This is a genomic window from Bradyrhizobium sp. USDA 4452 (assembly GCF_054063575.1).
This window is the reverse complement of record NZ_JBSSGK010000001.1, coordinates 3,671,217-3,728,887: the sequence shown is the minus strand read 5'-3', so window position 1 is coordinate 3,728,887 and position 57,671 is coordinate 3,671,217. Positions and strand designations below refer to the sequence as shown.

At 57.8% G+C, this 57,671-nt stretch carries 44 protein-coding genes, 4 pseudogenes and 1 other annotated feature (1 of these 49 only partly in view); of the genes and pseudogenes, 33 read left to right on the top strand and 15 right to left on the bottom strand.

The window, feature by feature from the left end; genetic code table 11:
- Positions 1 to 1,006: 1,006 nt before the first annotated feature.
- The 4 genes from ACVISU_RS17920 (at position 1,007) to ACVISU_RS17905 (ending at position 5,577) form a co-directional block, all read left to right on the top strand.
- On the top strand, positions 1,007 to 1,852 hold the full coding sequence (locus tag ACVISU_RS17920; protein WP_456707804.1) for a hypothetical protein: 846 nt from the start codon (positions 1,007 to 1,009) through the stop codon (positions 1,850 to 1,852).
- A 4-nt stretch (positions 1,853 to 1,856) separates the two neighbouring features.
- Complete coding sequence (locus ACVISU_RS17915) at positions 1,857 to 3,410, top strand: hypothetical protein (RefSeq protein WP_456707803.1); 1,554 nt, start codon at positions 1,857 to 1,859, stop codon at positions 3,408 to 3,410.
- Between the two features lie 967 nt (positions 3,411 to 4,377).
- Positions 4,378 to 4,905 (top strand): RidA family protein, encoded by a 528-nt coding sequence (locus tag ACVISU_RS17910; RefSeq protein WP_456707802.1) that lies wholly within the window; start codon positions 4,378 to 4,380, stop codon positions 4,903 to 4,905.
- A gap of 141 nt (positions 4,906 to 5,046) precedes the next feature.
- Complete coding sequence (locus ACVISU_RS17905; RefSeq protein WP_456707801.1) at positions 5,047 to 5,577, top strand: hypothetical protein; 531 nt, start codon at positions 5,047 to 5,049, stop codon at positions 5,575 to 5,577.
- A gap of 420 nt (positions 5,578 to 5,997) precedes the next feature.
- Here ACVISU_RS17905 and ACVISU_RS17900 read toward each other — a convergent pair whose 3' ends face one another.
- The 7 genes from ACVISU_RS17900 to ACVISU_RS17870 form a co-directional block, all read right to left on the bottom strand.
- Entirely contained in the window at positions 5,998 to 6,417 is a 420-nt protein-coding gene (locus ACVISU_RS17900) for a globin domain-containing protein (RefSeq protein ID WP_456707800.1), read from the bottom strand.
- Between the two features lie 391 nt (positions 6,418 to 6,808).
- On the bottom strand, positions 6,809 to 7,522 hold the full coding sequence (locus ACVISU_RS17895; protein ID WP_456707799.1) for a hypothetical protein: 714 nt from the start codon (positions 7,520 to 7,522) through the stop codon (positions 6,809 to 6,811).
- A gap of 1,629 nt (positions 7,523 to 9,151) precedes the next feature.
- On the bottom strand, positions 9,152 to 9,361 hold the full coding sequence (locus ACVISU_RS17890; protein WP_456707798.1) for a hypothetical protein: 210 nt from the start codon (positions 9,359 to 9,361) through the stop codon (positions 9,152 to 9,154).
- 717 nt (positions 9,362 to 10,078) lie between these two features.
- Entirely contained in the window at positions 10,079 to 10,858 is a 780-nt protein-coding gene (locus tag ACVISU_RS17885; RefSeq protein ID WP_456707797.1) for a DUF4097 family beta strand repeat-containing protein, read from the bottom strand.
- 136 nt (positions 10,859 to 10,994) lie between these two features.
- Positions 10,995 to 11,918 carry a radical SAM protein gene (locus ACVISU_RS17880; protein ID WP_456707796.1) on the bottom strand — a complete coding sequence of 308 codons (924 nt, stop codon included), beginning with the start codon at positions 11,916 to 11,918 and terminating at the stop codon, positions 10,995 to 10,997.
- Between the two features lie 113 nt (positions 11,919 to 12,031).
- Positions 12,032 to 12,214 (bottom strand): hypothetical protein, encoded by a 183-nt coding sequence (locus ACVISU_RS17875; RefSeq protein WP_456707795.1) that lies wholly within the window; start codon positions 12,212 to 12,214, stop codon positions 12,032 to 12,034.
- Between the two features lie 928 nt (positions 12,215 to 13,142).
- The gene (locus tag ACVISU_RS17870; protein WP_456707794.1) at positions 13,143 to 13,394 is read right to left on the bottom strand and encodes a hypothetical protein; all 252 of its coding nucleotides are present in this window, start codon (positions 13,392 to 13,394) and stop codon (positions 13,143 to 13,145) included.
- A 253-nt stretch (positions 13,395 to 13,647) separates the two neighbouring features.
- Here ACVISU_RS17870 and ACVISU_RS17865 point away from each other — a divergent pair, with 253 nt between their 5' ends.
- From ACVISU_RS17865 to ACVISU_RS17850, 4 genes are all read left to right on the top strand, one after another.
- Entirely contained in the window at positions 13,648 to 14,682 is a 1,035-nt protein-coding gene (locus ACVISU_RS17865) for an SAM-dependent methyltransferase (RefSeq protein WP_456707793.1), read from the top strand.
- Positions 14,683 to 14,840: 158 nt separating this feature from the next.
- Positions 14,841 to 15,641, top strand: a complete 801-nt coding sequence (locus ACVISU_RS17860) for a TauD/TfdA family dioxygenase (protein ID WP_456707792.1) — start codon at positions 14,841 to 14,843, stop codon at positions 15,639 to 15,641.
- Positions 15,642 to 15,747: 106 nt separating this feature from the next.
- Positions 15,748 to 15,990: a hypothetical protein gene (locus ACVISU_RS17855; protein WP_225649414.1), complete on the top strand. Its 243-nt coding sequence runs from the start codon at positions 15,748 to 15,750 to the stop codon at positions 15,988 to 15,990.
- A gap of 54 nt (positions 15,991 to 16,044) precedes the next feature.
- On the top strand, positions 16,045 to 16,809 hold the full coding sequence (locus tag ACVISU_RS17850) for an SAM-dependent methyltransferase (RefSeq protein ID WP_456707791.1): 765 nt from the start codon (positions 16,045 to 16,047) through the stop codon (positions 16,807 to 16,809).
- A gap of 12 nt (positions 16,810 to 16,821) precedes the next feature.
- On the opposite strand, the gene ACVISU_RS17845 is transcribed toward ACVISU_RS17850, so the two are convergent.
- Together ACVISU_RS17845 and ACVISU_RS17840 are read right to left on the bottom strand one after the other, a co-directional pair.
- Positions 16,822 to 18,822 (bottom strand): prolyl oligopeptidase family serine peptidase, encoded by a 2,001-nt coding sequence (locus ACVISU_RS17845; protein ID WP_456707790.1) that lies wholly within the window; start codon positions 18,820 to 18,822, stop codon positions 16,822 to 16,824.
- A gap of 570 nt (positions 18,823 to 19,392) precedes the next feature.
- Positions 19,393 to 19,944 carry a GIY-YIG nuclease family protein gene (locus ACVISU_RS17840; protein ID WP_456710848.1) on the bottom strand — a complete coding sequence of 184 codons (552 nt, stop codon included), beginning with the start codon at positions 19,942 to 19,944 and terminating at the stop codon, positions 19,393 to 19,395.
- Positions 19,945 to 20,238: 294 nt separating this feature from the next.
- Here ACVISU_RS17840 and ACVISU_RS17835 point away from each other — a divergent pair, with 294 nt between their 5' ends.
- The 10 genes from ACVISU_RS17835 to ACVISU_RS17790 all read left to right on the top strand — a co-directional run bounded on the left by ACVISU_RS17835 (position 20,239) and on the right by ACVISU_RS17790 (position 30,996).
- Positions 20,239 to 20,496, top strand: coding sequence for a hypothetical protein (locus ACVISU_RS17835; protein WP_456707789.1), 258 nt, complete (start codon positions 20,239 to 20,241; stop codon positions 20,494 to 20,496).
- Between the two features lie 633 nt (positions 20,497 to 21,129).
- A complete protein-coding gene (locus ACVISU_RS17830) occupies positions 21,130 to 21,342 on the top strand; it encodes a hypothetical protein (protein ID WP_456707788.1) in 213 nt (70 codons plus the stop codon).
- Positions 21,339 to 21,542, top strand: a complete 204-nt coding sequence (locus ACVISU_RS17825) for a hypothetical protein (protein ID WP_456707787.1) — start codon at positions 21,339 to 21,341, stop codon at positions 21,540 to 21,542. The genes ACVISU_RS17830 and ACVISU_RS17825 overlap by 4 nt, the downstream gene beginning before the upstream one ends.
- Before the next feature lie 14 nt (positions 21,543 to 21,556).
- Entirely contained in the window at positions 21,557 to 21,931 is a 375-nt protein-coding gene (locus ACVISU_RS17820; RefSeq protein ID WP_456707786.1) for a hypothetical protein, read from the top strand.
- A gap of 1,152 nt (positions 21,932 to 23,083) precedes the next feature.
- The gene (locus ACVISU_RS17815) at positions 23,084 to 23,359 is read left to right on the top strand and encodes a hypothetical protein (protein ID WP_456707785.1); all 276 of its coding nucleotides are present in this window, start codon (positions 23,084 to 23,086) and stop codon (positions 23,357 to 23,359) included.
- A 1,242-nt stretch (positions 23,360 to 24,601) separates the two neighbouring features.
- Positions 24,602 to 24,808: a hypothetical protein gene (locus ACVISU_RS17810; protein ID WP_456707784.1), complete on the top strand. Its 207-nt coding sequence runs from the start codon at positions 24,602 to 24,604 to the stop codon at positions 24,806 to 24,808.
- A 1,570-nt stretch (positions 24,809 to 26,378) separates the two neighbouring features.
- Positions 26,379 to 28,181 carry a hypothetical protein gene (locus tag ACVISU_RS17805; RefSeq protein WP_456707783.1) on the top strand — a complete coding sequence of 601 codons (1,803 nt, stop codon included), beginning with the start codon at positions 26,379 to 26,381 and terminating at the stop codon, positions 28,179 to 28,181.
- A 4-nt stretch (positions 28,182 to 28,185) separates the two neighbouring features.
- Positions 28,186 to 29,739, top strand: coding sequence for a hypothetical protein (locus ACVISU_RS17800; protein ID WP_456707782.1), 1,554 nt, complete (start codon positions 28,186 to 28,188; stop codon positions 29,737 to 29,739).
- 759 nt (positions 29,740 to 30,498) lie between these two features.
- Entirely contained in the window at positions 30,499 to 30,648 is a 150-nt protein-coding gene (locus ACVISU_RS17795) for a hypothetical protein (RefSeq protein WP_456707781.1), read from the top strand.
- Positions 30,649 to 30,996, top strand: coding sequence for a Mom family adenine methylcarbamoylation protein (locus tag ACVISU_RS17790; protein ID WP_456707780.1), 348 nt, complete (start codon positions 30,649 to 30,651; stop codon positions 30,994 to 30,996). It abuts the gene before it with no gap.
- Between the two features lie 559 nt (positions 30,997 to 31,555).
- Here the strand turns inward: ACVISU_RS17790 and ACVISU_RS17785 are convergent.
- Positions 31,556 to 31,816, bottom strand: coding sequence for a hypothetical protein (locus tag ACVISU_RS17785; RefSeq protein ID WP_456707779.1), 261 nt, complete (start codon positions 31,814 to 31,816; stop codon positions 31,556 to 31,558).
- Positions 31,817 to 33,901: 2,085 nt separating this feature from the next.
- Between ACVISU_RS17785 and ACVISU_RS17780 the strand changes: the two genes are divergently transcribed.
- From ACVISU_RS17780 to ACVISU_RS17760, 5 genes are all read left to right on the top strand, one after another.
- Positions 33,902 to 34,636, top strand: a complete 735-nt coding sequence (locus ACVISU_RS17780) for a nodulate formation efficiency C protein (protein WP_456707778.1) — start codon at positions 33,902 to 33,904, stop codon at positions 34,634 to 34,636.
- Entirely contained in the window at positions 34,599 to 35,369 is a 771-nt protein-coding gene (locus ACVISU_RS17775; RefSeq protein ID WP_456707777.1) for a hypothetical protein, read from the top strand. Before ACVISU_RS17780 ends, ACVISU_RS17775 begins: the two co-directional genes overlap by 38 nt.
- Before the next feature lie 985 nt (positions 35,370 to 36,354).
- Positions 36,355 to 37,974 (top strand): oleate hydratase, encoded by a 1,620-nt coding sequence (locus ACVISU_RS17770; RefSeq protein ID WP_456707776.1) that lies wholly within the window; start codon positions 36,355 to 36,357, stop codon positions 37,972 to 37,974.
- Positions 37,975 to 38,000: 26 nt separating this feature from the next.
- Positions 38,001 to 38,762 carry a glucose 1-dehydrogenase gene (locus ACVISU_RS17765; RefSeq protein ID WP_456707775.1) on the top strand — a complete coding sequence of 254 codons (762 nt, stop codon included), beginning with the start codon at positions 38,001 to 38,003 and terminating at the stop codon, positions 38,760 to 38,762.
- 43 nt (positions 38,763 to 38,805) lie between these two features.
- On the top strand, positions 38,806 to 40,551 hold the full coding sequence (locus ACVISU_RS17760) for an oleate hydratase (protein ID WP_456707774.1): 1,746 nt from the start codon (positions 38,806 to 38,808) through the stop codon (positions 40,549 to 40,551).
- Between the two features lie 219 nt (positions 40,552 to 40,770).
- Here ACVISU_RS17760 and ACVISU_RS17755 read toward each other — a convergent pair whose 3' ends face one another.
- Both ACVISU_RS17755 and ACVISU_RS17750 read right to left on the bottom strand, forming a co-directional pair.
- The gene (locus ACVISU_RS17755) at positions 40,771 to 41,334 is read right to left on the bottom strand and encodes a DUF2326 domain-containing protein (protein ID WP_456707773.1); all 564 of its coding nucleotides are present in this window, start codon (positions 41,332 to 41,334) and stop codon (positions 40,771 to 40,773) included.
- A 286-nt stretch (positions 41,335 to 41,620) separates the two neighbouring features.
- Positions 41,621 to 42,510: pseudogene (locus ACVISU_RS17750) on the bottom strand (IS5 family transposase); the annotation flags it as partial.
- Positions 42,511 to 43,069: 559 nt separating this feature from the next.
- Here ACVISU_RS17750 and ACVISU_RS17745 point away from each other — a divergent pair.
- From ACVISU_RS17745 to ltrA, 4 genes and pseudogenes are all read left to right on the top strand, one after another.
- On the top strand, positions 43,070 to 43,789 hold the full coding sequence (locus ACVISU_RS17745; protein WP_456707772.1) for a reverse transcriptase domain-containing protein: 720 nt from the start codon (positions 43,070 to 43,072) through the stop codon (positions 43,787 to 43,789).
- A gap of 669 nt (positions 43,790 to 44,458) precedes the next feature.
- Complete coding sequence (locus ACVISU_RS17740) at positions 44,459 to 44,677, top strand: transposase DNA-binding-containing protein (RefSeq protein WP_456707771.1); 219 nt, start codon at positions 44,459 to 44,461, stop codon at positions 44,675 to 44,677.
- Positions 44,604 to 45,509, top strand: a pseudogene (locus ACVISU_RS17735) (IS4 family transposase); the annotation flags it as partial. The gene ACVISU_RS17740 and the pseudogene ACVISU_RS17735, both read left to right, overlap by 74 nt.
- Positions 45,510 to 45,592: 83 nt before the next feature.
- Entirely contained in the window at positions 45,593 to 46,756 is a 1,164-nt protein-coding gene (ltrA, locus tag ACVISU_RS17730) for a group II intron reverse transcriptase/maturase (RefSeq protein ID WP_456707770.1), read from the top strand.
- A gap of 194 nt (positions 46,757 to 46,950) precedes the next feature.
- Here the strand turns inward: ltrA and tnpA are convergent.
- Positions 46,951 to 47,328, bottom strand: a pseudogene (tnpA, locus tag ACVISU_RS17725) (IS66-like element accessory protein TnpA); the annotation flags it as partial.
- A gap of 85 nt (positions 47,329 to 47,413) precedes the next feature.
- Here tnpA and ACVISU_RS17720 point away from each other — a divergent pair.
- Both ACVISU_RS17720 and ACVISU_RS17715 read left to right on the top strand, forming a co-directional pair.
- Entirely contained in the window at positions 47,414 to 48,841 is a 1,428-nt protein-coding gene (locus ACVISU_RS17720) for an IS1182 family transposase (protein WP_456707769.1), read from the top strand.
- Between the two features lie 765 nt (positions 48,842 to 49,606).
- Positions 49,607 to 49,933 (top strand): DUF2169 domain-containing protein, encoded by a 327-nt coding sequence (locus tag ACVISU_RS17715; protein ID WP_456707768.1) that lies wholly within the window; start codon positions 49,607 to 49,609, stop codon positions 49,931 to 49,933.
- A 29-nt stretch (positions 49,934 to 49,962) separates the two neighbouring features.
- Here ACVISU_RS17715 and ACVISU_RS17710 read toward each other — a convergent pair.
- Positions 49,963 to 50,828 (bottom strand): annotated as a pseudogene (locus ACVISU_RS17710) (DDE-type integrase/transposase/recombinase); the annotation flags it as partial.
- Positions 50,429 to 50,545 (bottom strand) — a sequence feature (AL1L pseudoknot). Its footprint overlaps the pseudogene before it by 117 nt.
- 1,268 nt (positions 50,829 to 52,096) lie before the next feature.
- On the opposite strand from ACVISU_RS17710, the gene ACVISU_RS17705 reads away from it, so the two are divergent.
- The 4 genes from ACVISU_RS17705 to ACVISU_RS17690 are packed head-to-tail and all read left to right on the top strand — an operon-like array spanning position 52,097 to position 56,705.
- Complete coding sequence (locus ACVISU_RS17705; RefSeq protein ID WP_456710847.1) at positions 52,097 to 53,149, top strand: KamA family radical SAM protein; 1,053 nt, start codon at positions 52,097 to 52,099, stop codon at positions 53,147 to 53,149.
- A gap of 15 nt (positions 53,150 to 53,164) precedes the next feature.
- Positions 53,165 to 54,772 carry a gamma-glutamyltransferase family protein gene (locus ACVISU_RS17700; protein ID WP_456707767.1) on the top strand — a complete coding sequence of 536 codons (1,608 nt, stop codon included), beginning with the start codon at positions 53,165 to 53,167 and terminating at the stop codon, positions 54,770 to 54,772.
- Positions 54,769 to 55,644 (top strand): 7TM domain-containing protein, encoded by an 876-nt coding sequence (locus ACVISU_RS17695; RefSeq protein WP_253639196.1) that lies wholly within the window; start codon positions 54,769 to 54,771, stop codon positions 55,642 to 55,644. Before ACVISU_RS17700 ends, ACVISU_RS17695 begins: the two co-directional genes overlap by 4 nt.
- The gene (locus ACVISU_RS17690; RefSeq protein WP_456707766.1) at positions 55,635 to 56,705 is read left to right on the top strand and encodes a D-alanine--D-alanine ligase family protein; all 1,071 of its coding nucleotides are present in this window, start codon (positions 55,635 to 55,637) and stop codon (positions 56,703 to 56,705) included. Before ACVISU_RS17695 ends, ACVISU_RS17690 begins: the two co-directional genes overlap by 10 nt.
- A gap of 703 nt (positions 56,706 to 57,408) precedes the next feature.
- Here ACVISU_RS17690 and ACVISU_RS17685 read toward each other — a convergent pair.
- A protein-coding gene (locus ACVISU_RS17685; RefSeq protein ID WP_456707765.1) for a pyridoxamine 5'-phosphate oxidase family protein crosses the window boundary here: on the bottom strand, positions 57,409 to 57,671 show its 3' portion. The gene runs 172 nt beyond the window's last position; 263 of the gene's 435 nt are visible here — the last part of the coding sequence; its start codon lies off the right edge, out of view; the stop codon is at positions 57,409 to 57,411.

Genomic DNA, 57,671 nt, shown 5'->3' with positions numbered 1-57,671 from the left:
GTTGATACCCCTTGGTTTGCTGAGCCGGGTGATTTCTACGGCGGAGCTAGGCTAGAACGACGTCGAACTGGAGAGCTGCGAGGCGGCCGGCGACGCTGAAGCTGGCGTCCGCGTCTCTCGTTTCCGGCACTCAATAGCTTTGACGGCAGAAGCGCTTCTGGCCCAGATCACCGTCGCCAAATATACACAATGGCGAGCCGCCGTACCGCCAGAAGTCGGCGAACCACATTCACGCTGTGCCTCCTACAGAAGCGAGTTCACTTCCGTTCCGGCTCAATGCGCCGAACCGCACCAAGTTGCTGATCAACTGTTGTGAACTCTTGGCATTCGCGGCGGAGGCGAATGAACGCCTTCCGGTTTTGGTAGTGGTCCAAATGAGTGCCAGCAGCTAGCGTCTCAACGATCCGTAGAACACTACGGACCCCGGAGTTGCCGCGATACGCCAAAACGTATTTTCGACTCAAAGGACCCTAGAGTCCAGTGCTGCCGGAGCCCGTCTAAGTCAGGCCCGCGAACGACAGAAAGCAGAGAGGTTCGTCATCGACACCCGGTTTAGAAAGCTGGGGCATATTCAGTGTCCGGAGCCACGATACAAAACACCTGCGGACGAGCGACGCAAAACGCGACAAGCACAATCACCTGCGAATTGCGATACAAACCGCGGCGAACCGCGGAGGAGATTAGGTTATGGAGATCACCAACTTCGGACTCCCTGCCTTCATCGAGGACTTTCCGCCGAATAGTCCCGAATATGCCGACCTGAGCCATCGTTGGACCATCAACGTCAACGGCTGGATCCAGCAGGCGACTCCTGACCCGGCCTACTACTTCTACAATCCACTCTGCACTGATATCCCTTTGGGCACGGAAGCAGTGTTGGTCGAATGGGTGGCGTTTCCGGGTCGACTCGACCAGTACTATTCCAAGACGCCGCCAGTCAGTCCACCGAACCCATACAATCTCCTCCAGACCCAGGTTTATGAACTGGCCGACACCGGCTATTACGATGCCGGTTGCTGGCGTGCCACTGCGCGCCTGCCTCGCCAATCCGGTCGGGCTCTATATCCAGGTGCCGGATTCGTCGAGATTCGCCTTTGGGCCCAACATCGAGGTCGGCGTCGACGTGCCCGGCGACGCCAAACCGATCGACATCTACCAGATTCTGTGTGGCTCGGCCGAGGTCGTCGATCCGGTCAGTCGGGCACCGTTCCGAGGCAACATGGTGCTACATGCGGCCGTGCAGATTCCAGGGAATTGGCTCGCCATGAATCCGAATCTCACGCTGGCCGACATGCTGATTAACGGTCAGCCAATTCAATGGGCCGGTCAAATTGCGAACCAATTTAAGATCGGCTTGTTCGCGCGGCCGCTGGAGGCGGACCGGGCTGCGCCGCTCGCCGATTGCTCCAGCTCGACACCGACGCCCGGCGCGCCACTGCAATGCGTGTGGGCGATCTTGTGGGACGCCATGAGCGAGGTCAATGAACCATGTCCGACCGGCGCCAAGATGCCGCTCTCCAGCAACAGCACCTTCATCGCGCCCTGGCTGCCGGCTGACGGTTCGGCACAGGACCTCGTGCTGACCTGCAATCCAACCAGTGAGCCGGTCTCGGTACAGGTCCAGCTCGCCGACGGCTCGGGGCCGGATCCGAGCATTGCAGTTACCCTTCACAGCGCGACGCCAACCTTCTACGCGGTGCCTGGCAATTCCTATCCAGGCAACTACACGGCACTTGCTGTCACCGTAACGGTGCCGAGCGGCGCCAACCCCGGCCTGCGCGGCATCCAGATCACCCAGATCACCAGCAAAACCGTACTGGCTCTTCCTGCCGCGGTCTACATCACGGGTTAGAGCCATGGGTTACTGCTCGCGGACACTCGTCCTCGCCGCCGCTCTGTTCGCATTCGCGCGCGGCGGTCCGGCGCTGGCCCAGCCGACTGACACCAATCCCTGCGGTGCCATCGGCGTGACCCAGGTGCAGCCGAAGCCGATACTGCCAACTTATTTCAGCGCCGCCTCGAAGAATCAGATCGCAGCAGACTGCTTCGCCTGGCAGGAGTTCATTTACCTCAACTGGAAGGCCGACCCGAAGGTTTCGGGGACGCCGGATGCGAATACCCCGTGGGCGAGTTTCGGCATGCCGGGCGATACCTCGGCGACGGTCTGGGAAAGCTTCCTCTCGGCGAGCCAGGCGTTCACGCAATCGGACGCGCGCGCCAAATCGGATTGGCATGACAAGCGTCCGTCAACGAAAATGCTGTTCAATGTGTCGAAGCTCGGAGACGCTGTGCTCGAAAACATCGGCCAGGCTGGCAATGGCAAATGGATCACCGACCAGCGCGGCGTTCCGGCGTTCTATGAGATCCTGTTGAACGAGGACGAGTACGCCTACATCACCACCAATGTGTTCGACGATTCGGATCTCACCACATTCGCCGGCCAGCGCGCCTGCGCCTCGCAGCAGGGCCAGGGCGGACGCGGAGGCTTCAATCTGCCAGCCGGAAATGCGCAAGGCAACACAGACGTCGATTGCAAGGGCAAGGTCGCTACCTATGGCCAAGGAGTCGGCGCCATCGAGATCAAGGCCGCCTGGGTCGCGCTGCCCTCGGACGGTTCGCTCAACTACCGTTACAAGACGACGTTGGCTGAATACACCCTGCCTGGCGGAAAGCCTGTTCAGGCGACCATGGGCCTCGTCGGCCTGCACATCATTCACAAGGTGCCTGGGGCCAACCAGTTCGTCTGGGCAACCTTCGAGCAGATTGACAATGATCCCGATGACAACAACGGCAATCCGGTCGCGCCAACCTTGCCGCGCAATCCCAACCAGAAACCACCTCCAGGCTATACTTTTTTCAATGCGAACTGCAATCCGCAGACCGACATCTATTATCGCTGCAAGCCCAACACTCCTCCGGGCGACGCGTGTCCGATTGGCAAGCCGCCGACGCTAGACTGCTTTCCCTATTCGGCGCCGATGCAGATCACCCGTATCACGCCAGTGGACTCGCAGGCGAATTCCGTCACTGATTATGCTTGGAAAATCCTGCCGGCGGATTCGGTGTTCAACTATTACCGCCTGATCGACGTGCAATGGCCAAACAGCCCGCAGCCAGTACCGCCGCAGAGCAGTGTACCGCTCTCGACCGGCGACATCACGCCGTCGAGCGGCAGTCACATCGTCGCCAACACCACACTTGAGACCTACTTACAGACCCAGAAGTCATGCATGGATTGCCATCAATCCGCCAGGATAGGCAACCCATCGCAGCAAATAATCGCTAAAGTTGCCGGCCGCCGGCTGCGCCGCGTGCTGGTCGCGCCGCCCAAAGTGCGAATGGGTGCAACTGATAATCCGGACTACGCGTCCGATTATTCCTTCGTATTTACTGTGGAAACGAACCGATGAGCTGAGAGCAGTCCAAGCCCACACAGCGCCACGTCCAGGCAGGCCAGAGCAGCTCTGATGAAATCACCGAAGGCAGGCATGGGGCCGCCGGCACGACGATACAAGGCTTCGACAACTTCGGCCCGCCGGTTTATCGATGTGTCACCCGACGCGCGGGACTCGCGCGTGTCGCCATAGCTAGGAAGGCTCGTTGTACACGGTTCGAAAGCGACCGCCCCACGGCACTTAGACACGGCGTCAAGCCCTGAGTTCGGATCGTGCGCCAACCTTCCAGTCTTCCGCTTTGGCGCGAAGACGCCGCTCCGGGATGTGCTCTTCCGGCAAAACTGGCGCAGCCGTACAGTTCGACTCCGTCAGCCTTCGTTACCTAAAAATATTGAGCAACGAAACCTCAACCTAGGGTATACTCGCTTCCGTCGGCTGACTAACGGCCGTCGCGACGGCTCCACCCACGGAGTCTAGCGATGTCTGAGAAATCAGTGGTCACATTCAAGCGTTTGCGTTCAGATTTTGGAGTACCTTATAGCCGTACTCACCTTGACCGTTTGGAAAAGGCGAAAGCGTTTCCGCAGAGTTTCAAACTCTCGAACCATCGCAATTCGCCACGCGTCTGGTGGGCGATTGAGCGCGCTTGAGACTGGCGTGAACTGTGCGGTATCAGATATCGCGCGGTAGAGCTATCATATGGACGGTCATTCTCTGTGTGACACGCAGCCCGCTGTGTGTTGTTTTCAATTTCTGCTTCTGTACAGCGGCGGAGGCTCTGGCGGAGAGCGTCGCAGAAGGCTGTGAACCGGGAGTGCCGAAGGAGCGCAATAGGACAGAGCGAACGCGAGAGGACTCCAAACTGCTGCTCCTACCCCAAATGGGAGGTGACCCGCGCAAATTAATCACCCACGCTACTCTTGGTGAAAATGAACCAGAAGCTTCGATTCAATGACGGCCACGTAGGTGCGGGAGCCCCTCGATGAGGAAATTCGTCGGATTGATTGCCGTTTGTTTGGTGATCCTAGCTTCTGCATTTGACGGCGCGCAGGCGGAGAATTCGCCGAGTGCGGAGGCGCGCTTGAGAGAGAAGAACATTACGCTGCCGGTTGAAGCCGCTCCGGCCGGCAGTTACGTCAACGCGGTACAAGTCGGAAATCTCTTGTTCATGGCGGGCAACGTTTCAGGCGGTTTGAAGGGTAAGCTCGGACGGGATCTGACTGTCGAACAAGGCTATGAAGCTGCACGGCAGGCCGGCTTGGTCATGTTGGCAAAGGTGCGAGCGGCGCTCGGTAGCCTCGATCGGGTGAAACGTGTAGTCAAAGTGGTCGGCATGGTGAACTCGGCCGATGACTTCGGTGACCAAGCCAAGGTGGTCAATGGATATTCCGACTTGATGGTCGAGGTGTTCGGGGAATCAATTGGGAAACATGCCCGCTCCTCACTGGGCGTGGCGGCGCTTCCGCGCCTTGCCGCGGTCGAAGTCGAAATGATACTTGAGGTGGACTAAGTTTGCGCTGCTCGCGATCCCTTTTACTTAGGAAGGCTCTCACGCGCTCGAGGACTCTGCGCTTTTCGTTGCCCTGAAGCAGTGCGGCAATCAGGGCTAGAACATCAAAGGGGCGTTCAGATGCCAGATCAGGAGGTTGCCATGAAGCGGCGCGCTACCATTCCAACTACCGCAGCCCTGCTGTACCTCGCTGTCGCCGTCCCGATCGGCGATGCGTTCGCCCAACAGACGCAGCGCGTATCCTACAAAGCGGGCGCGGAAAATGCCAAATACACACAACAGCAGTTTCTCGACGTCGGCGATATCCCGGGTCATCAGGTGCGATCATTTGAAATTTATCGCTCTTTTCCGACTAACCCTCCTGTCGTCAATGGTTTGAAGATCAAGGAAACGTGGACGCGGGGCGTTTCCGACTACGTCGACAATAATGGTGCCGCCAGCATATACAATGTCTATGTGTTCGAGAACGGCGACAAGTTCTTCACCCGCGGTACTGTGCTCGCTCACAGCGCGGAACCGGGCAAGCTTAGCAACACGACTGTTTCGTATATCACGGGCGGCACGGGAACGTTGGCTAATATTCGGGGAATTGCGCGAACCACTGGCCACGCCGATCCCAAAGCGGGGGTAAATGAGTCGCAAGTCGAGATCGAATATTCGATCGGCAAGTAGCTGCGGATCTCAACACTTAACCATCTCATCGCTTAGCACTGGTCGATGCACGCGTTGGATTTCAGCGGATCGCGGAATGTCGGCTCAAGAGCACGGGCACCGGTGGCACCCACGGAGCGCCTTTCCGTGGCAGACGAGAAGTTGGATAGCTCAGAACACCTTTAGCGGTGCCAAGCTCACCTAGCGGGAGCGGATTCTGTCCTCGGGGCGCTCGGCCCGCCCGGCCGACTTCGTTCACTCGCGGTCTCGCCGATCTGCCACCGCGAACCCACTCACATGCCAAATTCGACGGCGGATCGAGAAGGGCTTGTCCGAACGGTGTTGAACTGCCCACTCCACAGACCAGCGTGGTGCTGAGCGTTGTGCCGCGACCTACGTTCTATGGGTAACGTCACGAACTAGGCCTCTCGCCCACCATTTTCAAAACGAATGATGCCGGCCAGTCGCGCGCAGCATCTCGTTCTGGGCGGTGGTGTAAAGTGTTTGCCAGGACTCTCTCAGCTCAGGGGTGAAAGAAGCGCCGAATTTGCGCTCAAAGCTCCACATCAACGCCTCGCCCATTGCGACAAAGTGCGATGGCTGAACGCCAAGTCTGGCGTGCTTGTGACCGGAAATCGCGATCAGCGATTGGAACATCGGTCTTTCATCGAGCGAGGCGACCAGCGCCGTGATCATATCGAGCACCTTCATCCGCTGCTTCTCAGTATCGCCGCCGAACATTTGTCTCGCATCAGGAGCTAGTTCGACGAACCTGTTGTAGCACAGGTCAGCGAGGTCGCGACGGATCGGCCACATCGCGTCAAATGATGTCCTGATAAGGTCGAGTTGCTCCGGCGTCATTGGTCACACGAGCAGGCTCGTAAAGAATGGTCTTGTGATCTCTGCCGCTGAGAGCTCCCTCTCATCTGAAGTGATGACGGAGACAAACTGGTGTTTGCAGTTCCAGCAGCGCCAAAGATCCTGAGCCTCATTCGCGGAGACGTGCTCGTGCCACTCGAGGGTGACTAATCCAGAACCACAGTGAACGCATTTGTTATGCTGCACTGTTGAGAACGGGAGCATGTAGAACCTCCTTTCTTACACACAAGCGACGAGTACGGCAGAAGGGTAAGCGTTGGTGAGCCGCCTACGTCGCAGTTCGATCCCGTAGACGACATGATCGCGGACCTAAGCGGCGCTCGCTCGCGTTCGTCTCATTGGTTCGCGAAGAAACGAGCTTGAACTGCACAGATTACGTCCACCAGTATTCCCAATGCGAGTGGTTATCGATCCTCACTGTGAATTTGGCGCCCAGGCAGTTCTGCAAAGCCGCCAGGAAAGCAGAAATTGCAGCTGGCATGGCGGCTCCGCCGGTAGCAAAAGCCGCAATAATGGCCGCAATTAGTCCCGCGGCCGATGCCCGAGCTACGCAATCTTTTATCTTTTGCTCATCCGGCCCCTCCACCACGAGCTCAAGCTCGTGGCGGAGTTTTTTCATTTCGAGGTGTGGCCATGGATCAAACTTTGTGCGTCCCGTCGGCTGAAAGCTATCGTCGAAACTTGCGACAATTTGTCGATGGATTGCGGGCATGGGAGCGAGCGCAGCCTGTTCGTTTGCTGCGGATGCAAGCAGCGTCGCTGCGACGGGTCCAACGTTAGCTGTGATATTGTTGCTGGCAGAATGAACACGAACGCCCGTGCACCATGCTGGATAGGGAACGATAATTTCAGCGGCAACAGGCAGGATGACTTGTCCAACGACTCCTGTCGGCTCATCACCAACGAAGTCGAAATCCCAGATGCCGTCTGCCGGAGGAGCGATATAATATCGAGGAGATAATCGAATGTGAGACCATCCAGTGGTCGGGACATCGCCAAGGGCAACGACGACAAGTTGTTCTTTGAGTGGAGCGGGTAACTGAATCAGGTTTGCTAATACCGCAGTAACGGTCCGAACTCTAGCCATGTCAATTCTCCACAATAGTGGCAGCGGCAGCCGGCATGGCCGACAAGCGTGCCGTCGGTCCTCTCATTGCATTTTCATACCAAAGGGGGTGTGAAGACTAAACTAGCGGCGGTGACCAGTCTCATCGCTGGTGCGCTGTGCATGCTGAGCCTTCACTCCCGTTCATTCATAAGTCGGGATGATCATCGGAGCCGCAACGGCGTAAGGTGGTTGCCAAGATCTGTGAAGAGGAAGCGGTCAGCGCGATAAGGGCTGTTGTGCCAGCAGGGTGTTCATCATGCGGCTCGACCCCCAGGTTGATCGAGCACACGCGTGCCATGAATCCATCGTCTCAATCAATCCCCAAGATCGGTAGTAGACGAAAGCGCAAGATCATAAGCCGCCATCCTGCTGAATGCTCAATGAACGTACTATTTGGAATACCGACCAACTACGGCAAGTACATCGCCAGCCTTAGCAATGATGACAACGGCGATATATCGCCAAATGCAGCGTGAGCGGCTTGGAGGAAATGATCCTCCCTTTTTTCGCCGCGGGCCATGATGCCCGACTGGCATGGGGCGGTGCTGGTTACGCCTCCTATTCCCGCCGCTGGTTCCGAACTCGCCCCCAGCGGCGGCAATCTGTGCCGAAATGGCATGTAGCACCCTCTCGCATGATCGAGCCGACTTGGCACGATCTGTGGACATCTGATTCGCGTAAGATCGATTTCGAATCTAGAATCGCGAGTCAAAGTCACCTATGCGATATTTCATCTACTGTCGGAAATCATCGGAAGCTGAAGATCGACAAGTCGCATCAATCGAATCTCGCATCAATCGAATCTCAGTTGACGACGCTGAAGCGAACATTCGTTGACGGATCTGACATAGAAATCGCCGGAACATACGAAGAGTCGTTCAGCGCGAAGGCCCCTGGTCGTCCGCTATTCGGTGAGAGGAGTCTATAAAGCGCGAGGAGACGATGAGCCATATCGGTCGCTTCAGCAACCGTGATCACTCTAGAGAGTTATCCCAAAATACCTTACAAAGCCGAGTCTACACGGGATGGTTGCTTACTCGAATCGCACTCCTGGCACTCATCGATCTTGCCGCACTGGCGTTCATCAGGTCCATTCCTTGACGCGTAACAACCGAGGGTTGTATACCGCCTTCAGCAACGGAGGTAGTATCATGGTCATTCGTTATCTAAAGAGATTCCGTATTCTCCTTGTTTCTCTCACGACCCTCTTCATTGGTGCCGCGGTGCTTATTTGGAATCTGGGCCTTACGGTAGATCTGCTACGAGCGGTCTGTGCATCATCATCGCTTTCGGTCTGCCTCTAGCACTTTTCCCGGTTCCACTCGGACGTTCACGCCCTCCTTCTTGAGGGCGTTTTTTGTGGATCAATTTCCCGCTCAACGGGGTTCAACAATTGTTCGAACGCTCGGCGTTCTCCGCTCGAGCGGCGTGACCACGTACGTCAACAAGGTTCATCACGTCGCCACCATAACCCAGATCGCAAAGGAGAAGGCTTCTGGACCTTGCCGAGTAAAGGTTGCGAAGGAAGCTTATAGAGCGCGGAGCCGGTGCATGGTCTCTGGCAAACGAGCTACCAAGGATAGATCCAAGATAGTACGTCAGAAAACTTCAGCATGGGCTGCGGTTGTTCATTTTTGCAAACATGTTGTATCCGAGGCCGGTGACCGCGCCGACTGCAAATCCAAAAAGAAGCGACACAACATATCGCTGACCGAGTTGGGCGCTCACTCCACCTGCGGCAAAGGAAGCGGCGCATATTATCAATCCGATGTAATTTTTCCTTTTGCCGCTGTTACGATTGTTCGTCAGCCATTCCATACTTAGAAATTGTACACCAGAGATACTTCATCGCCGACCGTAATTGGGTTGCGCGCCAATAATCCTGTCGCGAATGCGGGTAGAAATTGCCAAATTGGCAACTTTGCTGGGGCCCGGAGCGGTTCGATCCCAACGTCGTCGATCCGCGGCAAGCTGCTTTCGATGAGCGCGGCGACGATCGACCGGACGTTGGGCCGGATTCGGGAAGGGCTCGGACGGCTCGCAGTATCGAACTCCTCGTCGATCCCAAAACTCTGCCGGAGTTAATCTGACCGCCTGAACTCAACGCGTCAAAATCACTGTGAAGAGCCACTAGGCGGCCACTCGCTGCTGGCGGTCCAGCTGCTGGAGCGCCTGCGGCAGCTGTCGCTGGCGGTTGTGGCCGTTATCTGAACAGTCAAGCTGTCTCACCGGCTGATAGTGGGGCAGTTTGAATTTCGCCAATGCGCCAGGAACGGACATTCCGCGCGAAGGTTCATGCCGAGGCTTACGCGTGCGGCCTGAGAATGGTCGAAGGCCCTCCGGCCGCGCACGGCGGCGGCGTCAGCGACGAAACAGTTCGCCGACGAGCGGCATCGAATTCTCGAATAAGATGTGCCACGCCCGCGGGAACCGGGAATTTCTCACAACGAGATATACCCGACGATGGGCAGGCGTCATCTCGGTTGGGCTTCGCCCATCTTCCGCGACGCCGCCGCGATTCAGTTTCTCGGAGGCTCATCGGATGGTTATATTGCCTCCTGAAGTGACCGCTGAAATATTTCCTCCGGCGCCGCCATGGATCGAGCCATCATAAGACCCTTGATGGTCATAACCGCCTGGATATAATACGCTATCTATATGCACGTTCCCTCCTGAAGTGCGCGCATGCAACTGGAAGCTCGCCGAATCCGGCACTTGAACCGTTATGTTGCCGCCGCTTGTCTGGAGCGTCGCGACGGGCTGCGGGTCGAGGAGTTCCACCGCGATATTTCCGCCTGACGTTCGGGCATTGGGTATACTTCCTGAAACAGAATGCAAATCGATATTCCCTCCATAGGTGTTTGCGTCTATTCGACCGCCGACTCTACCGGCCGAACCTACGGTAATTCGTCCGCCACTCGTGTGAAGCGTCAGGTCGGCGGCTCCCTCGCCGATCTCGATTGCGCCACCGCTGGTCTGTGCATCGACGGTCGCATCAGCCTTATCCAAGGAGATCGAGCCGCCGCTCGTCTTGATCGTCAACGGCGAGTTGGCGGGAACGTCCAGTTGCAGGTCGATGAATGTCGGCGGCTGCCGATTTTGTATGCTGCAGTTGATCACAGCATCCCCGTTCGTCTGGATTTCGGCTCTCACGAAGCTGGCGTCTCCGGTCTGCAACCGCCAGCTTACTGTCAGCTCGTTTGTCGGTTTTGAATGAATTGTTATATTTGCCGAAGCCGCAGGCACGCTGATTTTGGCTCCCTGTGGCAAAGATACGCTTTTCGGCAGGTTTTGAGGGACGTTGATGGTCGTCATGATCATACCTCAAAAGATAGAATCGACCGACATTTTCTGTTCGAATATTCGAGGGCGCGTATTCGACCGCCCCCGATCGACATCGACGCCGCGCTCTTCCACCTCTCGAGCGGGCGATAGCCGAAGGGACAGCATATCAACTCGACGGAGCCTCGCCCGGCGCCCAATAGGGACATGCTTTCTGCTCTTCATTTCCGGTCATCAACCCGCGCGACCAAAATGAGAACTTCTCCGAATCGACCAGTATTCCGCCGTCTTCTCGAATACGGCCGATATCATTGAGCGCGTCGTGAAGACCGACAGTGCATTTCCCCAGGCGGCCGTCTGGATAAACCAGCAGGTGATTGGGCATGGCCGCGTAACATAACTCCGTGTCGATCCTCCAATGCATCGTGTCCCGAACGATTCGATAGAAGGATTCCTCGATCTCGCGGTATGTTTTACGATCGAGCACGGCAAGATCATCATCATTCGTCCCGCCCCACTTGCCGACAGGTCTGATGAAAGTCTTGAACCGAGGGTCGTCTCCGAAATCCTTCGCGATGTTTTCCGCCAACCGGCCTATATCGTCCGCATTGGTCGGCGAAGCATTGACACGAATTACGCTCGTAAAATCTCCGACCGCTTTTCGATAGGAGAGGAGATTTTCATATATGAGGTTGAAGGTCCCGTCGCCGATTTTCGTGTGTCTAGCCTTGTCGTGAGAGTCTTTCCATCCATCCAGAGTAATCTGGAATTGGACGAGATCCTCATCGAGCAGCTCCTGTAGTTTCGTGAGCGTCAACATTGTTCCGTTCGACGTGAGCGAATAAGAAAAGGCGCAATTCAACTCTGAATTGTGCGCCAGTATTTCTCTCATGCGGTGGAAGGCGAGCATGGGTTCCCCGCCGAAAAACGAAACATCTACGCTGTCGTATTTATGCGACAGCACCCCGAAGAAATTTTTTATCAGATCTGCTTGGCGCTCGTCGGAGCCTTTGTACTCGTAGCGTTCGTAACAATAGTCACAACGTAAATTGCATTTCTCTGTAAGCAGAAGTGTGACGGAAAAACTGCTCATTATCGTTTTCCGACACGAATCTCATAGTTGAGAATAATAGAAGGCTTGCGCTTGCAAGCCTTCCGCCTTACGACGAATTAAAGCGCTTTTAGCTGCTGCACTCGCAGCCGCCGTTAGTTGCACTGGCAGCCGCCGTTATTAAGTGCAGCGCGCCCCCCGCGGCGTACTTCGCCAATAGATTCTTTCACATGTTCTGCGAATTTTTTGTCCTTTATGATTATTTCTCCCTTCGGATCGATCGTGATCCAGTCGACTGGGATTTTATTGAGGTCGATCTTGTTTTCCGAGGTAGCCATTTGTAACTCCCTATTGTGAATTTCCCGATAATGCGCGTCCAAAACGCAGGTGTAATTTATGTGTTCGATGGAACATCGTAGGCTCATGCACCGAAGCGTGCTACTACCTGAATCGAGGGGATCAGAGCTACGTTGGGATTCCGTGCAATCCGATCCTTGGGGTGCCAGCAAGGATCCTCGTAATGGTAGGTTGAGACGTCGATAGAGTGGGTCAAGGATACACAACCTGCCGAACTACTCTAACGGAAACCGAGTTGTGACAACTAATCCCCCCACAATAGCGCAACCCTACGAGCCCGGGGATTACTCGCGGTTGCGCGAGGTTTGTCACTGGGAGCCGCGAACGGAATATGTGGGACGCTTCGTCACTAATGTTGAGACGGTCAGGGTGTCGAACGAATACGGCGAATGGCGAGCCGTTCAGATGCATCAGTGGATTGATCGATATCGCAATTACAGTGTGCAAATCTGCTCATACTGATGAGTAGCCTGAGGCCGGGCAGCGCATCTTGCAAAACATCAGCGTTCTCCGGCAGCGCTTTGATCCGAAGGCTGTGGCGAAGGAGGTGGCTTCTCGATCTCGCTCGGCAAGGGCCGCGAGAGGAGTCTATAAAGCGCGAGGAGACGATGAGCCATATCGGTCGCTTCAGCAGTAGTGATCTCTTCTCCTGAGGCCTCTTTGTATAGGCGGCGGAGTTCTTCGAGTTGTTCGGGCGAGACCTGGCCGCCGGTGGGAGGCATCACCGCATGATACGGAAGCGGTGTCCGAACCATAGACTGGGGGTTATGCCGCACGAGGGTCAGTTGCCCAGCCTGTGCTAGGTAGCCAGTTTGCTTCGGATCCCCAGATGCTTTTCGATAACCGCGATGCGTTCGAGCGCATGGTCGATCTCCAAGCGATAGCCATCGATGTTCTCGACTTTCGTTCTCAAGATACAAGATCGGTACGAATGACTCTGAGTTCCTGCTCGATGTTTAGGAGCCTTTCGTCGATGCGAACCAGCTTCTCCCCCACCTTGTCCATCCGACCTTCCACTTGTACCAGCCGATCTTCCACCCGCTCCAGCAGATCTTCCACTCGTTCCAACCGAGTGTCGAGCGCGGCGATATCTGCCTTCGTCGCCATGAGCTGGATGATGAAATCGAGACTCTCCTGAGCTCCGTTGGGCGTTGCATTCATGCGTCTATTTTATACCGCATCGGTTTCAGCGCAATCTGATGACGGTCGAATGGCCGCAGCCCCTTCCGCGGATGTGCCCGAAGTTGCGCATTTCTCCCGGCGTCCGACCAATTCTGGTAGGTGTCTCGCGGATCGTTTCGGGGACACAATCTGGCACCAGTGGAGCCAAGAACGATCAAAAGGATCGAGGTTAATTCAATTCGCGCAGCCCGCGGTGTAGGGTGGGCGCCCAAACTCCTGAGGCGAGGCCACGATGGCGATCGTGGTGCTTCGAGTCGAAATCGCAATTGCGGTTATCAAGGGCATGGAGGGCGCGAGCCTCGAAAAGAGTGGCGCCTCGGAGTTTTTAGTCTTTCCTGTTCTCACGGCGACAGCTGTCTACATCGGAGCGCCGATCATGTCTGCACCAACCAAACTTGGCGTCCTGGCTATCATCGGCACCGGAATCCAAGGAGGACGGCAGTTGATTCGAGAGGCGATCACGCGGATCAAGAGTTCCGACGTGATCATGTTCTGCGTCTCCGAGCCACTAACCCGTGACTGGCTGCTTGAGCTGCGCCCAGACGCTGAAGATCTCTCGCGCTTCTACGCGGATGGCAAGGATCGGCGGACCACCTACGAGGAGATGGTTGAGAGCATGCTCAAGCCGGTTCGCCAAGGCAAGACGGTCGCGGCGGCGTTCTATGGCCATCCGGGCGTCTTTGTTTCGCCGTCACATGAGGCCGTCAAGCGCGCCCGGCGCGAGGGGTATCGCGCCTTCATGCAACCAGCCATCTCTGCGGAGGCCTGCCTTTATGCTGACCTCGGCATCGATCCGGCTCAGCACGGCTGCCTGTCCTTTGAGGCGAGCGAGTGGCTCGTCTTCGGCCACAAGCTTGATCCAAGCTGCGCCGTTATTTTATGGCAGGTCGATTGCGTCGGCGAGGCCAGCTATCAGAGCGAGGGCTACAGCGGCGCGCATGTGCCGCTCCTCGTCGAGAGCCTCCTACGCTATTATGACGCTGGTCACTTTGCGTATCTCTACCATGCGCCCGTCCTGCCGATCGGCCGCTCGAAGGTTTGGCCGATAAAAATCGGCGAATTGCACGAGACACTGCGGCGCTACAGAACCGCCGGGACGCTGTTCATCCCACCGGCGGCAGAGCCGCCAGTCGACCTCGATATGGCGCGCCGCCTCGGCATATCTGCCGACGAACTTGAAAGGGATACGCACATGCCGCCCTGGGGTGTCGATCCGCGTTTCCTGATCGTCGTGGGCAACACGGTCGAGCCGGAGCCGCACCTGTGACCAGCGAGCGGGCGGCTCCTGGCTGCGTGAAGCAGAAGTGTTGCAGTTTCTCCGAGGGCGCTCTATGGGACGCCCTTATCAGAGCTCGTCCGGAGGTTTGGCGATTTGAGATTCCGTTACCTCTCATCGATCCCGCGCCTCTGGCAAAAGTCTCCGCCTTGGACTGGGCAGCGATCGTTCGCTCCGATCTCGTGCTTGACGCCGAGGATGCGCATGCGGCTTTCTTCACGAGAGTTGAACAGGCGCTGGCGCAGGGACCCGGTTTCGCGCTGCTCAGCCGCATCCCCGTCGAGGCTCTTTCCTTTCGCGCTGCGCGCTTGCTCCACATCATGCTTTCCAAGAGGTTTGGGCGCTTGTGCCCGCAGGACGCGTCAGGATCCTACCTCTGCGACGTCGTCGATTCGGACACGTCCGGTCGCATGCACAGCGACGACCAAATTGCGCTCGGACGCCGCTGGAACAACCTGCCCTGCCATACCGATCATGCCTTCGGCCGTGCCCCACCGCGCCGCCTCGCTTTCCTCTGCTTCCGCGCCGCCGAGGAAGGTGGCGCGGTACGGCTTGCTAGTGCGGCGACGCTGCTCGCACGTGTCGCGAAGATCGGCCCCAATCTGGTCGAGGACCTGCGGCGCCCCGTCCCTTTTGACGTGAAGCGTCAGATTGACGCTAGTGACGATGCGCTCGACGCTGTAGCGATCGTCGGCTCCGATCCTGACGGCACTCGGTTGCGCTATCTTTATCACCAGATCGCTCACGCGCGCCTCGATTCGCGACAGCGCGAGGCGGTTGGAGCTTTGGAAATGGCTCTTGCCGAACCCGGGCTCGTCGCCGAGCTTATGCTCTCTCCAGGTGACGTGCTCTTGATCGACAACCGCGTCGTCCTGCATGGCCGGGGCGCATACCACAATAAGCAGGTGCCATGTACTCCGCGCCATCATCTCCGTCTCTGGTTGATTTAGCTCACGCTTGCCAGCCAACTTGTGTTGTTACCAGATATGGTAGTTGAAGCGACTTTGTTGCAGGGCATACTTCTCCACTCAAGATTGATCATGCGGGAGAGCCAACATGGCAGAATCGAAGCTTTACGAGTTTTTGCGCGGGCTCAACGACGATTCTAATAAGCTTACCGAATTCGAGAACGATCCAGAGGCTGCTATGGATGCTGCTGGCCTCACTAGTGAGGAGAAGGAGGTTGTCAAGAGTGGTGACGAGGAACGCATCATGCGTCAGCTTGGCGCTCAGGACGCTGCGCAGGCAGCTTTCCGCGTAATTCGCATACGCAATATCCGCATTCGCTTTGGAGTTTGACCTTGGCGCGACGGCGAACCCCGTCGCGCGCCTTCTCTCAGGGAGTGCCGACTGATGGGTTGCTTAACTGTGGTTGGAAGCGGGATTAAATCGCTCGCTCATATGACTACGGAAGCGGCGGCCGCAATCCGGCTTGCCGACAAAGTGCTCTATGGAGCCGGCGAGCCGCTAACAATCGATTGGGTGGTGCGCAACGCGAAGTCAGCGGAGTGCCTCGACGTGCTTTACGAAGAGGGAAAAGATCGGATGCTGACGTACAATGCGATGGCGGGGCTGATTCTCTCGTACGTGCGCTCGGGTCTGAAGGTCTGCGTCTCATTCGAAGGTCATCCGGGTATCTTTGTCGACGTTGCGCATCGCTGCATTCGGACGGCTCGGGCGGAAGGTCATCAGGCGCGTATGCTGCCGGGTATCTCAGCCCAAGATTGTCTCGTTTCGGATGTTCTTATCGACCCTGCCGAATACGGCTGCCAATCCTTCGAGGCGACGGACTTCCTCATGCGCGGCTATGAGCCGGACGTAACGAGCATGCTCGTTCTCTGGCAAGTTGGCTGCATCGGCCTTTCGACTTTCTCGCGTAACCGCCAGCCGAAGAAGAATGTACGCATCCTTACCGAGGTATTGGAGAGGTCTTATGGCGCCGACCATCCGGTGATCGTGTATCAAGCCGCGCTGTTCTCGGTGTCATCGCCGAAAATTCTTGAGACGCCGCTACGCGACTTGCCCGAGCACGATCTTGGCCTCGCCACGCTCTACGTCCCGCCACTCCGCGAGGGCTTGGTGAATAGAGAGCATCTTGCGCGCTTTGGTATCGCGTGAGCGCGACCGCCTTCAGCCGATCAGGCTGCGTTCAATGCCGATCAAGAAGGCGTAAGCCGTCGCGATGTCTCGGAACTGCTCATACCGGCCCGAACGGCCCATGTGTCCTGTGTCAAACTCAGTCTTTAGAAACTGCATGCCGCTTCCGGTCGACATCGTTCGCATGCGTGCTATCCACTTAGCCGGCTCCCAGACTGCTACCTGCGTGTCATGCAGGCGCGCGAGCGCGAGCACGTGCGGATAAGGTTGAGGCTGGAGTTTCTCATAGGGCGCGTACGAAAGAATGCAGCGGCGGTCTATGGGGTCATTCGGATCGCCCCACTCGTCGTAGTCTGTTGTAGTGAGCGGAATCGTCGGATCGGAAAGTGAGTTGAGCAAGTCGACAAACGGCGCGATGGTAACAGCGGCACGAAATAAATCTGGCCGCGCATTTAGAGCCCCGCCGACGAGCACGCCGCCGGCGCTCTCGCCCATGGCGTAGATACTCGAAGCGAGCCCGATCTCTCGCGTGTATTCGGCGCAGGCGATAAAATCGGCGATGCTCGTGGTCTTGGTCCGCCGGCGGCCCGCTTTGTGCCAGACGCGGCCGAGTTCGCCGCCACCGCGCACATGCGCGATCGCGATCCGAAATCCGCGATCAATCAAGCTGAAGCGCGGCAACCAGAGATACGGGTCGATGCTGAAGCCATAGGCGCCGTAACCGTAGACGAGGGTGGGGCCTGGCTGTCCACAGTCGCTCTTGCGAGACAGGATGGTCAGCGGAACGCGCGCACCGTCGGGACGGTCGACGCGATGCTCCTCCGCAGCGTAGTCGTTTTGGTCGAAGTTTCCCGCCGCTTTCTCGTGCTTCAGCACTCTGGTCTCTCCCGAGACGAGATCGAGTTCACAGATACGGGGAAAATCGGTATAAGTTGCCCATTCAAATCGGACGGCTCTGGCATCGAGCTCAACATTGTCCTTGAAAGCGATCGAGGCTGGCTCACGCGAAGGCGGGAATTCCCTTTCGATTTCGCTTCCGATCGAAATGATCCGTCCGCGCATCGCGCCGTCAACGCGCTCAGTCACAGCAACGGTGCCTTGCAGCACCTCGAAATCCTCAAGATAGGATCCAGGGTCGGGCGCCCAAAATGGACGCCAAGCATGGGTTTCCTCAACGGCGCGCGAGGCGCGCATCAAACGAAAATCGGGGGCATCATCATTCGTGCGGATAACGAAAGCAACGCCATCGAATTGAACCTCATATTCGCATTTTGGCCGGCGCGGCGCAACGAGACGCGCCGGCCCAAGGATGTCATCCCCCGGCACAAAACGGACCTCGTCCTCATCGCCCGAACTGCTGCGTATGAAGACGAAATCATCCCCTTTCGCAGGATAAATGGAGCACGAAAAAGCCTCATCTGTCTCATCATAGACTGTCTCGGCGCTCTCCGGAGCCGCACCGATCCGATAGCGCTTTACCCGCCGCCAGCGCAAAGTCTGGGAGTCGAGTTCGGTATAGAACAAAACCTCCCCGTCCTTCGACAAGACCATATTTCCGGACGCGCCGCTGATCGCTTGCGGCAGGACGGCGCCCGTAGTGAGATCCTTGAAGCGAATCGTATACAGCCGCTCGCCGGTGACATCGATGGCAAATGCGAGCAGGCTGGAACGCCGATCCACGCAAACCTGGATGTCGCACGATGCGTGAGACGCTGCGATAGCGGCGTAGTCGAGAATTGTTTCGCGGGCCTCTGGGATGCGGGAATGCGCACGCTCGAATCGGGGATATTCCGCGCCTTCGGGGTAGACAAAGCGATACTCGTACTCCCCATATCTGTAGGGTACGGTCTCGTCCGAACGCGGGGATCGAGAAGCGATCTCCTCGAAGATTTCTTGCTCAATGGCGCGCGCCGGAGCCATGGCCGCCGCAAGACGCGCGTTCTCTTCCTGGAGGAAGAGAAGAAAACGCGGGTCGGAGACGTCGCGCATCCAGGAAAACTCGTCGGCGCTCTTGTGCCCACTTCGCTGGGCCATAACTCGAAGCCCGTCTGCATGCGTACCTACCACGAACTGTAGACGCGCTGCGAGCACAGTCAAGGGGCCTGATAAATCCACCCTGGCGAAGGGACGCATCGGCTAGAATAGTCCCCTCGCTCTTGCGTGGCTTGCTTGAGACAACGCTCGGACTTGCTGCGTTCAGCCCGGTGGTAGTGTCAGATCCGAACGTCGTTCTGGATCAAATCAAGGCGGCGAGCAAAAGGCAACACCTAGGAGCCGAATTTCGTTCGACGCTATCGAATGCGCTCGAAGCCTGCTAGGGGTAAGATCGACGATTACGGAGTGAAAAGCCTCATGTCAGTTGGATCATTCAAAATCGAAAACAAAGCCTACGCGGACGAGTATCTAGACGCGCTCTTCGAGGAACCGAAATGCCGATCGATGGCTGAGGTCCGCATGCGCGCCGACAAATTTATCCCGCGCTGAAGTCAGAGACTATTTCATTCGCGAGGCCGCAAAGCGGCTCGAAGCCCTCATGAGCTAAGTATTTCCTCAGGCTTCCTTGTTGCAGTCGCGCCGCGCAGCCGTTCGATCCAATGAGCGCCGCTACTCTTCGCTCTGCTTATCTTCTCTCAACTCCGAGAGCGTCTTCCCGTCATATTTCCAATAGTCCGGCCCAGCGATGGCAGTCCAGCCAAAGCCCTTTTCATGCGCAATCTGGAGAGCCGAACTAGACAAGCTTTGCTCTTGTCCTCTGAACTCCACCCACCGCTCGCCTTTGACTGTGCACGTTATGTTTTCATCAAATACGGACTGGAGAATCGTCCCCGGTGCTAGTCCGACCGTTGCGAAGCTAAAATTAGCTCTCCGTTTCTTGGCTTCGCCCAGCGCTTCCTTATCTCCCGGCTCGGTGAAGAGTTCGGTGCCAGGCGTAACAACCTTAAGGCACAACAGCTCAATGATGGCTTTGGGACGATCAGGCGATAGCTTGAAAAATTCGCGGCTTGGCCGGACCCGATGATCACCAAAGGCGGTGTGTATCGCCTTCTCGGCCTTTGCGGCGTCCGTGACTTCCGCTGCATAGAAGCACTCGAAAGGAAGCGGGATGGACGTATTATTTAGCTGCTTAATCCTCTCGGCGATGTCACCGTTCGTGATGCCGATTTTTGATCAGCCCCGGCATTGCTTCATTTGTGAGGACATAAATCACCTCGGGCATGGTCCAGTCCTGCGCACAAACCAAAGTTGCCGCATTATGCGCGAATCAACTTTTGCGTTCAACGGAAACCTTCATGGCGCGTGTTCAGGAGTTGCTCCGCTCCTGCCCGGGAGCCGCTACGTTCTATGATCACGCGGAGCAGCGCTCGGTTGACAGCATGTAAGGTGTTCGTTGGCTCCGGAATTGCAGGGGGCTCGGTAGCTCATAGGCGACGCTTCCCGAGGCGCAGCAAGATGCGTGGTTGGTTAGTGACGGTCGCCATTAAGCAAGATGGCGACGAAGAGTACAGGCACATGACTTACGCGGTCGCGGTCGCTGACCCAAGCGAAGCCGTGCATCTGCCAATCGAAGACAGCGGCGCCAATGCCGCAATGCTCAACTGTCCGATCGAAGCTGGCATGTTGCAAAGTCTCGGCTTGGAGCCCGGCGAGCTGATCATGATACACGATGACAAGGTCGATCCGATACCCCCACGTCCCCGGCGCCATTAGCCGCGCGTCTACTTTCGCCCAAGCCGCGTCGGGTTAACGACATTCTGCTCGGAGGCGGTGCGAGTAGTTAGTTGCGCGCCGTCATAGCTTACCGCGTCGTCCTCTCCAGCCGTCTGGCACGCGGGTTGCTGAGCAAGGGGTGGCTCTCGCGAGGGCCGAGCGTCGATGGGAAACTTCGTGCGGGCGGTCCGTCAGCAGCTCCGCCCGCACGCTTTTCCGTTGCGTCGGCCTCAGAGATTGCGCTCTGTCGATTTCCGCGCTGTTTGTCTTCACTCCTGCATAATAACCGTCTGGCATGCGAGTTGCTGAGAGGCTTGTTGGCTTGGCTGTCAATCTTCACGCAACCCCAGACAGACCAGGCTTGGCGTAGCAAACTCCGCGCGGGTGGTTCCTCCAGACGCCCGCGTCTTTTTGCGGCCGCAGACCGCAAGGTCTTCGGCGACAGGGCTTTGCGGAGATCGTTCCAAGACCCGTGAAGAGGCTTCGGAGAACGCGATAGCGTCGCTCAAAGAAATGGTCCGAAGGGAACGCGGAAACGAGCGTCGTACTTGCCGCGATTGCGGATCTTAGGCGGCTAGGCAGCCACAAAGCCGCCCCCAGAACCAGAGCTCTCGTCATAAGGAGCATGCTGCGATGGACAGGCTCAAATTCATTCCGGCTTTCGAGGCGGCGATTCGCTCCGCGGATCCCGAGAAGCTCGCCGCACTTCGGGAGACCATCCGCCAGCGCGGAGGCCCTGACGAGTTCGCGCTGACGACCACAGAACTGATACGCAAACATCCACTCACGCTTTTTAGGTTGATCAAGATCATCGCCGAGGCTGCGCATGAGGACCGCCGCCCATGAGCATCAACCCGGCTCGAAACCATACCATTCTCATCGCCGACGCGGCGGTATCCGTCGTCAATGTGGCTTGCACAGCATGGCGGCTATATGTGCGAGCAAACAGAACCGAAGACATCGACCAAGAGAGGCGCGCGCAATGGCCTACCCCATCCGTCTTCGATGGCCTGATGCGCTCAGCGCAATTGCGCCGCGATGATTGAGGTGGTCCGTCACCATGTCGCCGCTTATCGTTATAGTCGCTTCGATGCAACTGAGTGTTTTAGCCACGATCAACATCACTGCTCAGCCCTCACAAAGCATAGACGAGTGCCGGAAGATGGGTGAGGCAGCGATCAAAGCCGCGACTGTGAAGCCCGGCTTTTCCGCCTCCTATGTCTGCCACGACACTACCCTCCAGCGGGGGTTATCCGGCGCGTTAGGCGTGGTTGCCTACCAGAAAGAGGATGGCGGAATAACGATCCTAGAGGGATACATGGCGACACTATCGGACTGCAAGGTTGCTGGAATGGTAGCGGCCGGTAACAAAGTGGTTCCCGGCACAACGGCTTGGGCGTGGGCCTGCTACGATCTCGGCAGCTTTGGAGGGTGACGACAGCAGACTGCGGCGCGAAGGCCGCAATGCTCCGCTGCCCGATCGACGAGCGCAGTTGCAAAGACTTGGCCTGAAGCCCGGTGAGCTTCTGTTGTAGACGACGAGATGAATTCGATCACCTCACGTCCTCGGCGTCATTAGGTCACGTCTGCTCTCGTTCAAACCACGTCGGCTTGACGACATATGGTCCGGAAACGCGCGAGGAGTCCACTGGCGCACGCGTAAAAGCGCGCCGCTTTGCCCTCTCGTCTTTCTCTTTCCATCTGGCACGCAGGTTGCTGAGCCAAGCGTGGCTTGGTTGCTCATTGATTGGAAACTCCTGAGGGCCAAGCTTCTCGACCGGAAACTTCGTGCGGACGATCCGTCAGCAGCCTCGCCCGCACGCTTTTCCGTAATCGGCGGAGCGTCGTCGGTGACCGAGAGACTGAGACGCGCTCCCGACGGCACAGATGAGGGACGCGCAGATGACAAAGCATCGCCGCCGTTTCATGCAAGCGGTCCCGCTAGAGCAGCGACTGGAGCAGGAAGCGAAGGGCCTCCGCACGGAGGCAAGAGAGCTGTCGGCCGGTGCCAAACGTGAAAAGGCTTTGCGGAAGGCCCGTGAGAACGAAGTAGCGGCGCGTATGACAGAATGGCTGACATCGCCGAGACTTCGCGCCGACGTAGCTTGTCTACCGGCCAACCTTCGCACCGGCGGAAAGCGTCGTGATCAGCACGTGGCATCTGGCACGTGAATTGCCAGGAGAAGTACGGGCTTGGCTGCTCATGCATTCGTGCTACCCCCATGCGAGCGTCAAGCCTGCGCGGGTGGACCTCCCTCCACCCGCGCTTTCTTTTCTGTGGTGCCGTGGCCTCGCGCGCCGAACAAGCAGCTGAGGAGAGAATGTCGTGAGGGAAAAGAAAACGGCCGATGAGCTACGGGCAATGTTCATGGAGGAAGTTGCCAAGCATCCGAGCTGGAGCCACATCAGGTCCGTGGCGATCACCCGATCGTTTGCGACTGCTCCCAAATTCATAAGCTGGTATGCGGGATTTGTCTGCGAGGGCCGCGAGATGGCGCCGGCAGCCGCTTTCGTATTCGCGAAAGACCTTGCCAGACAATACGATCTCGACGGAGAGCCTTAGCTCTCGATACAGGCTAGGACTGACATGGCATCAGGATGGATGGTTTCGGTCGGCACCGTCAAAGACGGCAAGGTTCGATACGTGACTTATGCCGTCGCAATGGCTGATCAGGCGGAGGCCGTGAAAGCTTCATTGGCCGCCAGCGCGGGGGAAGCAACGATCGTGAATTCCGAACTCCGCGAAGCCGATTTGAGGGGCCTCGGCCTAAAGGCTGGCGAGCTTGTGGCCGTATACGATGATCGAAATGATCCCCTGATGTCGCGCACTTGGCGTCCTGTCAGACCGCGCGGCTCAAATTAGCGGGCAGCCGCAGGGATCAGCGTCACCTGTTCGGGAAATGTAGTCGCCCATTGCAGCAGGTCCCACAATGTCAGACATCTCACGTAAGGCCCGCCATGCGGTTCGGCGGTATGTCCCACAAGCTCATAGCTTTTTGGGCCGGTTTGTCGGACCTTCTCTAGGCATTGGTGCCCGTTGCGCTCGAAAACTCTCATGGCAATCATGCTTCGCACCTCGATTGTTCGTTTATTCCCAGGATCAGAAGCGCTGATCCTGTTATCACCGTCAAAGCAAATGAGCCATCTTTTCTGAGTCCGGGCATCACTGCTACTCCCATGATTGATCAGATTGGCGACGCGTCCTGATACAATTTTGGGGGTATCTCCACTACGCCGAATGTAGAGAGCTTGACAGTCCAAAGCGTACGGTAGAAGCCGCCAATTATCTGGGCAATACTATCTAGCGAGGCGCCGCACCGAAAAGCTGCTCGCCGAACTATCTCTATATGGCCCGCGGGAGGCAAACGCCGTCGCGTGCGGACGTTTCGTCGAATGGGTGTTTTCCGACGACCCCTACGCGTAAACCTCGTCGCGTGCAGGCGTCGTACTCGTCTGCCAGCCTGCACTTCGATGGTCAGCGCGACCGCTGCGATCAGCATGGGTCATCTTTGTCTTCGCCAATGGGTCAGATAGGCGTACCCGCCGTGCGCAATCTCTATTCGATAGCCATAAACCAAGCCGCGATCGCCTCCTATTCGGAGTCGTCTACGGGTTTGGTTGCATGCGAATTGCGATAATTGGAAAAAGCATGATCTGAACGAGGAGGAGATTTTGATGCAAAAGTATTTTAGTCAGCACTGTCAGGGCTTGGTCCGAAGGTGTATCCGGAGCAGGTGGCGCCAGAATAATCTGCGCATCGCTATGGTGTTCTTGTTCCCGCCTACACCAACTGCGGCGGCCTTACGGCGCGACGTGAAGCATTATTATCCCGACCAGCAGAGCAGCACCTAAGACCGCAATGCCAATACAGATGCGAGCCGCAGTTGAGTAAGAATGGAAGCGTGGTTGTTCGACCATGCCGCGCTCCTCTTCAAGCATCTTTGCTGACTTCTTTAGCTCGGCCGCCCGAGGATGAATAGCGGATGAGTGGCTAGGGAGCGATGGCCCCCCAGAGTAGGTAGGAGCCTGATCCAATGTTGATGCTGTACCTTCAAACATCGTTAGCCGTCACGGGCTGGTCGCCGTGGAGCATCAGGATCTGACGATGTCTAAAAAGAGTGCCAGCTTGCGCCCCGAAGTTAAGAAGCGCATCGCCCAGATCGAAAGTATGACGCTGGTCCAGATTCAACGGGTCATGATGGATTGTGTGTCCGAGCGTTCTGCTGGCAGGATGACGACATGTGAGGGCAATGCGCTGCGCCGAGCACTGAACAAACGGGTTAGCATCCTCAGACGAGAATCTGTCACGTAAGAGTCGCGAGCTGGTCAGGCAAGGCACTGACGTCGCACAGCCGTAGCACACGCATTTAGCTGGGGGAGCCTAGATAGGAGCCTAGATAAATGAACTCTTCTAGGTGGGAGTTGCCAGGCAAGCGATTTACCCGATGGTCTAAGCTGGACGACCAGCGGGTAATCGAACTGTGGGAAGCCGGGCGAGCTACGAAAGAGATCGCGAGTGAGCTAAAGCGCAGTGAGTCGGCGATCAGAGCCCGGGTCGCCACCCTTGCACGCCTAAAGAAAGAACCCACCGCGGTGAGTTAGGACGACCGCGTCTTGGACTCCCTTAACGTCGGCGATCGTTGCCGGCTAGTGACGACATGGGGGCGAACTCGGCGCATCCCACCCTTCGTGCGCCCCGCATTAGGTTGGCGACATGAAACAGCAGGTCCGAGCGGCCTCAGCTGCGGTCGCGTTCGCTTACAATCGCCGCTGCAATGTCATCGGCGTGTACGAACGCGAAACCAAAACGTGCAACGAGATTAGTGTCGCCGTATGCGGAAAACGAGTGGACGGATACGACCACGACAGTAAATGCCAGGTCAGCGGTTTGTTACCATACTTATATCACCACGGCGCGAAGTCGCCTTGGATATTGAGCCCTGGGACGTCGGAGATATGGATCGGCTATGAGGACGACACATCGTCCTTCTTCTCGGTGAAAATCATCAGCGGTCACGTTCAGGTATTTGATTGCCGCCTAGTCCTGAACTTCACATACACAATATGGTGGAGAAGCGCGCAATCCGATAGCTGTTGATACCCCTTGGTTTGCTGAGCCGGGTCATTTCTACGGAGGATTTAGGCTGGAACGAACTGGAAAGCTGCGAGGCGGCCGGCGACGCTGGAGCTGGCGTCCGCGTCTCTCGTTTCCGGCGCTCCAATAGCTTTGACGGCAGAAGCGCTTCTGGGCCAGATCGCCATCGCCAAATATGCCAATGGCGAGCCGCCTTACCGCCAGAAGTAGGCGAACACATTCACGCCGCACCTCCCACAGAAGCTAGTTCAACGGAACGAACGTGCAATCGCTACGCTCTCGCCACCGACATCTCGACGTAGGAGCGATGACTTCCGATACCAGCAATCGCTTTCGTTCCGGCCCAATGCGCCGACCCGCACCAAGTTGCTGATCAACTGTTGTGAAACCCTTGGCATTCGCGGGTAGAGGTGAATGAACGCCTCCCGGTTTTGGTAGTAGTCCACATGAGTGTCAGCAACTAGCGTCTCAACGACCCGAAGGAAACTACGGGCCCTCGATACGGGCCCTCGACTTGCCGCGATACGCCAAAACGCATTTTCGAATCGAAGACTCTAGAGACCATTATAATAGCGGACCCAATCTGCTCAGGGTCAACGAATGACAGCTTAGGAGGCAGCGAGATTTGTCGTTGGCACGTGCTCTAGAGAGAGCTGGCGAATACTGAGTGCCTCGAGCTAGGTTACAAACTACCTGCGGACGAGGGGACGCAAAACGCGACACGCTTACACAATCACCTGCGAATGCGTCAAAAACCGTCACGGCGAACCGCGAAGGAGTGCAGGTTATGGAGATCACCAATTTCGGACTCCCAGCCTTCATCGAGGACTTTCCGCCGAATAGTCCCGAATATGCCGACCTGAGCCATCGTTGGACCATCAACGTCAACGGCTGGATCCAGCAGGCGACTCCTGACCCAGCCTACTACTTCTACAATCCACTCTACACTGATATCCCTTTGGGCACGGAGGCAGTGTTGGTCGAATGGGTGGCGTTTCCGGGTCGACTTGACCAGTACTATTCCAAGACGCCGCCAGTCAGTCCACCGAACCCATACAATCTCCTCCAGACCCAGGTTTATGAACTGGCCGACACCGGCTATTACGATGCCGGTCGGAAAACGTTCGAGAACATTCCGGCGACGCTCTGTCCGCAGGCCGATTGGAGCGGAACGCTGAAGACGTTCGGACCATACGGCCCGCGCGGCTGGCTCGACGAATATTGCGAATGGTCGACGGTGCGCGATGGGGACGGCAATCTCGTCCGTGTCGATTTTGCCTGCGAAAACCCTGAGTACTGGAATACGATGTGGAAGGTGTCACAGGAGCGGGTGCGCGAGCTCTACGAACAGACGCTTAACCACGGGGCGCCAGTCGTAAACCAAATCGAGGTCACGCTCGACGAGCTTACGCTAATGGATTCGAGTGGCAATCCCGTGATTGATCCCGACACCGGCAAGCGCGCGTACAATCCGCTCAACAAATGGAATTCGGGGCCGATTGCAACGCGCGGCGGCGCCGATCCGTATGGCGGGGTTATGCATCTCACCAGTACGCCAAATACCTTGCAGACCGAGCTCGGCCTCGCCGGCGCCGCAACGATGCAATACGTGCCGCCCCAGTTTCAAAGCGATCCGGCCAGCCGCAATAGCGATTCCCAGGCGCTGATCTGCTGCGGCAACTACGGCCAAGCATATCGTCACAGCGATCCAACCATCGGCCAGAGCGTCAATCAGGTGGTAGGCGGGCAATATGCTGGCGTGCCACTGCGCGCCTGCCTCGCCAATCCGGTCGGGCTCTATATCCAGGTGCCGGATTCGTCGAGATTCGCCTTTGGGCCCAACATCGAGGTCGGCGTCGACGTGCCCGGCGACGCCAAACCGATCGACATCTACCAGATTCTGCGTGGCTCGGCCGAGGTCGTCGATCCGGTCAGTCGGGCACCGTTCCGAGGCAACATGGTGCTACATGCGGCCGTGCAGATTCCAGGGAATTGGCTCGCCATGAATCCGAATCTCACGCTGGCCGACATGCTGATTAACGGTCAGCCAATTCAATGGGCCGGTCAAATTGCGAACCAATTTAAGATCGGCTTGTTCGCGCGGCCGCTGGAGGCGGACCGGGCTGCGCCGCTCGCCGATTGCTCCAGCTCGACACCGACGCCCGGCGCGCCACTGCAATGCGTGTGGGCGATCTTGTGGGACGCCATGAGCGAGGTCAATGAACCATGTCCGACCGGCGCCAAGATGCCGCTCTCCAGCAACAGCACCTTCATCGCGCCCTGGCTGCCGGCTGACGGTTCGGCACAGGACCTCGTGCTGACCTGCAATCCAACCAGTGAGCCGGTCTCGGTACAGGTCCAGCTCGCCGACGGCTCGGGGCCGGATCCGAGCATTGCAGTTACCCTTCACAGCGCGACGCCAACCTTCTACGCGGTGCCTGGCAATTCCTATCCAGGCAACTACACGGCACTTGCTGTCACCGTAACGGTGCCGAGCGGCGCCAACCCCGGCCTGCGCGGCATCCAGATCACCCAGATCACCAGCAAAACCGTACTGGCTCTTCCTGCCGCGGTCTACATCACGGGTTAGAGCCATGGGTTACTGCTCGCGGACACTCGTCCTCGCCGCCGCTCTGTTCGCATTCGCGCGCGGCGGTCCGGCGCTGGCCCAGCCGACTGACACCAATCCCTGCGGTGCCATCGGCGTGACCCAGGTGCAGCCGAAGCCGATACTGCCAACTTATTTCAGCGCCGCCTCGAAGAATCAGATCGCAGCAGACTGCTTCGCCTGGCAGGAGTTCATTTACCTCAACTGGAAGGCCGACCCGAAGGTTTCGGGGACGCCGGATGCGAATACCCCGTGGGCGAGTTTCGGCATGCCGGGCGATACCTCGGCGACGGTCTGGGAAAGCTTCCTCTCGGCGAGCCAGGCGTTCACGCAATCGGACGCGCGCGCCAAATCGGCTTGGCATGACAAGCGTCCGTCAACGAAAATGCTGTTCAATGTGTCGAAGCTCGGAGACGCTGTGCTCGAAAACATCGGCCAGGCTGGCAATGGCAAATGGATCACCGACCAGCGCGGCGTTCCGGCGTTCTATGAGATCCTGTTGAACGAGGACGAGTACGCCTACATCACCACCAATGTGTTCGACGATTCGGATCTCACCACATTCGCCGGCCAGCGCGCCTGCGCCTCGCAGCAGGGCCAGGGCGGACGCGGAGGCTTCAATCTGCCAGCCGGAAATGCGCAAGGCAACACAGACGTCGATTGCAAGGGCAAGGTCGCTACCTATGGCCAAGGAGTCGGCGCCATCGAGATCAAGGCCGCCTGGGTCGCGCTGCCCTCGGACGGTTCGCTCAACTACCGTTACAAGACGACGTTGGCTGAATACACCCTGCCTGGCGGAAAGCCTGTTCAGGCGACCATGGGCCTCGTCGGCCTGCACATCATTCACAAGGTGCCTGGGGCCAACCAGTTCGTCTGGGCAACCTTCGAGCAGATTGACAATGATCCCGATGACAACAACGGCAATCCGGTCGCGCCAACCTTGCCGCGCAATCCCAACCAGAAACCACCTCCAGGCTATACTTTTTTCAATGCGAACTGCAATCCGCAGACCGACATCTATTATCGCTGCAAGCCCAACACTCCTCCGGGCGACGCGTGTCCGATTGGCAAGCCGCCGACGCTAGACTGCTTTCCCTATTCGGCGCCGATGCAGATCACCCGTATCACGCCAGTGGACTCGCAGGCGAATTCCGTCACTGATTATGCTTGGAAAATCCTGCCGGCGGATTCGGTGTTCAACTATTACCGCCTGATCGACGTGCAATGGCCAAACAGCCCGCAGCCAGTACCGCCGCAGAGCAGTGTACCGCTCTCGACCGGCGACATCACGCCGTCGAGCGGCAGTCACATCGTCGCCAACACCACACTTGAGACCTACTTACAGACCCAGAAGTCATGCATGGATTGCCATCAATCCGCCAGGATAGGCAACCCATCGCAGCAAATAATCGCTAAAGTTGCCGGCCGCCGGCTGCGCCGCGTGCTGGTCGCGCCGCCCAAAGTGCGAATGGGTGCAACTGATAATCCGGACTACGCGTCCGATTATTCCTTCGTATTTACTGTGGAAACGAACCGATGAGCTGAGAGCAGTCCAAGCCCACACAGCGCCACGTCCAGGCAGGCCAGAGCAGCTCTGATGAAATCACCGAAGGCAGGCATGGGGCCGCCGGCACGACGATACAAGGCTTCGACAACTTCGGCCCGCCGGTTTATCGATGTGTCACCCGACGCGCGGGACTCGCGCGTGTCGCCATAGCTAGGAAGGCTCGTTGTACACGGTTCGAAAGCGACCGCCCCACGGCACTTAGACACGGCGTCAAGCCCTGAGTTCGGATCGTGCGCCAACCTTCCAGTCTTCCGCTTTGGCGCGAAGACACTGCGCCGGGGATGTGCTCTTCCGGCAAAACTCGCTAGCGGTACAGCTTCCGTCAGCCTTCGTTACCTAAAAATATCGAACCATAAAGCCTTAACCTAGGGTATAAGATTCCTCGTCGGCTGAGGAGCGCCGCCCATGAGCATCAACCCGGCTCGAAACCATACCATTCTCATCGCCGACGCGGCGGTATCCGTCGTCAATGTGGCTTGCACAGCATGGCGGCTATATGTGCGGGCAAACAGAGCACCCCGAAACTTCGATCAAGAAAGGCGCGCGCAATGGCCTACTCCATCCGTCTTCGATGGCCTGATGCGCTCAGCGCACTTGCGCCGTGATGATTGAGGTGGTCCGTCACCATGTCGCCGCTCATCGTTATAGTCGCTTCGACTTTTTTATGGTCGCGAGCGACGCACTGGATGTTTGAGGACAATCGATCTTAGGGTTGTCGATATTGTCCACATCATGCCCGGCATGATCCATCGCATTGAAGCCAAGGCTGACATCACTCTTGTAGAGGTCTCCACTCCGGAATTGGATGATGTAGTTCGACTTGAAGATGACTGGCACCGCGGAAACGGCCGCCTTGAATCCGAACATTCGAGCGAACGGTGAGTGGACCATTTGACCACTGCGGCCGCTCATGAGCTATCGCCAAATTTGGTGAGGCGAGGCCAGTCAGACGAGATGATCAGCCGGCTCCATTACAGCCACAAGACGGTCAACAATGCTTTCCTCGCACTTGGCGTCTTCCTCAACGGGCGCCTTGAAGGCACGATGACGTTCGGCCCGTCGATGGACAAGAGCAATATTCAAGGGCTGGTGCGCGAGACGTCATGGAACGGCTTCCTCGAATTGAGCCGGCTGGCGCTCTCGGAGGCGCTCCAGCGCAATAGGGAGAGCCGCGCGCTGGCAATCGCCATGCGGATAATCAGGAAGAATTACCCGCACATGGGTGAGTGATTTCGTTCGCCGATGGATGCCAGTGCGGCGATGGAACGATCTATCGCGCGGTGGCCTTCGTGCTGACCGGCATCAAATTGAACAAGAGTCTGTTGCGACTACCCGATGGCTCGGTCACGCACAAGACGGCAAGTGACGGGAAAGAACCGCGCCGCGCATTTCGCCAAGACTGGCGGGGTCATGGTCGGGTTAGGGCGTGCCGCTCGACAGGCTATCGAAGTGATCACGACGTACTTCCGCTGAGCACATCATGCCATAGAAGTTTGACGGGGCCGGCCACTGCGCCGGCCTCTCGCTTTTGGTCGAATCACTCCGAACTGATAGAGTAGACGATCCGAACGATCGAGGAGCAAAGCATGATTGCCATGAGAGTTTTCGAGCGCAACGGGCACCAATGCCTAGAGAAGGTTCGACAAATCGGCCCAAAAACCCTTGAGCTCGTGGGACACACTGCCGAACCGTATGGCGGACCTTACGTGAAACGTCTGACATTGTGGGGCCTTCTGCAATGGGCGACCACATTTCCCGAGCAAGTAACATTGATCCCGGCGGTCGCCCGCTAATTTGTGTCGCGCGGTCGGACAGGACGCCACGTCCGCGACATCAGCGGATCATTTCGATCATCGTATACGGCCACAAGCTCGCCGGCCTTCAGCCCGAGGCCCTTCAAATCAGCTTCGCGGAGTTCCGAATTCACGATCGTTGCATCACCGGCGCTGGCAGCCAATGACGCCTTCACGGCTTCCTCCAGATCAGCCATAGCGACGACATAAGTCACATATCGAAGCTTGCCGTCTTTGACGACGCCGACCGAAACCATCCACCCAGCTGCCATCTCAGTTCTAGCCTATGAAGAGAGCTTCTGTTTTCTAGGTGGCGGACCAGTCGCCATAAGCTCCGCAATCGCGGCGAGTACGGCGCCGGTTCCGATCTTTCCCTCCGACCACCCTCTGAGCGCTGCTATAGCGTTCTTCAAAGCCTCGTCTCGGGTCATGCCATGATCTCCACGGCGTGCCGCTGTTAATGCGGCCTCAAGGGCGACGGAGAAGGAAGCGCGGGTGGAGGGAGGTCCACCCGCGCAGGCTTGACGGCTCGCAAGGTGCAGCGCGAATGCATGAGCAGCCAAGCCCGTACGTCTCCTCGCAATTCGCGTGCCAGACGATCATGATGCCACGCGCTCGGCTTATCATCGCGCCGTCAGAAAAGCGCACGGACGGCGGGGCCGCCGACCGTGCGAGTTGCGATGCGCGGCTTGGCCCTCACGAGGTCAGTCAGTCAGAGAGCCAAGCCATGCATGGCTCAGCAACCCGCGTGCCAGAAGATCAGAAAGAGAAGGGAAGCAAATTGCGCGCTATCACAGCACGCCAGCTTACTGCTCGTGGGAGCTTCCGGACATGCGTGTCGTCAATCCGACGCGGTTGAACGAGATCGAACGTGCCCCTAGTCGCGCCGAGGCCGCCCATGGATCGGATCAATCTCGTCATCATGCACAACGATGAGCTCTCCGGGCTCTAGGCCCAAAGTTTGCAACATCCCATTTTCGAGCGGGCAGTTGACCATTACGGCCTTTGCGCCGCTATCTTTCAAGGCTAGCTTCACGGCTTTCCTTTGGTCTGCGACTGCGACCGCGTAAGTTATGTGTCTGTACTCGTCGTCTTCGTCGTCTTCCTTGATGGCGACTGTTACTAACCAACCATCCATATTGCTGCGCTCCGGAAAGGATCGCCTCGGTCACCTCATTGCATGAATGTTGCGGCCGCAAGGACGGCCAGCGAAGCCAGTCCCAGCAAAATGACGCAAGCTATGTACGGGAGGTCGCCGCGCACTACACAGCTCCAGCACTAAAACGGAGCGTGCATTCCAACACAAACCAACGATCTATGCTCCGCAACCTGACACGGAAATACAAGGCCCACACCTACCAGCTTGCGTAGGTATCGGTCGCACGGGTCAGCGATCCATTTGCTGGCGCACCACTAGCTAACGAAATCATCGAACGAAGACGACGGCCACTGAACCGGCGCTTCCTATGATGGGTCCCCGTCGAGATCGTAAAGTCTGGCAACTCGCGAATGCGCGTGCAGAGGTTCGAACGCGGGAACGTGTCATCCGCTTGTTTGAGGCTGAAGATCTACTCCATACCGACCTGCGTCCAAGAGAGGCTCCGTATCGTTACCGCCGTAGAGCCGCCACGTCCAGCTGACCGATGTCGCACTCAAGCTCCAGGAGCGCAGCGTGGCTGCGTTAAAGCGCCAGGCGGCCGCGTTGGAAGCCTTAATCGCATCTACCCAAAAGGCTCGGCCGGAATTTGGCGTCGACTTTGCCGCCACGGCGCCAACTCAAACAACGCCGCGGACGGTAACCGAAGCGCGCTTTTCATCATGTGAGGGCTGGCAGCGAGGGTTCGCGTCCGATAGTTACCCAGATGGCAACGTCGATAAGACGCGGCTGTGGACAGGCCTGAGTGCAGGGATCGGGACCTGACCATGTCGGAAAGTCGCTAAAGCTAACACAAAAACACAACGAACCGCCGACTATCGGCTGGCACGAAGAATGCAGATCCTTGGGCGTGCCTGCGGGCCCTCCCTCGGGCATGGCTACCATCGCAACTTGAGGCCGTGCCTGGCCACTGAGGTTAGCGGCGCGTGACATGAGGACAGGGCGGCATCTGCTCGGCCGATACCGACGAGCGCGTCGTCGCGTCGCCGCTAACTTTCAGTGCTGAGGACAGCGAAGTTGCGGTCCCTTTAGGATTGAGCCCGCCCAGAAAGAACAGGTAGATCCGGGCAGCAGGTGAGAAATGGCTAGAAAACGCGCGCGCTCGTTCTGTCTCGCCCTTCTGCTGATCTGCTGCGCTGACCTAGCCGTCACAAACAGCAGTGCTCGCGCCAACGAGATCCCTCTCGTGCATAACGTCAAATCAACCTGGCGGGCGCAAAACGGCGAGACCGTCGAACAAATCCTCTCCAAGGTCTCGAAAGTAGCGCACTTGGTCCCTCGAAGCTGGGGCGTCGCTCGAGGAGCCGACCGAAGCGAATATGTTTTCTTTTCGTGGACCAGGCACCGCGACAATCGATCACACGAAGTGTACGTCATAACTTGGAGGTTCTCTTCTGAGAGAACGCCAGAGATCGCCTCGACATACGCGAAGCCGCTGGAACTGGGCTGGCGCGCGTTCGCTCTCTCGCTGATTGCCGCTGAAGTCACGGACGGCATAAAGGACGTGAACCTTCGCTTTCTGCATGATCCGGCCAACTTCAACTTCGTGACCACCCCCCAAGGCAAGCTAGGCGATCTGCTCAGGCATGGCCGTTGCACCATCGTAGAACCTGTTGGTGTGGATTATTTACCGAAGGTGGATGAGACGCGGATTGCCAAAGGCGATCTGTGGCGCGTTCTCCTTTTGGTGAACTGCAATATTCCGGGGCCCGATTACTTCACCCGAAAAGGTGTCATCTTCTTCGAGAAGCGCGAGGGACAAGCTTGGGAACCGCAGTCGTTCTTTGCCCGGCGCATAGCGACATTCCCCCCGGGCTCATGGTTCGATCACATAGAGCGGAATGAACGGGACGCGCTGGAAAGGGCGCGAAAGGCCTCGGAAAATGAACGCAGAGAACAATTTCGCGGCGCGGCTCCTTGACGCTGGGCGCCTCGCGGCAATCGCGCGTACGTGTGGCGTGCAGGCGGATGTTTCGTACTACGTCGACAAGGCGCTTAAGGAGCTTTGGCGAACGAGATCGCCCGAAGAGGCAAAAGCGATCGCAGAGCGGTGGGTGTTATGGGACGCGAAAGGGAAGCCTTGGCCGCGCATGCCTCCGCTTCAAAACGTTGTTTCGTTCAATCGCACCGACTCGACGGTGACATCAGTCGTGACGCGGCCCATGACGCCCTTGCAGACAATCCGCGACTGGTTCGAGAAGCAGGATGAACACGTGCGATACGAGATCGCCGGCATGGCGGCACTTTTGATCTTTGAAGGAAGCGGTCTCCTCGACTTCAGCAGTGAAGAGTGGTGTGACTATTTTCGGAAGTGGCTGAACGAACCCGCACTCCCCAACCATACGGTTATCGGCCGTGCTTTGACGTTCCGCACATGCCTCGAGTATTTTGGCGAGAGCAGGTTCACAGAGGCAGGGTGGGCACGATCCGAGCAGGCAGCTTTCAAAATCCTAGAAGATGCGAAGCGCGATCCGGATTCCGAAGCCGCGCATCTCGCACCGATTGCACGACAAACATTGGCCACCTTACCCGCGCGGAAAAGCAATTGGATCGAAGTGGGGCGGTCCTGGAGAAAGCTGGCGAGCGCCAAGCTCACTGCCCAGGCTCTCAGGGTTTGGGGCGCCTCGCATGCGAAGCCGAATCATAGGCTTTAGCCTGCGTCGAGGGTTCGGAAATGCGGTAGCGACATCGGCCCAAGAGCGGTCAATATTTGAAGAACCTTGTCGCGCAAGACTACGGTCAGCTCGTGGGCGAGGTCATGGAAATTGCTCCACACCGGATGGCCTCGTTTGACGCGCCATCGTGCCTCTTCGCTGCCCCGGTTACGATCGCGCAGAGCTATTCGGACCAGGGAAGACGATCACGCACTTACATCCTTGCGTTCACGGAATGACGAGCCGAGCCGGCCACCCACGGGTAGTGCTATCGGCTTGACGTTAAAGCCCCTTCCCGTCGTCGTGAGGCCAGACACCGCCGGCCTTTGTCCAAAATGCAGTTTCGCCTTCGCCCGTCACGATGAAGGCTTCGCGACTGGGGTTCTTCGGTTTACCTTTGCGTGTCATGGAATACTCCCGTTGATCTTGCCGCGAAGCAGGCCGTTTGGAGATAGAAAACGTAATCTGCCGGACGTGCCGGCAAGCGGTTGATGCCAGTATAGGAATGGCGGTTGACGGCGTAATCCCTTGACGCAACTGCTCGGCCAGAGGTGACGCAAGTGCGACACAATTTGTGTGATGAGACGGGGCGCACCGTAGTCGGATTGCGCGGGCGTCTCATATCGAGCCTCATCGGGTGCTGGTCAGAGAACTTCAACGGGCGTCGTCATCAAAGTCGGTGACGTGCGGCTACCGGAACCGGTTGCTCTAACCTATACCAAGCGTCCTGTGCGGTTGCCTTCTGTCTTGTCTGGCCAATGACGGCGGTGGTCGGAAACCTGACGTGACGCTGCTCGAAAATCGTCCTTAATTTACAGCGCTCCGGGCGGCACTGCGGCTAAAATCTACCAGATTCGGATAACGGTAGCGGTGGACACCTTGAGGAGCCGTGCTTTGCAATCACTGTTTGCACGCGCCGCTATCGGCGCGCGGATTGCACAGGCTGGTTACTGAATGCTCTAACTGCTATGTGCCGGAGAACTTGATGTGCTCTTCTTTCCCGGTCGCCCGCCGTGATCCAGTGACGGAGGCAGCTCCTCGCCGAGCCTATTTGGTCGGAACGGGAATTGCCTCTTTGGCAACTGCGGTCTACCTCCTCAAGGACGGTGGGCTATTAGGTCAGCATATCGTCTTGTTCGAGCAGCTAGAACAATTCGGCGGAAGCCTTGACGCACATGGTAACCCAAAGAACGGATATGTCATGCGCGGCGGACGCATGTTCGAGGAGAAGTTCAATTGCACCTACGATTTGCTATCGCTCATTCCGTCGATTGCTGATCCGTCCAGATCGGTAATGGAAGAACTGAAGGAATTCCATCAGGAGTTCTTCTGGAACGACAAGGCGCGCTTGGTATCTGGCGGTCAGATCGTCGATGTTTCCGATCTAGGGTTCAGCGAGAGAGATCGACTAGACTTGATCTCGCTTTGCGGGGCACCAGAGTCGTTGCTTAACTCCCGGACGATCCAGGACTGGTTCGGATATCATTTCTTCCAGAGCAACTTCTGGTTCATTTGGTCCACGGCCTTCGCGTTTAAGCCTTGGCATAGCGCGACCGAGTTCAAGCGCTACTGTCTGCGGTTCCTGCATTTGTTCTCGACAATCGACACCATGGCGGGGATCTACCGGACGCCGTTCAATCAGTTTGACGCCATAGTGCGCCCGATCGTCGCACGGTTGAAGGCCGGCGGCGTACAGTTCGAGATGGCGGCGGAAGTGATCGATATTGAGGTTGTGATCGAAGGCCCGCAGAAGATTGCGACGCGGTTGCACTATCGGCAGGGCGGCAAGGATCGCGCTATCGATCTGGCTGAACGCGATCTGGTGTTTGTGACCAACCGTTCAATGACATCCGATACCAGCTACGGTTCGATGGACACGGTTCCAGTGCTGAAGACGGAGCGAAGCGGAGGTTCGTGGAAGCTGTGGGAGCTACTGGCCGGCAAAAGCCGAGACTTCGGTAACCCTACGGTTTTCGTCTCCAAAATCGATCGCTCCAAATGGGAGTCGTTCACTGTCACGGCGGACGACGCGTGCTTCTTCGACTGGCTTGAGGCCTTCTCCGGCAGTAAGGCGGGCAAGGGTGGACTGGTGACGATCAAGGACTCCAATTGGCTCTTGACTATCGTCCTTAATCGTCAACCGCACTATTACGAACAGCCGAAGAATGTCTGGGTGTGGTGGGGCTACGGGCTCTTCCCCGACAACCCGGGTAATTTCGTGCATAAGCCGATGTCGGAGTGCACGGGGCGTGAAATCCTCGTCGAACTGCTTTCGCACCTGCGATTCAACGAGATCATCCCGCACGTTCTAAAAACGTCGCGTGTGGTTATGGCAATGATGCCTTACATCACCGCGCAGTTCATGCCGCGCGCGAAGACCGACCGACCGAAGGTCATCCCGAACGGATCGAGCAACCTGGCCTTTATCGGTCAATTCTGCGAGATTCCCGACGACGTTGTTTTTACGGTCGAATACTCAGTGCGCGCGGCACAGACCGCGGTGTTCGGCTTGCTCGATATTCAACGTCCGGTTTCGCCCTTCTACAAGGGCCAGCACGATTCCCGCGTCCTCTTCGACGCCTGGAAGACCTTGCATCGCCATTGATCCGCAGCACCAACCAAGGATCCGTCATGGGACGTGTGAATAACAAAGTCATCATTGTAACGGGCGCGGCTCGCGGTATGGGGGCGGCTCATGCCCGCCTGCTGGTGGCTGAGGGAGCCAAGGTTGTAATCACTGATATTCTTCATACCGAGGGAGAGGCTCTCGCCGCTGAACTCGGCAGTTCGGCCGTCTACGTCCATCAAGACGTTACCCGGCCAGAGGACTGGGCCAAGGCAATTGCAAGCGCGGAGCTTAGCTTCGGCCTGCTGCATGGCCTAGTCAACAATGCGGGGATCGCCAACATTGCGCCCCTCGAGCAGTTCTCGCTCGATCGGTGGAATGAGACCCTGGCTGTCAATCTCACCGGTGTATTTCTGGGAATGCAGGCGGCTCTGCCAGCCATCAGGCGTGCGGGCGGAGGTTCAATCGTTAACATCTCGTCGGTTGAGGGGTTGCGGGGCAGTGCCGGGCTTCATGCCTACGTTGCTTCCAAGTTCGGCGTGCGAGGCATAACCAAGTCCGCTGCGTTGGAGGCCGTAGCCTCATGCGTACGCGTCAACTCGATCCATCCCGGCCTTATCGCCAGCCCAATGACCGAGAGCTTCGATTCCTCGCTTTTCCCCATACCGCTTGGCCGACCAGCCGAGCCGCAAGAGGTGTCGCAGGCTGTCCTGTTTCTGCTCAGCGACGAGTCGAGTTACGTTACCGGTTCCGAGATCGTCGTCGACGGCGGTCTGACGATCGGCGTCCCGCGTAAATGCCTGGCGCCCGAGAACATCTTTTGCTGAACCATCTCGTTAGTCGATTAATCCAGTGGGATGGAATGTCGCCATGTATTACTGTAGCGGCAATTACGAAGCATTCGCGCGCCCTCGCAAACCCAAAGGTGTGGATAACAAGACGGCGTGGTTTGTTGGTTCGGGTCTGGCCGCGCTTTCAGGCGCAGCATTTCTGATCCGTGATGGCCATATGCGTGGCGATCGGATCACTATACTGGAGCGGCTGAAGATACCCGGCGGAGCGCTCGACGGTAGCCACGATCTGAAGCGAGGTTTCGTGATCCGGGGTGGCCGTGAAATGGAAGATCATTTCGAGTGTCTATGGGATTTGTACCGATCGATCCCGTCGCTCGAAATCGAGGGGGCCAGCGTACTCGACGAATTCTACCGGTTGAACAAGGATGATCCGAACTACTCACTGCAGCGGGTGACGGTGAACCAGGGACAGGATGCCCATACCGATGGCCTCTTCACGTTGAACGAAGCCGCGCAGAAGGAAATGATTTCTATCTTTCTGGCCTCCCGCGAGGAGATGCAAAATAAGCGGATCGACGAAGTATTCGGAACGGATTTCTTTATCAGCAATTTCTGGCTCTATTGGCGCACAATGTTCGCTTTCGAGGAATGGCATTCCGCACTTGAGATGAAGCTCTATCTGCATCGGTTCGTCCACCATATCGGCGGTCTGCCGGATTTCAGCGCGCTAAAGTTTACTAAGTACAATCAGTATGAATCCCTGGTTCTACCGCTGTGCAAATGGCTGCTCGAGGAAGGCGTCAACTTCCGCTACGACGTCGACGTTACTGATGTCGATTTCGACCTAAAGGCCGGACGCAAGCAGGCCACCACCATTTACTTGTTGGAGGAAGGTGTCGCGGGCCGCGTCTCCCTTGGCGCCGATGATCTTGTATTCATGACGATCGGATCGCTCACCGAGAACTCGGACAAGGGAGACCATCACACGCCCTCCAAACTCGATGAAGGCCCGGCGCCTGCATGGGATCTGTGGCGCCGCATAGCGGCCAAGGACGCGGCCTTCGGCCGCCCGGACGTCTTCGGAGGTAATATCCCCGCTACCAAATGGGAATCGGCGACTGTCACGACTCTGGACGCGCGCATTCCGGGATATATCCGCAAGATCGCCAAACGCGATCCGTTCAGCGGCAAGGTCGTCACAGGAGGCATCGTTACGGCGAAGGATTCGAGCTGGCTCCTCAGTTGGACCGTAAACCGCCAGCCGCATTTCAAGCACCAGCCCAGCGATCAGATCGTCGTTTGGGTCTACTCACTTTTTGTCGACGAACCCGGAGACTACGTCAACAAACCGATGCAAGATTGCACAGGCGAGGAAATCACCCAGGAATGGCTGTATCACCTCGGCGCGCCGGTCGAGGACATACCAGAACTCGCCGCAACGGCCGCCAGGACAGTGCCGGTGATGATGCCGTATGTCACCTCTTTCTTCATGCCGCGGCAGGCGGGGGACCGGCCAAACGTTGTGCCCACAGGGGCTGCTAACTTTGCTTTTATCGGCCAATTTGCCGAGTCGGCGGAGCGCGATTGCATCTTCACGACCGAATATTCGGTCCGCACGGCGATGGAGGCCGTCTACACGCTCCTGAACGTTGAACGTGGTGTGCCGGAGGTCTTCAATTCGACCTATGACATACGCAAGCTACTTATGGCAATCGGCAGGCTGCGCGACGGCAAGGAAGTCCCAATCCTCAACCCGGCGGTTTTGGGTGAGCTAATGCTGAACCATTTCGACACCACGAAAGCCGGCACAGCGGCTCGATAAATATCATCGTTCTCTGAGCGAGGCGCTTTGCTCCTATCCTGTGCAACCGGAAGGCTGCATTGTTAACTGTACGTGTTAGGCGTGTGAGTTGCAAGGAGCCGATCTCGGGCGAAATCGTCCATTCGCAAGGCTGCGCGAGACAGTTCCTTCACTGTTTGCACGTGCTCGCTGGTAGCCGCTCATGCTGGCACTCCCGCTGCGGCGGAACCTCTTCCGAAGCTAGAACTCCGCCATCTTGAGGAGGAGGCCATCGGCTCCGTCGTCGTGAAGGCGGAGTATGATTTCGTCCGGTGAGAAGGTGGGGGGAGACTTCTCCTCGATGCGCAGGAGATCTGAAGCTATCAGTGTCATTATGTATTGCGTTTTCTTCGTCACAGTCTGCTCACGCACGACCTCCAACAGCGCTAGCTTCTTTCGGTCGTCCAAAGCCTCGAAGATGCCATCGTGGTACACAAAGTGAAAGAAACCGACGTCCTCATACACCTTCAGCAGAGCCAAATCGAAGAGGGCGCAGACCAGCTTTTTGTAGCTCGTCCCTTTCTGACTGGAAGTGTTGCCGGTTTGGCCGGGCAGGCCCAGGCCGATGGTGTAATCAAAGTTGCCGCTTTGTTGACGTAGAAATAGAAAATGCCTTCGTGATTTAAGACGCGTAATAGCCGTTAAAAACACGCCGGAAGTTCTCATAGATGCTTGTTGGTTTCGCGACCATGGCCTTGATTTCATCGACAACTTGACCACGTTCGCGTCACTCTCACGGACCTCCCGTGCGGTGGCGACCACCACGTCAACTTCTTGCGCTGCTCCTCCAGGTTATCGAATCGTCGAGCTCGTACTTGCGTTGAACTGAGGACTCGTTAAATCCAAAGAGATTAGCCACAAATGGCCTCCAATAGGGGTCTTTGCCCATCTCGAATTTCTGGAGCTGTAAGTCGCCCTGGGCCCACAAAAAGTAAGTGATGGCCATGCGATAGTCGTAAGGCTTGAGAATCTCCAGGTCGAGCCATCCATCCATCAAGTTGATGGCCTCGGCATTAGGAGTCCTCCGTGAAGAACGTGGACGACCGATGATTTAGGCGATGTTTTGAGCCGGGACAGTTTCGGCGAGCGCCCGGATGATGACACGCAAGAGTTCTGCGAGCCATCGCAGGAGCAGGCCGCAGTTGTGGCCGGCCGCGGCGAGGACGGCATTGATGCGGTCGCCAACGCGGCCTTTGAGATAGTTGCGGTCCATGCGGTGCTCGGCCTTGACGTGGCCGATGACGGGCTCGACAGCCGCGCGACGCCTCATCTCGCGGCGGATGGAAGCTGTGACGCGGCGGACCTGACCCGAGATCCAGACTCTGAACCGATGCGGGTGATTGTGGCCGCGATACCCTTTGTCGACGTGGATACGGCGAGCCTCCACGCCGGTGAGCTTCTCCATGTCGGCGATCACGGGCCGAGCGTGTGCCCATCGAAGGGATTGCCGTGCAGGGCCTTGGCGTGAAGCACGAACTGGCCGCCCTTCGGAGACGTCAGGGGGGGGGCGATACTGTCCTTGCAGCCGAACTCGTAAGACGCGCGGGCTTTTCCCTTGCCGATGCACTCGACCTCCGGGGCGTGCAACGCATAAACCTTTGGACCGCGCTGGTGCTGATCCTGGCTGCGCACCTGCTGCGCTAAGCCGAGCAACGGGCCGAAGCGAGCTTCCAGCACCACATCGCCATCAATCTTGCGGCGGATGTCGCGGATAATCCGGCCAAGCCGCGTCCGCAGGAACTTGAGTTGGCGCCGGGCGCGCTTGAACTGGTGAGCGTGGGTATAGCGGCCGACCATGATGGCGGCGCGCTTCGCCAGGCGCAGATAGCTCTGGCGCAGCCGCACACGGTTGCGTTTGGCGAGCCCGACGAGCTTGGTGATGGACCGATGCATCAGCCGTGCGTCGGTCGGATGCGCAACGGCCTTTGGCTGCACCGTGGTATGTGCGCCATGACGGCGCGAAGAAGGAGGTTGAGTATGTAGACCATCTTCCGAGCACTTGCTGCGCAAGAGATGAGGGCATGCCCCTCGGAATCGGATTGCAGGATCAGAGTCCAAACCGCCACAAGCTGCTTTAGCTCACTGGCTGAGGTGGTGAGCGCTGGAAAAGGCGGGCAATCAGCCTGTCAGGTGAGCCACGGGAAGACGAACGCAAGTAAACCGCCGATGATGCATCGAAAGTACAGTTCAGGTGTTGTCGAAACCGGGGGCGATACCACCTCCTGGGATCAAGCGCGGCGAGAGCCTGTCTATTGGCCGGGCGGCAACCGGTGTAGAGGCGGCGTGATCCCGATGGCAGGCTCTTGCGCGGAACATGGGAACCTGCGTCGCGATGCCAAGGGAGACCCCAAAGGCGGCGGACCCGCCGAGGGCAGAGTACAAATGCGCGACGCAGGGGCGGACGGGTTCGTAATAGTGATGAGGCCCGGTAATACGGGCGGAGCGAAGGGACCCGATCTTCCAGCCAAAGTCACAGGCCAACCGGAAACGGGAGGAGCCGATGACTGAGGCAAAGTCGTATCAGATCCCCAAACATCTCGTTTGGGAAGCTTGGAAACAGGTGAAAGCGAACCGCGGGTCAGCGGGTGTGGATGGGGTCTCCATCGAGGAATTCGAAAAGGACTTGAAGAGAAACCTCTACAAGATCTGGAATCGAATGTCGTCGGGGACATACTTTCCGCCTCCCGTCCGTCTCGTGGAAATTCCCAAGGCTAATGGAGGGAAGCGTCCGTTAGGAATACCCTCTATAGCTGACCGCGTGGCTCAGACGGTTGCAAAGATGGTTATGGAGCCGACGATGGAACGAATATTCCATCCCGACTCCTACGGCTATCGGCCCGGCTGTTCGGCGCTTGACGCAGTGGGGACAGCGCGAAAGCGTTGCTGGAAATTCGACTGGGTTATCGACCTTGATATCAAGTCGTTCTTCGACTCGATTCCTTGGCACCTGATCGAAAAGGCCGTCGCCCACCACACGGAACTGAGATGGATTCGTCTCTACGTAAAGCGGTGGCTGCAAGCTCCCGTGGAGAAAGAAGACGGAATCCTAGTGGAGAGAACACGCGGAACCCCGCTGGGTTCAGTGGTTTCACCGCTGCTCGCAAATTTGGTTCTGCACTATGCATTCGATCGCTGGATGCAGCGGACCTTCCCTTGTTTGTGTTTCGAAAGATACGCTGACGATGGTGCGCCACGACGGCGCGAAGGAGGTGTGATGTAGAGCACCTTTGAGCAGCCTTGCTGCACAGAAGATGGGGGTTGGCCCCTCGAACTCGGGTTGCAGGATCAGGGTTCAAACCACCGGCTGCTGCTTCGGCCCAATGGTCGAGGTGGTGAGCGAGACCGGAAAAGGCAGAGCAAGACTCTGTCAGGTAAGGATCGAGGAGACGAGCGCAAGCGAACCACCGATGAACTGTCGAAAGCGTAGGGAAGACGTCAAAACCAAGGGGTAGTCGTTATCTTGGGATCAGTCTGAGCGATACCTGTTTACGGCTCAGGCGGCGTCCGGCAGGCGAGGTGGCGTGACCTCGGTTCAGGCTTCTGTGCGGAACGTGGGAACCTGTATCGCGATGCCAAGGGAATGGTTCAAGTGGAAGCCCCACAAGAGTCTGAGTACCAATGCGCGATGCAGGGACGGAGCCGTGTGTAGTAGTGACGAAGGCACTGTAATGGTGACGGAGCGAAGGCACGGCACTGTCCCGCTTGATTGGAAGAACAACCGGAAACGGGAGGACTCTTTTGGGTCAAGCATAGCCGTATGACATCCCCAAGCGCTGGGTTTGGGCTTACGATTACCCACATTTTTTGAGGCCCGGCCCAACCGAAAACTTGAGTCGCCGGAATCACTTGTGATTCTTTGATGAGCACCTGATTCGAGAAGAGGTGCTCTATGGGACTGACTTCACGCGCCCGGGATGAGAAGGCGCATCCGTTGGCGTCTGACGCGGTGACCTGGTTTGACCGTGAAGCTGCGCTGTGCGAATTCCAGGACGCTCGACTTGGCGAGAGATTTCGCATGCTGCTGAAGCAGATTGGTGGAGACATCGGACAGAGCGGTTTGCCAAGACTGGGCGAATACCAAGGCGGCCTATCGTTTCTTCTCCAATGAACGAGTAAGCGAGGCCGACATCCTATCTGGTCATTTTAAATCGACGCGGGAACGTATCGCGGCTGCAAAAGGACCTGTTCTTGTCCTGCACGATACGACCGAATTCACCTATCAAAGGGAGCGCCCGGATCTAGTCGGGATGATTAATCGCATCCCCAAAAGCAACTCTCGAAGATTGGACGGAAAACCCCAAACGTACACGACATGCGGAATATTGATGCATTCGAGCCTTGCGGTGACCCTCGATGGGCTTCCACTGGGGCTCAGCGCTGTGAAGTTCTGGACCAGAAAGAAATTCAGAGGGGTCGCTGCGCTCAGGCGCGAGGTCAACCTGACACGGATCCCCATTGAAACCAAGGAGAGCATTCGGTGGCTGGAGAACCTCAAGCAATCCACGGAGCTTTTCGAGAGGCCATCGCAGTGCATCCATATCGGTGATCGTGAGGCCGATATTTATGAGTTGTTTTGCGCCGCCCAAGAGGTTGGAACGCATTTCTTGGTAAGGACCTGTGTCAATCGCCTGGCAGGCGATGGCGATCATACCGTTGCAACGATAATGGACGAGGTCGTGGTCAAAGGTCTCCACCGGATCGAAGTCCAGGATAGCAAGGGCAATCCAGACCAGGCTGTTCTTGAAATCCGGTATCGTAAAATCCGTATTCTACCACCGATAGGCAAGCAGTCGCGGTATCCAGCTTTGACTTTGACAGTGATCCACGCTGATGAAAGAGGAGCGCCAAAGAACAGAAAGAAGATTGAATGGAAACTCATGACCGATCTTCCGGTGCAATCGCGCGGGGACGCGATCGAGAAACTCGAATGGTATTCCCTGCGATGGAAGATCGAGGTCTTCCACAAGATACTCAAATCCGGCTGTAGGGCAAACGGGTTAAAGCAAATCGGGGCGCAGCCGGTGTGGACAAGCAGTCGATCGAGGTGTTCGAGGCAGACTTGCAGAGCAATCTGTACAAGCTCTGGAATCGAATGTCTTCGGGTAGCTACTTTCCACCGCCGGTCAAGCGTGTGCCGATCGACAAGTGCGACGGCGGGAAGAGGCCGCTAGGAATTCCTACGGTGTCGGATCGCGTTGCTCAGGCGGTCGTCAAAGGATATCTGGAGCCGGATTTGGAGAAACACTTTCATCCAGACTCGTTCGGATATCGACCCGGAAAATCGGCGCTCGATGCCGTTGGGGTTGCTCGCCAGCGATGCTTGCGGCATCCCTTCGTGCTCGATCTCGACATTCGGGCCTATTTTGACTCGATATCGCATGAGCTTTTGCTCAAGGCGATTCGGAAGCACACGGACTGCGCTTGGGTGTTGTTGTACATTGAACGGTGGCTTAAAGCTCCCGTTCAACTGGAAGACGGCACCCCTGAACCCCGAGAGAAGGGCACGCCGCAGGGCTCGGTGGTATCACCGCTGATGGCGAATCTCTTTCTCCACTATGCGTTCGACATGTGGATGCGAAGAAATCATCCGAGCATCCCGTTCGAGCGTTATGCCGATGATATTCTCTGCCATTGCGACAGTGAGCGGCAGGCACAAGAACTGAAGGAGGCGCTTGCGAAGCGATTTGCCGAATGCGGACTGGAGCTTCATCCGGACAAGACGAAGATAGTCTATTGTAAGGATGACGACCGGCGAGGTGATTATCCTGAACAGAAATTCGACTTTTTGGGCTACACGTTCCGTGCCCGTCGGTCGAAGAACCGCTGGGGAAAGCACTTCGTCAACTTCAGCCCCGGTGTCAGCAATGCCGCGACGAAGGCAATCCGACAGGAAATCCGTGCCTGGCAACTACGCTGCCGGGTGGATAAGAGGATCGACGACCTGGCGAGGATGTTCAACCCGATCATTCGAGGCTGGATGAACTACTATGGTCGGTACTACAAGTCGGCGCTTTACCCGACACTACGCCATCTCGACCGAAATCTCGCGCGATGGGCGATGTCGAAATACAAACGTCTGCGGCGACATCGAAGACGGGCAGAGCACTGGGTACGGGACATTGCGTGCCGCACCCCCACGCTGTTGGCCCATTGGCCGATGCTGCACAAGACGGCGGCTGGACGGTAAGAGCCGGATGAGCGGAGACGTTCACGTCCGGATCTGTGAGCGCCTGGGGGTGAAACTCCCCCGGGCGACTCGACTGATAGTCCATTGCAGAACTGAAAGCGAGGCTCGAACCGTGATGGAGGCGATCCGAAAACGTCTTGCGGAATGTGGTCTGGAGCTCCACCCGGAGAAAACCGGCGTCCAAGCACATCGAGGACCCGCGCCAACGCCTCCGGATCGACATGCGCATCCACCCGGATGCACCGTCGGTTGCCGAGATCGATCTCTATCAATCCAGTACGCGCGGCTGCCACGGAGCGAACTCGGCCATCAACCGTAGGCAAAAGCTTCGGAGTTTCCTCAGCCGATGCCGCTACGGCGGAGATCTGCACCGGCGTAAAAGATGGTACAACTTGTTCCGATGTCCGTGCTTGTCGACGCCAGGTAAACACCAGGCTGGCCGCTACTCCGTTGCGACGCGCAACTTCAGTCACCTTCGCGCCCGGTGCCAATGTCTCCTCGACAATCCGTGCCTTGTCGTCCTGCGACCAGCGCCGCCGCCGCTCCAACCCGACCAAAACCTCGACCCGCATCGCCTGATGACCTTAAAGCTAGCAGACCGTGTGAAAAGTGTGCGAGGCGGATTCCAATGTCGAGCCCGCCGCGTTAGATTCGCGCATGGCACACATATCTGGTTCCGACCGCTCGCAGCTGCTGCTTTTGCCGGAGGCGATCGACGACTACGTCGACGTCGAGAATCCCGTTCGCTTTATTGATGCCTTCGTCGATAGGCTCGATCTCAAGAGTTCCGGCTTTGCGCGGGTAAATGCGAAGGTCACAGGGCGGCCCGGTTACGATCCCGGTGACCTACTGAAGCTTTATATTTACGGCTACCTCAATCGTGTTCGCTCAAGCCGGCGGTTGGAAGCCGAGTGCCATCGGAACATGGAGGTTATTTGGTTGCTACGAACTCTCAAGCCGGACTTCAAAACCATTGCTGATTTTAGGAGCGACAATCGTGCCGCGTTTAAATCTGTTTTCCGCGAATTCACATTCCTATGCCGACGCCTCGATCTCTTTGGACGGGAGTTGCTGGCGATAGATGGCACGCGCATCAAGGCCGTCAACAACAAGGACAGGAACTTTACGAGGACATCACTGCAGAAGTTCATCGCCGCGGCCGACAAGAATCTCAATGATTATCTAGCGCGGCTCGACGCTGGCGATGAGATCGAGCACGCGAGGGCTGGATCACGCACTAAGAATCTCGCAGAGAAGATCGAGACCCTCAAAAGAAAGCGCGAAGAATATGCGTCTCATTTGACGATCCTGGAAAGGAACGGTGATGACCAAGTGTCGATGACCGATCCTGACAGCCGCGCCATGGCCGCGCACACCAAAGTGGGAGTCGGTTACAATATTCAGATCGCCGTAGATGCAAAGAACAAGATGATCGTCGAACAAGCGGTATCGAACGATGTCCTGGACATTGGCCTATTGCAACGAACCGCCGAACCTGCGCGGGCGATGCTCGATGTCGAAAAGATCAACATCGTTGCCGACAAAGGCTATTACAAGATCGAGGACATCGAGGCGTGCGAGCGGGCGGCTCTGACGCCCTACGTCCCGCGGCCGCAGCGGGGCGCGGCGGTGAAGAATGGATTCTTTCGCAAGGACGAGTTTCGCTACGATACGGTGAACGACGTCTACATCTGCCCGGCTGGGAAGACACTGAAACGGTTACGTGAAAGCCGCCTGCGCGAACTGAAGAAGATCGAATACGGAAATCCAAAGGCATGCCGCGCGTGCTCCCTGCGCTCGCGGTGCACAAAGAACATTCGCCACATATCGCGCCTTGATAATGAAGGTGTACTCGACCGCATGGCGGAGCGTGTGTCGGAGAAGCCAGAAATCCTCAACCAGCGCCGCGAGATCGTTGAACATCCTTTCGGTACGATCAAACAGTGGATGAACCAGGGCGCATTCCTTATGCGCGGGCTCGAAAACGTGCGCACCGAGTTCAGCCTAACGGCGCTCGTCTACAATCTCCGAAGAGCGCTCAACATCCTTGGCACCAAAGCTCTGCTGGCGGGCGTGCAAGCGTGAAGCTCGAGCGGTAGCTCGAAAATACAGCTTCATGCTGCCTCTGGTAGGGCTAAGGACGGCTTTCCTCGGTCAGACAACCAAATATCTGCTGAAACGAGCGCCAAAAACAGTAAGGGGCGGAATGCATCGGACTTTTCACACGGTCTGCTAGACTTAAGGCCACAGGCTTCGCGAATTGCCACCCGTCACGCAAGACGGCGCCCGTCGGATGCGTACCCCAATTGTAACTCTGACTCCCCAGTAGTGCGGGCGAGATAGATCAACCAGGCGGTTAACAGATGTTCTGCACGATCACTGGGAGATAGCTCCGCCAACGCATGCGGCATGAGCCAAGCGCTCGACTGATATGTCGCCGGAGCCTTGCCTTCTAACGACCGAAAACGGAAGCTGAACTATCTTGAACTGCTCTACTAGTCGCTGTCGCCAGAACTCTTCACGAAATGCCAATAACTCATGGCAACTGTTGTGCTCCGCGCCCAGCTTCGCTTAAGGGCGGTAGGCAGTTGCCTATATCCATGCCGGAATTCCTCGCGAGTGCCCGCGCATCCACAGGCCGACCGCGGGAACGACCGTTTACGCAACGCGGAGCTAAACGGCTGCCTACCAAATTTGGTATGGGACATGAAGAGCGTTTGCATCGTGAGACCGACAGTCTGTCACGCTCGAGAGATATTGGTAGGGACGAAAACGTCTTGGCAGGCTTAACGCCTTGGCAGGCTTCATGCCCCTTCTTGTAAAGCCCCGCACACTGGGTCTGTTGACCAAATGCGAGCGTCTCCTACGAGCCTCATCATTTCGGTCTTCGCGATGTTCGACCTCGCCAACCCGCGCGCAGATCGTTTGCAAGGCGAGCAGGAACTTTGGGTCATGGCCGCGAAGGAGCTTCCGCCCGGCAACCCTCTCGACGTCGGCATGCCCAAGCCGCAAGCCGAAGTGCTCATCGGCGGACACGCGGCAGCACCTGAGGGACGGCCAACCGAGCGCATAGTGTTAGGCTTTGCGCCCGGAGCGATCCAGAAGCACCTTCTGGTAACCAACGACCGCTATTGGCAGATGAACCGCCCCGGGTTTGCCGGAGGCCAATTGGTTTAAGTTATGCGGCCATGGCCGATTGTTCCAGCATTGATGGTTTCGGCGAGAGCATTGTCATAGGAATCTCCGACACTGCCGACAGACGGCTCAACGCCAGCTTCAGCCAAGCGCTCGGTGTACTTAAGGGATACGTATTGACTCGAGCCCGCCGCGATGGACCGGCCGTCGATCATGCAGTGCCTGCTCCAGCGCATCGAGCACGAAGCCCGCATGCGCCGTGCGCGAGGCCCGCCAGCCCACTATCCTGCGGGCATAGGCGTCGATGACGAAGGTGACGTAGACAAAGCCGGTCCAGGTCGCGACATAGGTGAAGTCGGAGAGCCAAAGCACGTTCGGTCGGTCGTGGCGCCTTGAACTGGCGGTTGACGTGATCCAGCGAGCATGGTGCGGCCTTGTCGCTGATCGTGGTCTTGACGGGTCTGCCGCGGATCACCCCTTGCAAGCCCATATCCCGCATCATTCGCGACACTTGGCCACATGGGCGTGGTGGGTCGAGGGGGCGATCGGCAAGACCTTGCAGATCGGCTCGCCCCCGTGCGTCCCACGGTGATCGTCGATGAAGGCGATCATGGCTTGGACCGGCGGTCGAGCTCCGCCATCGCAAAATAGGCGCTCGCCTTGCGCAGGATCTCGTTGCCTGCCGAAGCTCACGGTTCTCCCGCTCCAGGGCCTTCAGCTTCTCGGCCATCTCAGTTGGAACGCCAGCCCGCTGCCCGCTGTCGACTTCGGTCCTCTTGACCCAGTCATGCAGCGTCTGCGGCGTGCAGCCGATCTTGGCCGCAATCGAGGTCACCGCCGCCCAGCGTGAAGGGTGCTCGCCGGCGTGATCCAGTACCATCCTAACCGCACGGTCGCGGACCTCAGGCGAAAACTTGTTCGTCGTCTTGCTTGTCATGGCTCCATCCTCTCAGGAGTTGGAGCCTCCGGCAAACCCGGGGCGGTTCAGTACTATGGTCGAGTGGTTATAGCGCGGAGGCTCACTCGCGCATTCTGGCTCGCCATATTCACCTTTGAGGCAAATGACGAGGCGTTCATACCGGAGCCCTATCTAGTCAGGATTGATCGGCAATGACCTAACATGACCGCGTTCGGTTGAAGACGGTTATGTTCGGGGTCAGACAATGAACACGCCAGGCGCCGCGCGCGGCTGACGCAAAAGCACATTAACCCGTCCTTTGGCCAAGTTGGCACGTCTGATGCTGAGAGCTGGTGAGGTTCAGTTCACCGAGAGTCGGTCGCCGCCGGCGGGCAGTTCGGACTCCCAACAAATTTCTAATCTAAGGGCCGCACAAGGTGATGAATGGCGGGACGCGTATGGCTACGGAAACTCGATCCGGCAAGAATCGGTTTGGGGAATGTCAGCCGATCGACGCGATCATGGCGATCGATCGCCTTGCAAGATCGGATCCAGAGAGGGTTGCGGGTCGGCGCGGACGAACTCACCTACAAGGCGCTGCGATCAAGATCGGATGCCTTGCAAGGACGTTGCGAGAGCATGGCGCTCAGGGCGAGGTCGTCGGCTATTGGGTGAGCGGGACCTCGACTGGGCGGGCGGTCGTCGCAATTTTGAAGCCGGCATCGACGTACTTGCCGCTCGATCCATCGTTACCGGCCTCGCGTGCATCGTTCATGATCGAGCAGAGCCGCTGCGCTCTGATTATTGGCCCACACCAGCTGGATTTGCTCGGCCTGTTCCAGGCGAATGGCAAAGGCGCCACGCAATTCATGCCGATGGAGGCGGCGTTACGACACAGGGCCAGACTTCGTCTGTCGTGCCATCATCGAACGAGGACGGACTCGCGTACATTCTGTTTACGTCTGGCTCGATGGGCCAGCCTAAGGGCGCGCAATGATCGACCGCGCGGCCCTAAATAATCATCTGGTGGAAAAGATTAATGCCCTGGCCCTCACTCGGACGGATTGCATCGCGCAGACGGCGTCGCACTGCTTCGACATCTCGTTGTGGCAGCTTCTGGCAGGGCTGTGCGTCGGAGAGAGTTTTCATCGTTTATGCGTCCGGCGGCGTGCAGCGTCAGCCGGGGACGCGCCTTCATCACACAATTAACAGGGAGTGCATTCATGCTGACAACCTCGGCGGCGCCTGGCGTTTGCCTGCCTCAATTATCACCGACAGGATCGGACGTGCGGCCGTACGCCGCCGTCATGAACTTCATCGAAGGCGCGCGCATCGTTACCGAGGATGAGCTGCAGGCCAACGACATCACGCATTATCACGTCACGAACTTCTATCGCGAGCAGATTTCGGCCAGTGGCTACTACGACCAGCTCAAGCACATCGTGGAGCCCTCGCTCGCGGAGTTCGACAGTCGCGGCAGACTTGATACCAGCGGCGAGCACGATAACACGGTCGTGCCCGGCCTCCAGCACAAGTATTCCCAGACCGGGTTGCTGCTGGTAACAGACCGTTGCGCTTCATATTGCCGCTACTGCTTCCGCAAGCGCATCGTCGGCAAGGATTCCGATGAAATCGCCCCCGATCTTGCCTGCGCGGCGCAATACATAGGCGCACATCCAGAGATGACGAACGTGCTGCTGTCGGGAGGTGATCCATTTGTGCTCAGCACCAGCAAGCTCGACAAGATTGCCGATCACCTGCTGCCAATCCCCCATCTGACTTCGATCCGCTTCGGAACAAAAACGGTCGCCTTTGCGCCCAGGCGTTTCGAGGATCCGGCTCTGGCCGCTCTATTCCAGCGGATCCAAGACGCGGGCAAAACCGCAGTGATCGTCGCACATTTCGATCACATCGGCGAAATCTCGGTCGATGCAGAGCGCAACATCCGCTCCCTGCGCGCGCTAGGCGTGCAGTTTCTCAACCAATCCGTGCTCCTCTCAAGAGTCAACGATGATCCCGACGTCCTGGCGGGGACATTCGCCAAATGTCACGAAATCGGTGTCCGCCCCTATTATCTTTTTCAGGGCAGGCCGGTGAAGGGCGCATCGCATTTTCAAGTTTCATTGCGCCGCGGGATCGAGATCGCGCGCGGCATCAACCAACGTCTAAGCGGCATCCAGAAGACATTCAAATACATTATGTCCCACTACACCGGGAAGATCGAGATCCTCGACCTCGGAGCCGATGACCGCGTGTACATGCGATATCATCAGAACAAGACTCCCGCAAAAATCGGAAAGATCTTTTCCCGGCCGCACGTCGGAGGCGCCTGCTGGTTGGACGATCTGCCTGAAGCATGAGATTGAAAGGCCGCGATGCTGATCATCAACCCAGAGCGCGTGGAACTCGAAAATGCTGCCGTTCCGATGCGGCAACGCGACGGGGCGGTGGTGACGGCTTTCCCCCTCGCTACCAAAGCGGGATCGGAAATCCTGCGTGCCGGGGGCAATGCGATCGACGCGGCGGTGGCTGCGGCATGGACGCTGTGCGTCTGCGAACCGAGCGCGTCGGGTCTCGGCGGGCAAACCGTGTTGCTCGTCCGGTTTGCGGACGGTCGAACGCAATTTATCGACGGACATTCCCGGGCGCCCGCGGCCGCTTCGCTCGGTACGATCGAGGTGAATGAGCAGCGGCGCGGGTACCGCTCCTGCACGGTTCCATCGACTCCCGTGACGCTGGACTGGACACATCGCAAATACGGTGTGCTCAGCCGCGAAAGGGTGATGGCGTCAGCTATCCGCATCGCCGAAGAAGGCTATGCGATCACGCCGCTGCAGCAGCGACACACCCGGTGGGTAGCCGATTATCTGCGCGCGTCCCCGGCCGGCGAGCTGTTCCTGCACGAGGGCCTGCCGCCAGACATCGGTCGTACCTTTCGACAACCGAAGCTTGCCGCCACATTACGCCGGCTTGCGGATCTCGGCATCGAAGACTTCTATTGCGGCCAAATCGCCCGGCAGATCGCAGCTGACATGCGCGCCTGTGGAGGTCTCATCACTGAAGCAGATCTGGCAAGCTGCCGTGCGCCCGCGCAGGCAGACGCGGTTTCGGCGCTTTACGGAGGACATCGGATTGTCAGTGCCCCGCCGCCTGGCGGTGGGATGCAACTCCTGCTGGCATTTAATGTCCTCGCACAGACGCGAGCGCCAGGAGTCGCCTCCTCCGATGATGATTGGCGCGCTGCGATCGCGCTCGCCTCATCTGCCGTGTTTCGTGAGAGGGAGCTCAGCCCTTTGGCGCCAGATGACCTCACTCCGCATCTGCGCGACTTGCGGTTGGGCGAAAAGTATGCGCGGCGGGTCGCCGACACCGTCCTGAATTCACGAACCGGCACGCAGCTCGATAGCCCCGAAGAGCCGGGCGATACCACCCACCTATCGGTCTGCGATAGGGACGGGACCGTCGTGATGCTGACGCAATCCATTCAGTCGCTCTTCGGCGCCAAAGTGGCGCATCGTGAACTGGGATTCTTATACAACAATTATCTCTGCACGTGTCCCCGGCTGTCTCACCCCTATGGACTCGGGCCACGTTGTCGACCGCGCTCGAACATGGCCCCGACTCTGGTGTTGCAGGGCTCAACCGGCCTGCCCCTCCTCGCATTGGGCGCCGCCGGCAGTCGCCGGATTGTTTCGGCAATTCTTCAGGTCGTAAGTGGCGTGATCGACCGAGGCTTGGACATCGCCGAGGCCGTGGCGGCGCCTCGCGTCCACGGGCTGGTCGGTCGCAAGGTCTGGATCGAGCGACCGGCGGCCAGTGAGTCTTTGTTGGCAAAATTGCGTGCGCGCGGCCGCATGCCGATCGTCAAGTCACGGCACAGTTTTGCGATGGGCTCAGTCAATGCGCTGCAATTTGCTGCCGACGGCTGCGTGAAAGGCGCGGCCGATCCCCGGCGTGATGGCCTTGCGGAGGTGCTCTCTTGAACGGAACATGCAAGAACGACGATGCGCAAGCGGCCGCCGCGCTCAAGACAGACTGGTTGCTCGTCGGGCTCTTTGCCCTGCCGCTCGGGATCGCGCTCAGCAAGCTTCCGATGCTGCCGACCTCGTCCATTTGTTCGAGTTTTTTCTCCCTTACCGAGTTGCCTGCCCAGTTCTACAAGTCCGCGGAGAGCGTGCTGTTTGTTTCCCTGGGCGCCGTCGTGGTCGTGCTCTTTCGCCTCACGCTTGGCGTCAAGGTGCTGGGCCTCTTTCGGCCAATCTTGACGGCGATAGGCTTCGACATCATCGGCATCCCGATCGGCCTCGCATTCCTGCTCTTGGTGCTCCTTGTTACCGTGGCTTTGCTGCCACTGCTCAAGACGGACCACAGTTACGCGCGAATAGCCGTGCTGTTGAGTGTGGCGGCAGCGCTGCTGGACGCGCCTTTGCTGGCGGGGAATTGGTGGGATATTGCCTGGCTTCGCGAGATAGCGCTTTTCCCCGTGATCGCGCTGTGTTTGACCTGCGAGAGCTTCGCAAAAGTGCTTGGCGAGGACGGAGTCTACGAAGCGGTCTGGCGTACGTTTACCACGGTATTGGCAGCCCTCACCATCGTAACTGTAATGAGCCTGCCGGGTGCGCTGGGCATCTATCTGCGCTTCCCGGAACTGCTGCTGGTGCAGGCCGGCTGCATTTTGCTGATCAACGAGTATCTCGATTTCCGCCTCTTGGAGGGAGCAAACCCGCTTGCCGCTTGGCGGCGCGGCCAGTTGAGCGCGGTTCGTCCAGCGGAGCTGCTTCCCCTTCATCAAGCGGATCCAACCGAACGACTTGACAGCGGACAAACACAAGGGAGAAAGCAGTCATGCGGGTAGCCGTGGTGTGGAACAATGATCATACGGGCGTGATCAACCGGTTCGGCCAGCTTTGTCCGGAGAAATACGGCCGCAGAACGGTCGAATATGTGATGGCGGCACTGCGAGAAGGCGGACACGAGACGTTGCTGTGCGAAGGCGACAAGGGACTGCTTACTACTCTCGAGCGGTTCATGCCGGCCGATCCCCACGGCCGGCCCTCCGGCATCGTCTTCAACATGGCGTATGGAATTCAGGGCGAGTGCCGCTACACGCACGTTCCCGCCATGCTCGAATTGGCCGGCATTCCCTACACCGGCTCGAGCCCGCTCGGGCACGGTCTGGCGCTCGATAAGGTCATCACCAAACGGCTGATCCGCGATCGCGGGGTGCCGACTCCGAACTTTCGCGTGATGCGTCACGGGACCGAGAGTACCGGCGACCTCAGATTTCCGGTCGTGGTGAAGCCGGTCCACGAATCCACGAGTTTCGGATTGCAGCTCGTATATGAACCGGTTCGATTGAGGGAGGCCGTCGAACAGATCGTCACGGAATATGCGCAGGATGCGCTCGTGGAAGAATACGTTGAAGGTCGGGAAATCTGTGTCGCACTGCTCGGAAATGGGGAGCCTGAGACCTTGCCTTTGGTGGAGCAAGATTTTGGGGAGCGCGAAACCCGCCTTATCACCTGGGAAGACAAGATGCACATGGGAGCCGCGGAGCCACAGAAGATTTGCCCGGCTCAAATTGGGAGCAGCCTCGCGAAGCTTCTGCGGGATATTTCGGTTGCGACCTTCCGTGCCTGCCAATGCCGAGATTACGCCCGCGTCGACATCCGGATTGATCACTCGGGACGGCCCTTTGTCCTGGAGATCAACTCCATGGCGGCACTCGGCATGAGCGCCTCGTACATCCTGGCCGCGAAGACCGCCGGATACAGCTTCCCGGGCCTGGTCAATCGCATCTTGGATGTGGCCCACACGCGCTATTTCGGAATCGGCATCTCTGAGGCCGAACAAGCGGCGATTCGTGACCGGATTTATTCTGCCGTTGGACCGCTGGGCTGTCGTTCCGGCAACTGACTGGACCACGTCTCCTGGCTTCGACAAAGCCGACCAAGCGCTCCGACCTATTTTGCGCCTCGCTTTGATATTGAGGTCACGCAATACAGAGGTTTCGTTCTGGCTCTCGGCCGAAGCGGTGGTTCAGTCAGACGTCCGATTTGCGCAGCCAGAACCTGCCCACACTCAATCTAACCAGTCCGGCGAACGCTCGCGCCTAGCGCGCCAACCGCAACCATCCGAAGTACGATGTCGTAGAGGATCGTAGGCTGGCCTGGAAATTCGTACGATTGGTAGCGGGGGAGCGTTTCAATCAAAGCCCCCCGGCAAATCGCTGCCGTTTTCGGCATTCGCGACCAAGATTGCTTAGGACGCGTAGCGCTAGCTCCACGTACTTTCGGAACGGCCCACCTAGGCCTTGTTACCGTTCTTTGGCTGCGGCCTAGAGCGGTCGCGCCATTCTTCTTTCGCGAGCAAATTCAGGAAATCCGCCAGTGCTCGCTCACCCGCATACTCTGCTGCCATCCTTGACCGAAATCCATCAGCCGTGATCCTGACTCCCATGGGCTTGCTATGGCGGCAAATTTCCCACGACCAGCGACTTGGTCGCTTATTCGTTTCAAAGGTCGCGATGTAGTAGTCTGAGGACACATGGATTAATCCGACACTATACCCGTCCCCCTGGAATACACGTCATAAGCGTCAGCGCCGATCAACCCTACGTTCAGCACGGAATGAGAACAGTATGGCCAAATCCCGTGGAGTAGTCGAGCAGTGAGATCACAGTTGGCGTTAGCCGAAAAATGCGAACATCTGAGGGCGTCGGCAGCCGACCCAGCATGGAGTTCTGTTCTGGATACCTCTCGAATAGCAGGCGCAGCGCTTTTTCGCCCTCGGCGGGATCATCCACAACCTCGGCCCGCGCCGCAATTGACAGCCCGGTGATTTCCATCACCTGCGCGGTGTCATCGTCGATCGCGAGCGACA

Bases quoted from the DNA above. Each gene is read 5' to 3' on its own strand.
- ACVISU_RS17690 (WP_456707766.1), top strand. From the start codon at position 55,635: ATGCGGGTAGCCGTGGTGTGGAACAATGATCATACGGGCGTGATCAAC.
- ACVISU_RS17705 (WP_456710847.1), top strand. From the start codon at position 52,097: ATGAACTTCATCGAAGGCGCGCGCATCGTTACCGAGGATGAGCTGCAG.
- ACVISU_RS17830 (WP_456707788.1), top strand. From the start codon at position 21,130: ATGGACAGGCTCAAATTCATTCCGGCTTTCGAGGCGGCGATTCGCTCC.
- ACVISU_RS17815 (WP_456707785.1), top strand. From the start codon at position 23,084: ATGGCATCAGGATGGATGGTTTCGGTCGGCACCGTCAAAGACGGCAAG.
- ACVISU_RS17890 (WP_456707798.1), bottom strand. From the start codon at position 9,361: ATGGAATGGCTGACGAACAATCGTAACAGCGGCAAAAGGAAAAATTAC.
- ACVISU_RS17865 (WP_456707793.1), top strand. From the start codon at position 13,648: ATGGCGATCGTGGTGCTTCGAGTCGAAATCGCAATTGCGGTTATCAAG.
- ACVISU_RS17760 (WP_456707774.1), top strand. From the start codon at position 38,806: ATGTATTACTGTAGCGGCAATTACGAAGCATTCGCGCGCCCTCGCAAA.
- ACVISU_RS17850 (WP_456707791.1), top strand. From the start codon at position 16,045: ATGGGTTGCTTAACTGTGGTTGGAAGCGGGATTAAATCGCTCGCTCAT.
- ACVISU_RS17900 (WP_456707800.1), bottom strand. From the start codon at position 6,417: ATGACGCCGGAGCAACTCGACCTTATCAGGACATCATTTGACGCGATG.
- ACVISU_RS17785 (WP_456707779.1), bottom strand. From the start codon at position 31,816: ATGGTTTCGGTCGGCGTCGTCAAAGACGGCAAGCTTCGATATGTGACT.
- ACVISU_RS17765 (WP_456707775.1), top strand. From the start codon at position 38,001: ATGGGACGTGTGAATAACAAAGTCATCATTGTAACGGGCGCGGCTCGC.
- ACVISU_RS17720 (WP_456707769.1), top strand. From the start codon at position 47,414: ATGGCACACATATCTGGTTCCGACCGCTCGCAGCTGCTGCTTTTGCCG.
- ACVISU_RS17855 (WP_225649414.1), top strand. From the start codon at position 15,748: ATGGCAGAATCGAAGCTTTACGAGTTTTTGCGCGGGCTCAACGACGAT.
- ACVISU_RS17905 (WP_456707801.1), top strand. From the start codon at position 5,047: ATGAAGCGGCGCGCTACCATTCCAACTACCGCAGCCCTGCTGTACCTC.
- ACVISU_RS17805 (WP_456707783.1), top strand. From the start codon at position 26,379: ATGGAGATCACCAATTTCGGACTCCCAGCCTTCATCGAGGACTTTCCG.
- ACVISU_RS17775 (WP_456707777.1), top strand. From the start codon at position 34,599: ATGAACGCAGAGAACAATTTCGCGGCGCGGCTCCTTGACGCTGGGCGC.
- ACVISU_RS17745 (WP_456707772.1), top strand. From the start codon at position 43,070: ATGACTGAGGCAAAGTCGTATCAGATCCCCAAACATCTCGTTTGGGAA.
- ACVISU_RS17800 (WP_456707782.1), top strand. From the start codon at position 28,186: ATGGGTTACTGCTCGCGGACACTCGTCCTCGCCGCCGCTCTGTTCGCA.
- ACVISU_RS17810 (WP_456707784.1), top strand. From the start codon at position 24,602: ATGTCTAAAAAGAGTGCCAGCTTGCGCCCCGAAGTTAAGAAGCGCATC.
- ACVISU_RS17825 (WP_456707787.1), top strand. From the start codon at position 21,339: ATGAGCATCAACCCGGCTCGAAACCATACCATTCTCATCGCCGACGCG.
- ACVISU_RS17845 (WP_456707790.1), bottom strand. From the start codon at position 18,822: ATGGCCCAGCGAAGTGGGCACAAGAGCGCCGACGAGTTTTCCTGGATG.
- ACVISU_RS17875 (WP_456707795.1), bottom strand. From the start codon at position 12,214: ATGGCTACCTCGGAAAACAAGATCGACCTCAATAAAATCCCAGTCGAC.
- ACVISU_RS17770 (WP_456707776.1), top strand. From the start codon at position 36,355: ATGTGCTCTTCTTTCCCGGTCGCCCGCCGTGATCCAGTGACGGAGGCA.
- ACVISU_RS17910 (WP_456707802.1), top strand. From the start codon at position 4,378: ATGAGGAAATTCGTCGGATTGATTGCCGTTTGTTTGGTGATCCTAGCT.
- ACVISU_RS17820 (WP_456707786.1), top strand. From the start codon at position 21,557: ATGTCGCCGCTTATCGTTATAGTCGCTTCGATGCAACTGAGTGTTTTA.
- ACVISU_RS17715 (WP_456707768.1), top strand. From the start codon at position 49,607: ATGCGAGCGTCTCCTACGAGCCTCATCATTTCGGTCTTCGCGATGTTC.
- ACVISU_RS17915 (WP_456707803.1), top strand. From the start codon at position 1,857: ATGGGTTACTGCTCGCGGACACTCGTCCTCGCCGCCGCTCTGTTCGCA.
- ACVISU_RS17835 (WP_456707789.1), top strand. From the start codon at position 20,239: ATGCGTGGTTGGTTAGTGACGGTCGCCATTAAGCAAGATGGCGACGAA.
- ACVISU_RS17885 (WP_456707797.1), bottom strand. From the start codon at position 10,858: ATGACGACCATCAACGTCCCTCAAAACCTGCCGAAAAGCGTATCTTTG.
- ACVISU_RS17700 (WP_456707767.1), top strand. From the start codon at position 53,165: ATGCTGATCATCAACCCAGAGCGCGTGGAACTCGAAAATGCTGCCGTT.
- ACVISU_RS17895 (WP_456707799.1), bottom strand. From the start codon at position 7,522: ATGGCTAGAGTTCGGACCGTTACTGCGGTATTAGCAAACCTGATTCAG.
- ACVISU_RS17870 (WP_456707794.1), bottom strand. From the start codon at position 13,394: ATGAATGCAACGCCCAACGGAGCTCAGGAGAGTCTCGATTTCATCATC.
- ACVISU_RS17795 (WP_456707781.1), top strand. From the start codon at position 30,499: ATGCCCGGCATGATCCATCGCATTGAAGCCAAGGCTGACATCACTCTT.
- ACVISU_RS17880 (WP_456707796.1), bottom strand. From the start codon at position 11,918: ATGAGCAGTTTTTCCGTCACACTTCTGCTTACAGAGAAATGCAATTTA.
- ACVISU_RS17740 (WP_456707771.1), top strand. From the start codon at position 44,459: ATGGGACTGACTTCACGCGCCCGGGATGAGAAGGCGCATCCGTTGGCG.
- ACVISU_RS17920 (WP_456707804.1), top strand. From the start codon at position 1,007: ATGCCGGTTGCTGGCGTGCCACTGCGCGCCTGCCTCGCCAATCCGGTC.